The sequence below is a fragment of the Burkholderia sp. RF4-BP95 genome, assembly GCF_001521985.1.
Classification (GTDB): Bacteria; Pseudomonadota; Gammaproteobacteria; order Burkholderiales; family Burkholderiaceae; genus Burkholderia; species Burkholderia diffusa.
On record NZ_LOSX01000053.1, the window covers coordinates 1 to 55,077 of the forward strand.

General features: G+C 68.2%; 54 protein-coding genes and 2 pseudogenes (1 of these 56 only partly in view). 20 read left to right on the forward strand and 36 right to left on the reverse strand.

Going from position 1 to position 55,077, the window contains the following annotated elements:
• From WS46_RS18415 to WS46_RS36510, 4 genes and pseudogenes are all read right to left on the reverse strand, one after another.
• Window positions 1-215: pseudogene (locus WS46_RS18415) on the reverse strand (aspartate aminotransferase family protein); the annotation flags it as partial.
• 37 nt (window positions 216-252) lie between these two features.
• A complete protein-coding gene (locus WS46_RS18420) occupies window positions 253-1,590 on the reverse strand; it encodes a glutamine synthetase family protein (RefSeq protein ID WP_059691371.1) in 1,338 nt (445 codons plus the stop codon).
• A 29-nt stretch (window positions 1,591-1,619) separates the two neighbouring features.
• Window positions 1,620-2,405 (reverse strand): gamma-glutamyl-gamma-aminobutyrate hydrolase family protein, encoded by a 786-nt coding sequence (locus WS46_RS18425; protein WP_059691372.1) that lies wholly within the window; start codon window positions 2,403-2,405, stop codon window positions 1,620-1,622.
• Between the two features lie 285 nt (window positions 2,406-2,690).
• A complete protein-coding gene (locus WS46_RS36510; RefSeq protein WP_006402789.1) occupies window positions 2,691-2,873 on the reverse strand; it encodes a hypothetical protein in 183 nt (60 codons plus the stop codon).
• Between the two features lie 468 nt (window positions 2,874-3,341).
• Between WS46_RS36510 and WS46_RS18430 the strand changes: the two genes are divergently transcribed.
• Together WS46_RS18430 and WS46_RS18435 are read left to right on the forward strand one after the other, a co-directional pair.
• Complete coding sequence (locus WS46_RS18430; protein WP_014895828.1) at window positions 3,342-3,893, forward strand: cupin domain-containing protein; 552 nt, start codon at window positions 3,342-3,344, stop codon at window positions 3,891-3,893.
• Between the two features lie 85 nt (window positions 3,894-3,978).
• On the forward strand, window positions 3,979-5,469 hold the full coding sequence (locus WS46_RS18435) for an aldehyde dehydrogenase (protein WP_059523853.1): 1,491 nt from the start codon (window positions 3,979-3,981) through the stop codon (window positions 5,467-5,469).
• A 50-nt stretch (window positions 5,470-5,519) separates the two neighbouring features.
• Here WS46_RS18435 and WS46_RS18440 read toward each other — a convergent pair whose 3' ends face one another.
• Window positions 5,520-5,720: a heavy-metal-associated domain-containing protein gene (locus tag WS46_RS18440; protein ID WP_006754615.1), complete on the reverse strand. Its 201-nt coding sequence runs from the start codon at window positions 5,718-5,720 to the stop codon at window positions 5,520-5,522.
• A gap of 333 nt (window positions 5,721-6,053) precedes the next feature.
• Between WS46_RS18440 and WS46_RS18445 the strand changes: the two genes are divergently transcribed.
• Window positions 6,054-6,386, forward strand: a complete 333-nt coding sequence (locus WS46_RS18445) for a cupredoxin domain-containing protein (protein ID WP_059691373.1) — start codon at window positions 6,054-6,056, stop codon at window positions 6,384-6,386.
• 12 nt (window positions 6,387-6,398) lie between these two features.
• Entirely contained in the window at window positions 6,399-7,235 is an 837-nt protein-coding gene (locus WS46_RS18450; protein WP_059523855.1) for an FTR1 family protein, read from the forward strand.
• 89 nt (window positions 7,236-7,324) lie between these two features.
• On the opposite strand, the gene WS46_RS18455 is transcribed toward WS46_RS18450, so the two are convergent.
• From WS46_RS18455 to WS46_RS18495, 9 genes are all read right to left on the reverse strand, one after another.
• Window positions 7,325-7,543 (reverse strand): hypothetical protein, encoded by a 219-nt coding sequence (locus WS46_RS18455; RefSeq protein WP_059691374.1) that lies wholly within the window; start codon window positions 7,541-7,543, stop codon window positions 7,325-7,327.
• On the reverse strand, window positions 7,543-8,013 hold the full coding sequence (locus WS46_RS18460) for a hypothetical protein (RefSeq protein ID WP_059691375.1): 471 nt from the start codon (window positions 8,011-8,013) through the stop codon (window positions 7,543-7,545). The genes WS46_RS18455 and WS46_RS18460 overlap by 1 nt, the downstream gene beginning before the upstream one ends.
• Before the next feature lie 88 nt (window positions 8,014-8,101).
• Entirely contained in the window at window positions 8,102-8,422 is a 321-nt protein-coding gene (locus WS46_RS18465; RefSeq protein WP_059523859.1) for a DNA-binding transcriptional regulator, read from the reverse strand.
• Window positions 8,415-8,780 (reverse strand): type II toxin-antitoxin system RelE/ParE family toxin, encoded by a 366-nt coding sequence (locus tag WS46_RS18470; RefSeq protein ID WP_059523861.1) that lies wholly within the window; start codon window positions 8,778-8,780, stop codon window positions 8,415-8,417. Before WS46_RS18470 ends, WS46_RS18465 begins: the two co-directional genes overlap by 8 nt.
• A gap of 130 nt (window positions 8,781-8,910) precedes the next feature.
• Window positions 8,911-10,728, reverse strand: a complete 1,818-nt coding sequence (gene glmS, locus WS46_RS18475) for a glutamine--fructose-6-phosphate transaminase (isomerizing) (protein ID WP_059691376.1) — start codon at window positions 10,726-10,728, stop codon at window positions 8,911-8,913.
• A 54-nt stretch (window positions 10,729-10,782) separates the two neighbouring features.
• Window positions 10,783-12,144 (reverse strand): bifunctional UDP-N-acetylglucosamine diphosphorylase/glucosamine-1-phosphate N-acetyltransferase GlmU, encoded by a 1,362-nt coding sequence (glmU, locus tag WS46_RS18480; protein ID WP_059691377.1) that lies wholly within the window; start codon window positions 12,142-12,144, stop codon window positions 10,783-10,785.
• A 134-nt stretch (window positions 12,145-12,278) separates the two neighbouring features.
• Window positions 12,279-13,274, reverse strand: a complete 996-nt coding sequence (ttcA, locus tag WS46_RS18485; protein ID WP_059523868.1) for a tRNA 2-thiocytidine(32) synthetase TtcA — start codon at window positions 13,272-13,274, stop codon at window positions 12,279-12,281.
• Complete coding sequence (locus WS46_RS18490) at window positions 13,271-13,675, reverse strand: dihydroneopterin aldolase (protein ID WP_059450683.1); 405 nt, start codon at window positions 13,673-13,675, stop codon at window positions 13,271-13,273. The genes ttcA and WS46_RS18490 overlap by 4 nt, the downstream gene beginning before the upstream one ends.
• 78 nt (window positions 13,676-13,753) lie before the next feature.
• Entirely contained in the window at window positions 13,754-14,497 is a 744-nt protein-coding gene (locus WS46_RS18495; protein WP_059691378.1) for an SDR family oxidoreductase, read from the reverse strand.
• Between the two features lie 13 nt (window positions 14,498-14,510).
• On the opposite strand from WS46_RS18495, the gene WS46_RS18500 reads away from it, so the two are divergent.
• Together WS46_RS18500 and WS46_RS18505 are read left to right on the forward strand one after the other, a co-directional pair.
• Window positions 14,511-15,701: a class I SAM-dependent methyltransferase gene (locus WS46_RS18500; protein WP_059691379.1), complete on the forward strand. Its 1,191-nt coding sequence runs from the start codon at window positions 14,511-14,513 to the stop codon at window positions 15,699-15,701.
• 13 nt (window positions 15,702-15,714) lie between these two features.
• Window positions 15,715-15,909, forward strand: a complete 195-nt coding sequence (locus WS46_RS18505; RefSeq protein ID WP_059523874.1) for a DUF2905 domain-containing protein — start codon at window positions 15,715-15,717, stop codon at window positions 15,907-15,909.
• A 72-nt stretch (window positions 15,910-15,981) separates the two neighbouring features.
• On the opposite strand, the gene WS46_RS18510 is transcribed toward WS46_RS18505, so the two are convergent.
• The 6 genes and pseudogenes from WS46_RS18510 to WS46_RS18535 form a co-directional block, all read right to left on the reverse strand.
• Window positions 15,982-16,203 carry a hypothetical protein gene (locus WS46_RS18510; RefSeq protein ID WP_059523876.1) on the reverse strand — a complete coding sequence of 74 codons (222 nt, stop codon included), beginning with the start codon at window positions 16,201-16,203 and terminating at the stop codon, window positions 15,982-15,984.
• A gap of 98 nt (window positions 16,204-16,301) precedes the next feature.
• A complete protein-coding gene (locus WS46_RS18515) occupies window positions 16,302-17,210 on the reverse strand; it encodes a carbohydrate kinase (protein ID WP_059691380.1) in 909 nt (302 codons plus the stop codon).
• On the reverse strand, window positions 17,207-18,487 hold the full coding sequence (locus WS46_RS18520; protein ID WP_059691381.1) for an AGE family epimerase/isomerase: 1,281 nt from the start codon (window positions 18,485-18,487) through the stop codon (window positions 17,207-17,209). The genes WS46_RS18515 and WS46_RS18520 overlap by 4 nt, the downstream gene beginning before the upstream one ends.
• On the reverse strand, window positions 18,484-19,503 hold the full coding sequence (locus tag WS46_RS18525) for a LacI family DNA-binding transcriptional regulator (protein ID WP_059691382.1): 1,020 nt from the start codon (window positions 19,501-19,503) through the stop codon (window positions 18,484-18,486). The genes WS46_RS18520 and WS46_RS18525 overlap by 4 nt, the downstream gene beginning before the upstream one ends.
• Before the next feature lie 324 nt (window positions 19,504-19,827).
• Window positions 19,828-21,641: pseudogene (locus tag WS46_RS18530) on the reverse strand (EAL domain-containing protein).
• A 232-nt stretch (window positions 21,642-21,873) separates the two neighbouring features.
• On the reverse strand, window positions 21,874-22,917 hold the full coding sequence (locus tag WS46_RS18535) for a bile acid:sodium symporter family protein (RefSeq protein WP_059523886.1): 1,044 nt from the start codon (window positions 22,915-22,917) through the stop codon (window positions 21,874-21,876).
• Window positions 22,918-23,264: 347 nt separating this feature from the next.
• Here WS46_RS18535 and WS46_RS18540 point away from each other — a divergent pair, with 347 nt between their 5' ends.
• The 3 genes from WS46_RS18540 (at window position 23,265) to WS46_RS18550 (ending at window position 26,321) form a co-directional block, all read left to right on the forward strand.
• On the forward strand, window positions 23,265-23,762 hold the full coding sequence (locus tag WS46_RS18540) for a hypothetical protein (RefSeq protein ID WP_059691467.1): 498 nt from the start codon (window positions 23,265-23,267) through the stop codon (window positions 23,760-23,762).
• 346 nt (window positions 23,763-24,108) lie between these two features.
• Complete coding sequence (locus WS46_RS18545) at window positions 24,109-25,185, forward strand: porin (RefSeq protein WP_059523888.1); 1,077 nt, start codon at window positions 24,109-24,111, stop codon at window positions 25,183-25,185.
• 173 nt (window positions 25,186-25,358) lie between these two features.
• Entirely contained in the window at window positions 25,359-26,321 is a 963-nt protein-coding gene (locus WS46_RS18550; protein WP_059523890.1) for a LysR family transcriptional regulator, read from the forward strand.
• Window positions 26,322-26,445: 124 nt separating this feature from the next.
• Here WS46_RS18550 and WS46_RS18555 read toward each other — a convergent pair whose 3' ends face one another.
• Entirely contained in the window at window positions 26,446-27,405 is a 960-nt protein-coding gene (locus WS46_RS18555) for a nitronate monooxygenase family protein (RefSeq protein WP_059523892.1), read from the reverse strand.
• 279 nt (window positions 27,406-27,684) lie between these two features.
• On the opposite strand from WS46_RS18555, the gene WS46_RS18560 reads away from it, so the two are divergent.
• Window positions 27,685-28,581 carry an alpha/beta fold hydrolase gene (locus WS46_RS18560; RefSeq protein WP_059691383.1) on the forward strand — a complete coding sequence of 299 codons (897 nt, stop codon included), beginning with the start codon at window positions 27,685-27,687 and terminating at the stop codon, window positions 28,579-28,581.
• A gap of 48 nt (window positions 28,582-28,629) precedes the next feature.
• On the opposite strand, the gene WS46_RS18565 is transcribed toward WS46_RS18560, so the two are convergent.
• Window positions 28,630-29,124 carry an Lrp/AsnC family transcriptional regulator gene (locus WS46_RS18565; protein WP_059523896.1) on the reverse strand — a complete coding sequence of 165 codons (495 nt, stop codon included), beginning with the start codon at window positions 29,122-29,124 and terminating at the stop codon, window positions 28,630-28,632.
• Window positions 29,125-29,237: 113 nt separating this feature from the next.
• Between WS46_RS18565 and WS46_RS18570 the strand changes: the two genes are divergently transcribed.
• A complete protein-coding gene (locus tag WS46_RS18570; protein ID WP_059691468.1) occupies window positions 29,238-30,140 on the forward strand; it encodes a DMT family transporter in 903 nt (300 codons plus the stop codon).
• 286 nt (window positions 30,141-30,426) lie between these two features.
• Here the strand turns inward: WS46_RS18570 and WS46_RS18575 are convergent, their stop codons facing one another.
• The 7 genes from WS46_RS18575 to WS46_RS18605 form a co-directional block, all read right to left on the reverse strand.
• The gene (locus WS46_RS18575; protein WP_063892208.1) at window positions 30,427-30,912 is read right to left on the reverse strand and encodes a hypothetical protein; all 486 of its coding nucleotides are present in this window, start codon (window positions 30,910-30,912) and stop codon (window positions 30,427-30,429) included.
• A complete protein-coding gene (locus WS46_RS35510) occupies window positions 30,912-31,664 on the reverse strand; it encodes a hypothetical protein (protein WP_156443155.1) in 753 nt (250 codons plus the stop codon). The genes WS46_RS18575 and WS46_RS35510 overlap by 1 nt, the downstream gene beginning before the upstream one ends.
• A gap of 294 nt (window positions 31,665-31,958) precedes the next feature.
• Window positions 31,959-32,165, reverse strand: coding sequence for a DUF1289 domain-containing protein (locus tag WS46_RS18585; protein WP_006762224.1), 207 nt, complete (start codon window positions 32,163-32,165; stop codon window positions 31,959-31,961).
• Complete coding sequence (locus WS46_RS18590) at window positions 32,162-32,668, reverse strand: YbaK/EbsC family protein (protein ID WP_059523903.1); 507 nt, start codon at window positions 32,666-32,668, stop codon at window positions 32,162-32,164. The genes WS46_RS18585 and WS46_RS18590 overlap by 4 nt, the downstream gene beginning before the upstream one ends.
• Before the next feature lie 22 nt (window positions 32,669-32,690).
• Entirely contained in the window at window positions 32,691-33,623 is a 933-nt protein-coding gene (locus tag WS46_RS18595; RefSeq protein WP_059691385.1) for a hydroxymethylglutaryl-CoA lyase, read from the reverse strand.
• Between the two features lie 29 nt (window positions 33,624-33,652).
• Entirely contained in the window at window positions 33,653-34,594 is a 942-nt protein-coding gene (locus tag WS46_RS18600; protein ID WP_059691386.1) for a glyoxylate/hydroxypyruvate reductase A, read from the reverse strand.
• Between the two features lie 4 nt (window positions 34,595-34,598).
• Window positions 34,599-35,036, reverse strand: a complete 438-nt coding sequence (locus WS46_RS18605; protein ID WP_044846155.1) for a VOC family protein — start codon at window positions 35,034-35,036, stop codon at window positions 34,599-34,601.
• A 233-nt stretch (window positions 35,037-35,269) separates the two neighbouring features.
• Between WS46_RS18605 and WS46_RS18610 the strand changes: the two genes are divergently transcribed.
• On the forward strand, window positions 35,270-35,893 hold the full coding sequence (locus tag WS46_RS18610) for an alpha/beta hydrolase (protein WP_059523910.1): 624 nt from the start codon (window positions 35,270-35,272) through the stop codon (window positions 35,891-35,893).
• Window positions 35,894-35,947: 54 nt separating this feature from the next.
• On the opposite strand, the gene WS46_RS18615 is transcribed toward WS46_RS18610, so the two are convergent.
• From WS46_RS18615 to WS46_RS18625, 3 genes are all read right to left on the reverse strand, one after another.
• Window positions 35,948-38,068, reverse strand: coding sequence for a phosphocholine-specific phospholipase C (locus tag WS46_RS18615; RefSeq protein ID WP_059691387.1), 2,121 nt, complete (start codon window positions 38,066-38,068; stop codon window positions 35,948-35,950).
• A 54-nt stretch (window positions 38,069-38,122) separates the two neighbouring features.
• The gene (locus WS46_RS18620) at window positions 38,123-38,407 is read right to left on the reverse strand and encodes a hypothetical protein (RefSeq protein WP_059691388.1); all 285 of its coding nucleotides are present in this window, start codon (window positions 38,405-38,407) and stop codon (window positions 38,123-38,125) included.
• Window positions 38,408-38,567: 160 nt separating this feature from the next.
• Window positions 38,568-39,488: a LysR substrate-binding domain-containing protein gene (locus WS46_RS18625; RefSeq protein ID WP_059691389.1), complete on the reverse strand. Its 921-nt coding sequence runs from the start codon at window positions 39,486-39,488 to the stop codon at window positions 38,568-38,570.
• Window positions 39,489-39,602: 114 nt separating this feature from the next.
• Here WS46_RS18625 and WS46_RS18630 point away from each other — a divergent pair, with 114 nt between their 5' ends.
• Window positions 39,603-40,241 (forward strand): glutathione S-transferase family protein, encoded by a 639-nt coding sequence (locus WS46_RS18630; RefSeq protein WP_059523917.1) that lies wholly within the window; start codon window positions 39,603-39,605, stop codon window positions 40,239-40,241.
• A 97-nt stretch (window positions 40,242-40,338) separates the two neighbouring features.
• Here WS46_RS18630 and WS46_RS18635 read toward each other — a convergent pair whose 3' ends face one another.
• Window positions 40,339-41,595 (reverse strand): MFS transporter, encoded by a 1,257-nt coding sequence (locus WS46_RS18635; protein ID WP_059691390.1) that lies wholly within the window; start codon window positions 41,593-41,595, stop codon window positions 40,339-40,341.
• Between the two features lie 108 nt (window positions 41,596-41,703).
• Between WS46_RS18635 and WS46_RS18640 the strand changes: the two genes are divergently transcribed.
• From WS46_RS18640 to WS46_RS18650, 3 genes are all read left to right on the forward strand, one after another.
• Window positions 41,704-42,750, forward strand: coding sequence for a LysR substrate-binding domain-containing protein (locus WS46_RS18640; protein ID WP_059691470.1), 1,047 nt, complete (start codon window positions 41,704-41,706; stop codon window positions 42,748-42,750).
• 104 nt (window positions 42,751-42,854) lie between these two features.
• On the forward strand, window positions 42,855-43,064 hold the full coding sequence (locus tag WS46_RS18645) for a hypothetical protein (RefSeq protein ID WP_059691391.1): 210 nt from the start codon (window positions 42,855-42,857) through the stop codon (window positions 43,062-43,064).
• Window positions 43,064-43,444 (forward strand): type II toxin-antitoxin system VapC family toxin, encoded by a 381-nt coding sequence (locus tag WS46_RS18650; RefSeq protein WP_059523923.1) that lies wholly within the window; start codon window positions 43,064-43,066, stop codon window positions 43,442-43,444. The genes WS46_RS18645 and WS46_RS18650 overlap by 1 nt, the downstream gene beginning before the upstream one ends.
• 53 nt (window positions 43,445-43,497) lie before the next feature.
• On the opposite strand, the gene dapA is transcribed toward WS46_RS18650, so the two are convergent.
• Complete coding sequence (gene dapA / locus WS46_RS18655; protein WP_059691392.1) at window positions 43,498-44,391, reverse strand: 4-hydroxy-tetrahydrodipicolinate synthase; 894 nt, start codon at window positions 44,389-44,391, stop codon at window positions 43,498-43,500.
• Between the two features lie 452 nt (window positions 44,392-44,843).
• Here dapA and WS46_RS18660 point away from each other — a divergent pair, with 452 nt between their 5' ends.
• Together WS46_RS18660 and WS46_RS18665 are read left to right on the forward strand one after the other, a co-directional pair.
• Complete coding sequence (locus tag WS46_RS18660; protein WP_059523927.1) at window positions 44,844-45,863, forward strand: sulfate ABC transporter substrate-binding protein; 1,020 nt, start codon at window positions 44,844-44,846, stop codon at window positions 45,861-45,863.
• A 156-nt stretch (window positions 45,864-46,019) separates the two neighbouring features.
• Window positions 46,020-46,988: an ion channel gene (locus WS46_RS18665; RefSeq protein WP_059691393.1), complete on the forward strand. Its 969-nt coding sequence runs from the start codon at window positions 46,020-46,022 to the stop codon at window positions 46,986-46,988.
• Window positions 46,989-47,062: 74 nt separating this feature from the next.
• On the opposite strand, the gene WS46_RS18670 is transcribed toward WS46_RS18665, so the two are convergent.
• Window positions 47,063-47,677 carry a glutathione S-transferase family protein gene (locus tag WS46_RS18670; RefSeq protein WP_059691394.1) on the reverse strand — a complete coding sequence of 205 codons (615 nt, stop codon included), beginning with the start codon at window positions 47,675-47,677 and terminating at the stop codon, window positions 47,063-47,065.
• A 382-nt stretch (window positions 47,678-48,059) separates the two neighbouring features.
• Between WS46_RS18670 and WS46_RS18675 the strand changes: the two genes are divergently transcribed.
• Together WS46_RS18675 and WS46_RS18680 are read left to right on the forward strand one after the other, a co-directional pair.
• Window positions 48,060-48,617 (forward strand): sugar O-acetyltransferase, encoded by a 558-nt coding sequence (locus WS46_RS18675; protein WP_059691395.1) that lies wholly within the window; start codon window positions 48,060-48,062, stop codon window positions 48,615-48,617.
• A gap of 1,983 nt (window positions 48,618-50,600) precedes the next feature.
• A complete protein-coding gene (locus WS46_RS18680; RefSeq protein WP_059691396.1) occupies window positions 50,601-54,173 on the forward strand; it encodes an indolepyruvate ferredoxin oxidoreductase family protein in 3,573 nt (1,190 codons plus the stop codon).
• A gap of 90 nt (window positions 54,174-54,263) precedes the next feature.
• On the opposite strand, the gene WS46_RS18685 is transcribed toward WS46_RS18680, so the two are convergent.
• Window positions 54,264-55,077: the final stretch of a Na+/H+ antiporter gene (locus tag WS46_RS18685; protein WP_059691397.1), read on the reverse strand. 854 nt of this gene lie beyond the right edge of the window; only the last 814 of its 1,668 coding nucleotides appear in the window; its start codon lies off the right edge, out of view; the stop codon is at window positions 54,264-54,266.

Genomic DNA, 55,077 nt, shown 5'->3' on the forward strand with positions numbered 1-55,077 from the left:
ACCTTGTTGCCGTCCGAGTCCCACAGGTAGACGCCGTCGGCCTTCACGATCACGCGGCTGCCCGCGCGGTTGAGCGCACCCATGTCGGAGAACGGGTGGATGTGGTGCGCGGCGTCGAGCGCGCGGTATTCGGCGGTTGAGCGCGCCTGCGTCGTGCGCGGTGCGGCGGCCGGCGCGGCCGGCTGGATCCAGGCAGATTCGTTGCGGTAAGTCATGTTTCCTCCGTGATTCCGTATTCGGTCGTGTGCACGCTCAGACGTGCAGCAGCAGATGGCGGCGTTCCCACGAGCTGATCACGCGGAAGAACGCCTCGTATTCGGTTTCCTTCAGCGCGAAATACGCCTTCAGGAACTTGTGGCCGAGAATCTCGCCGAGCGGCTCGCACGCGGCCATCAGCGTGAGCCCTTCCTCGAGGTTGCGCGGCAGTTGGTACGGCAGTTCGTAACCGTCGCTGACGAGCGGTTCGGTCGGCTCCAGCCGCTGCGTCATGCCGAGATAGCCGGCCGCGAGCGTTGCCGCGAGCGCGAGGTACGGGTTGCAGTCGACGCCCGGAATCCGGTTCTCGATGCGGCGCGCGGCCGGGCCCGAATGCGGGATGCGGAAGCCGACCGTGCGGTTGTCGTAGCCCCACTGCACGTTGATCGGCGCGGCCATGAAGCGCGACAGCCGGCGGTACGAGTTGATGTACGGCGCGAAGATCGGCATCAGTGCGGGCGTGTATTTCTGCAGCCCCGCGAGGTAGTTGTAGAACATCGACGTCGCGCCGCCGGTTTCCGGCGACGTGAACAGGTTCCGGCCCGTTTCCTCGTCGACGATGCTCTGATGCACGTGCATCGCCGAACCCGGCTCGTTTTCCATCGGCTTCGCCATGAACGTCGCGTACATGTTGTGACGCAGCGCAGCCTCGCGCACCGTGCGCTTGAACAGGAACACCTGGTCGGCGAGCGACAGCGCGTCGCCGTGCATGAAGTTGATCTCCATCTGCGCGGCGCCGACTTCGTGGATCAGCGTGTCGATGTCGAGGTTCTGCGCTTCGCAGTATTCGTAGATGTCCTCGAACAGCGGATCGAACTCGTTGACCGCCTCGATCGAATACGACTGGCGGCCCGTTTCGGGGCGGCCCGTGCGGCCGACCGGCGGACGCAGCGGCAGGTCCGGGTCCTTGTTCATGTCGACCAGGTAGAACTCGAGCTCCGGCGCGACAACCGGCTTCCAGCCCTTCGCCTTGTACAGGTCGAGCACGCGGCGCAGCACGTAGCGCGGCGAGATCTCGACCGGCGAGCCGTCGAAGTGCACGCAGTCGTGGATCACCTGCGCGGTCGGATCGACGGCCCACGGGATCAGGCGAATGGTCGACGTGTCGGGCACGCACACCATGTCGGGATCGGTCACGCCGGTCAGCGAGCCGTCTTCCGGATAGTCGCCGGTGACGGTCTGCACCATCACCGCCTGCGGCAGGCGCATCGATTCGCCGGAAGTGAACTTGTTGCGCGGCGTGATCTTGCCGCGCGCGATGCCGGCCATGTCGGGAATGATCGCTTCGATCTCGGTGATCCGGTGTTGCTTCAGAAAGTCTTCGATGTCTTGCATGTCTGTTCTCGTTATGTGGGTCGGCGCGCTCAGGCGAGCGCGGCGGCGGCCGCGGCGCGCGTGCGGGCGTTGCGGTGCGCGCGGCAGGCGTCGCCGAAGGCGCGGAAGATCGCGCTCGACAGCGGGTCGTGCGCATGCCGCCATTCCGGGTGCCATTGCACGGCGAGGGCGAAGGCCGGTGCATCGACGACGCTGACGGCCTCGATCAGGCCGTCCGGCGCGACGGCTTCGACGGCGAGGCCGGAACCGAGCTGCGCGATGCCCTGCTTGTGCAGCGAGTTCACGTGTACGTCGTCGCGGCCGCCGGCGAGCGTGTGCAGCACGCCGCCGGGCGTCAGGCGCACGACGTGCGCGGGGCCGTATTGCGTGTCCATCGGCGCGTCGTCGTCCTCGCGGTGATCGGCGAGGCCGGGCACTTCGTGCACGCGCTGATGCAGCGTGCCGCCGCAGACGACGTTCAGCTCCTGGAAGCCGCGGCATACGGCCAGCACGGGCACGCCCGCGACGATCGCCGCGCGCAGCAGCGGCAGCGTCGTCGCGTCGCGTGCGGGATCGTGCTTCGTGCCGGGCGCGCTCGGCTCGCCGCCGTACAGGTGCGGCTCGACGTTCGAATAGCTGCCGGTAAACAACAGGCCGTCGACCGTGGCGAGCACGTCGTCGGTCGACTGGCGATCGCCGAGCGCGGGCAGCACCATCGCGAGCGCGTGCGCGCCGTCGACGATCGCCGCGACGTACTTGTCGCCGACCGTGTGCGACGCATGTGCGCCGATTTGCGTGAAGTCGGCGGTGATGCCGACGAGGGGTTTCCTTTCCATGACGTCAATCAGTTGTCCGTAGGGCCATGACGTGCGTTGCGCGGGAAAATCGTGAAATGCAGGCGCGACACGGCCCCGCAGCCTGGCGAAATGCGCAAGGCCGCTGGTGAGTGGGCGCAACGGGTTCGCATGGCGATCCGCGCTGCGCGCGACGGTCAGGCCGTCGTTCGTTTCGTTGTGCTGCGCGACGCGGCAATGGATGCGCGAACGCGTTCCGTCACCGCGCGGACGGCGCGGCTAACGAGCAGGCAATTGAAACGAACGACGAGAAAAGGAGGAGAGGCGCTATGGCAGCAGCGACGCGACTTCGTCGGTATCGACGGCCACGAACGCGCGTGCGGAAACGGCGTTGTGACGGCGAACGGAACGACGGGACAGGATGGTGTAGATCGACAGATGCAGCAGGCGAGGACTATGCCAGCCGCAACTGCCATCGGAAGCGGGAGCAGCGCTGCGCAAACTTCGCACATCGCCTCGATCCCACCTCACCAGAGGGCCACGGACTCTCACGATTACACTCGACTGGTTTGTTGAAAGTATTGAACACCTGATCGTTTCGGCGCGCGAGGCGTTTAAAATAATCGAGGTGCCGGGCCTGCGTCATTTACATCGATGGGCATCAATTTTTACGTTGCAATAACGTTTTTCGGTGCCGATGAATGGCCAATGACGCTGACCTGAGAGCCAGCATATACGAGCCAAAAACGGCGTCAAATGTTTTTTGACGGTCTCATGTCAGGGCTTTCCCGAGGCACTCCGAACAAAAGATTCGCAAACGGAATGATTCGCGGGGTGTTCATTATTTCGAACGCCTTTCAGGGTTTTCCCCGCTGATGCGCGGCATAAAGTGATTAGAATATTCAACGGCTGCGTAATGCCGTTCAACGCATCGTTTCACTTTTTCACCGCACTCCTATCGTGTCCGAAACCGAATCGATGTCCACCGAAGTCGCCGAGCGCCTGCGTTTCGTGCGCAACAAGCATGGCCTGTCGCAGCGCGAACTCGCGAAGCGGGCCGGCGTGACCAACGGCACGATCTCGCTGATCGAACAGGGGCGTGTGAGCCCGTCGGTCGGCTCGCTGAAGAAACTGCTCGAATGCATTCCGATGAGTCTCGCGGAGTTCTTCACGTTCGAACTCGTCGAATCGCGCTCGGTCGTATCGCGCCGTGACGAGATGCCGAACCTCGGCAACGACGCGCTCGCATTTCATCTCGTCGGCGCGGGCGTGAAGGACCGCAACATGTGCATCATGCGCGAGATCTACCAGCCGCTCGCCGACACGGGGCCCGAGATGCTCGTGCACGCGGGGCACGAGGGCGGCGTAGTCGTGTCGGGCCGGCTCGAGCTCACCGTCGACGGCGCGACGTGGCTGCTCGACCCCGGAGACGGCTACTACTTCGAAAGCCGTTTGCCGCACCGTTTTCGCAATCCCAGCGCGGAACAGCTCTGCGAGGTCGTGTCGGCGAATTCGCCGGCCACCTTCTGACCGCGCATCACCGCATTCGCCGCCGGCAGCGTTGCCGTTGCGCGGCGTGCCGCAGCGCGAATGCCACGACAATTGAGGCATCCTGATGAACAAGTTGACTTTGGCTGACTGGCAGGACAAGGCGGCGTCGCTCGCGATCGACGGGCGCGCATTCATCGACGGCGCGTCGCGCGACGCGCACGGCGGCAGGACGTTCGACTGCGTGAGCCCGATCGACGGCCGCGTGCTTGCGAAGGTGGCCGATTGCGGCGAAGCCGACGTGAACGCCGCCGTTGCGGCCGCGCGCCGCGCGTTCGACGCCGGCGTGTGGGCCGGACTGAACCCGCGCGCGCGCAAGGCCGTGCTGCTGCGTTGGGCCGCGCTGATGCGCGAGCATCTCGACGAACTGTCGCTGCTCGAGACGCTCGACGCGGGCAAGCCGATCGGCGACACCACGACGGTCGACGTGCCGGGCGCCGCGTATTGCGTCGAATGGTTCGCCGAAGCGATCGACAAGGTCGGCGGCGAAGTCGCGCCGGCCGACCATCATCTCGTCGGTCTCGTCACGCGCGAGCCGGTCGGCGTGGTGGCGGCCGTCGTGCCGTGGAACTTCCCGCTCCTGATGGCCGCATGGAAGTTCGGCCCGGCGCTCGCGGCCGGCAACAGCGTCGTGCTGAAGCCGTCGGAGAAATCGCCGCTGACCGCGATCCGCGTCGCGCAGCTCGCATACGAAGCCGGCATCCCGGCAGGCGTGTTCAACGTCGTGCCGGGCGCGGGCGAGCCGGGCAAGCTGCTCGCGCTGCATCGCGATGTCGACTGCATCGCGTTCACCGGCTCCACCGCGGTCGGCAAGCTGATCATGCAGTACGCCGCGCAGTCGAACCTGAAGCGCGCGTGGCTCGAACTCGGCGGCAAGTCGCCGAACATCGTGCTGCCGGATTGTCCGGACCTCGACCGCGCCGCGCAGGCCGCGGCCGGCGCGATCTTCTACAACATGGGCGAGATGTGCACGGCCGGCTCGCGCCTGCTCGTGCATCGCGACATCAAGGACGCATTCATCGAGAAGCTGGTCGCGGCCGCGCGCGCGTACGTGCCGGGCAACCCGCTCGATCCGTCGGTATCGATGGGCGCGATCGTCGACGGGATCCAGCTCGAGCGCGTGCTCGGCTACATCGATGCCGGACGCAAGGAGGGCACGCTCGTCACGGGCGGTGCGCGCGTGAAGGAGGAGACGGGCGGCTTCTACGTGGAGCCGACGGTGTTCGAGGTGAAGCCCGACGCGAAGATCGCGCGCGAGGAGATTTTCGGCCCGGTGCTGTCGGTGATCGTGTTCGACGATGTCGACGAGGCCGTGCGGATCGCGAACGATACCGAGTACGGCCTGGCGGCGGCCGTGTGGACGTCCAGCCTCACGACCGCGCACGACGTGTCGCGCCGGCTGCGGGCGGGCACGGTGTGGGTGAACTGCTACGACGAAGGCGGCGACATGAACTTCCCGTTCGGCGGCTACAAGCAGTCGGGTAATGGCCGCGACAAGTCGCTGCACGCGCTCGAGAAATACACCGAGCTGAAGTCGACGCTGATCCGGCTGCGCTGACGCGGCCGGTGTGCGGGGCGCGGTGCCGACGGGCGCCGCGCCCGCGCGCGTCAGGCCGAGCGCAGTGCCGGGTGGAAGCCCGCGGCTTCGATGATCGACTGCACGCGTTCGGCGCCTTGTGCCGACTCGACCTTGACCGTCTTCGCGGCCACGTCGATGTCGAGCTTCGCGGCGGGGTCCGCTGCCGTCACGGCGCGCGTGATGGCATTGGCGCAGCCGCCGCAGGTCATGTCCTGGACTTCGAATTCCATCGTGTTCTCCTGGGTGGATGGGCGATTGAGAAACATGAGCAGCATGAAGCTTGCCATGGTGGGAAGGTCAAGCCCCTTCGATGCGTTCGGCGCCGCATAAGCAATTTGTAAAACTGAAGTCAGACGAATCGTAATCCGCCCGTGTGCGTCAGTCCGAATTTTTCCCGATTGACGCTCGGGTATTGTCGGCGAAATCTGGCGGAGCCTTGCGCGACAAGGTGCATGTCATGTCGGTGATGCACGATGTCCATGCCGCCAGTAAGGGTACTTGAAGAGGGAAATGCGAATCGATCTTACTATCGGTTCCCCTCGATATTTCATTTCGTTACCCGTATGAATCGCTTCGCTCTCGGTTTTGCACTGGCCCTGCTGGGCGCATCGGCAACGTCCGCATTGGCTGCCGACGACGTCGTCAACCTGAACCTGAAGGACCACAAGTTTTCGCCCGACGGCGTGACGATTCCGGCCGGCAAGAAGGTGAAGTTCGTCGTGAAGAACCTCGACGCGACGCCCGCGGAATTCGAAAGCGACGACTTCAAGGCAGAGAAGGTCGTGCCGGCCGGCAAGTCGGTCGAGATCCTGGTCGGGCCGCTGAAGGCCGGCACCTACGAGTTCCACGACGAGTATCACGAAGCGCAGTCGAAAACGCACCTGACCGTCAAATAAGCGGATATCGCCATGCTGTCTACCGCCCTGATCGTCTTTCGTGAAGTGCTCGAGGCCGCGCTGGTGGTTTCGATCGTGATGGCCGCGACGAAGGGCGTGCCGAGGCGCGGCTGGTGGGTCGGCGGCGGGCTCGTCGGCGGCGTGATCGGCGCCGGCCTGATCGCCGCGTTCGCCGACGTGATTTCGCAGTGGGCCTCCGGCATGGGGCAGGAAGTCTTCAACGCCGGCGTGATGTTCGTCGCGACGCTGATGCTGGCGTGGCACTGCATCTGGATGAGCCGCCACGGCCGCGAGATGGCGCTGCACATGGGCGAGGTCGGCCGGGCCGTCGCGGCCGGCAGCCGGCCGCTGACGGGGCTCGCGATCGTCGTCGGTGTCGCGGTGCTGCGCGAGGGCTCGGAGGCCGTGCTGTTTCTGTACGGCATCGCGGCGGGCGATCCGGGGCAGACGCCGCAGATGATCGTCGGCGGGCTGCTCGGCGTGCTGGGTGGCGCCGGGCTCGGCTACGCGATGTATGCGGGCCTGCTGCAGATTCCGCTCAAGCGCCTGTTCTCCGTCACCAATGCGCTGATCGTGCTGCTCGCGGCGGGGATGGCGAGTCAGTGCGTCGGCTTCCTGCTCGCCGCCGGCCTCGTGCCGTCGTGGGGCGATGCGGTCTGGGATACCTCGTGGCTGCTCAAGGAATCGAGCATCGTCGGCAAGGCGCTGCATACGCTGATCGGCTACACCGCGCGTCCGGCGGGGATCCAGATCGCGGCGTACGTCGTTACGCTGGTCGCGATCGTCGTGCTGGCGCGGCTCGTCGGCCGGCCCCGGACGGTGGTGCCGCCGCCGCGGCCCGTTGCGTGAGCGGGCCGGGGCCGAATGCAGAAAGGGGCGTCATGGACGCCCCTTTTTTCTTGCGTTGATGATGGCGCGCGCGCAGCCGCGCGGCGAGTTCAGCGATGGTTGTCGATCCATGCGCGGGCCCATTCGAGCCCCGCTTCGCGCGCTTCGTCCTCGGTGTCGAACACGCCGAGCACGCCCGACGCTTCGACGAGCCGATTGTTCTGCGTGATCGTGCCGCTCGCCGCGAAGCGTTCGGGCTTCAGGATTTCGTCCTGCTGCAGGATCGAATGGCCCCAGATCTGGTAGCCGTGATAGGTCTGCGCTTCCATTATCGCGTCACCTCCGCGGAACGGCTGCCCGTGCCGACACGCAGCACGTTGCCGTCCGGCGTGTATTGCCGCGGGATGTCCGAGAACTTGAGTGCGTGCGGCGTATCGGGCATGGCCGGCTGCATCACCGTGAGCCGGCCCGGCGCGGGCTGCGCGACCGGGCGCGGTGCGGCCGGGGTTTCGACCGTCGCGGCGGTCGGTCGATGCGGCGCGGTTTTCACGGCTTGTGCGACGCGGCGCTTGTGCGGCTTGACCGCAGTCTTCGGCTGCACGCTCGCGTGCTTTTCCACGGTCTTGCCGCCCGCGTGCGCGTCGGCACCCGGGCGCGCTGCCGGCGTCCGGGCGTCCGGCGTACGCGCCGCCGGCAACCGCGCTTCGGGCGGGTTCCAGACTTCGACGTAGTGCTCGGCCGCCCAGCCCGTCGACGCGAAGCTCAGCGCCAGCAATCCGCATCCAAACAGTCTTACCATGGTCTCTCCGTCATCTTGCGTGCGGCTCGCGTCGCGTTGCGGTGCCCGGTGAGAAGGCGGCCGCTCATCCGTGCTCGGGGAGCACGTTTCACGAAAATACCTCGAGCCCGTGTTTCTCGACGATCTGCAACATGCGCGCGGCGATACCGCTCGGCCGCTTGTCGCCCTGTTCCCATTGGCGAATCGTCGACGTCGTCGTGTTCAGGTAGAGCGCGAACACGCTCTGGCTGACATTGACCGACTTACGGATGCGTGCGATCGCTTCCGGATCGAACTTCGGCGCCGCTTCGATGCAAAGGACGTCGTATTCGCGCATTGTCTTCTTGTCGATCTGCCGTGCGCGATAGAGACCCGACGCAGCGCTGTGGACCGCCTCCGTCGCGTCGCTCTTGAATCGGCTCTTAGCCATTGCAAATCTCCACCCACTCGTTCAGTGCGACCAGTGTCGCGATGTCGACGTCGGTGCGTCGACCGACATCCGCTGCGAGCTTTTTGAAGGCGCGCAGTTCGTGAGCGTCGATGTTGTCGCGGTCGCACTTGGCGAACAGGAACACGAACACCCACGTATGCCCGACCTTGCCCAGCACGATGCCGCGCTGGCGATTCCCGTCCAGACGCTTCTTCCAGACGTTGCCTCCGAGATCGACGCCCTGGCCCCGTGCCAGCTGTCGCACCGCGCGGCACAGTTCGCCATCGGCGATTCCCGCTTTTCCTGCTGCCTTGTGAAACCACTTCGTCTTGAATACGCGTCGTACGGAAGCAGACATGTCGAGCCAGTCAAGTTCGCACAGGATTATATACCACCAAGTGGTATATATTTTGACCTGGCCGAATGGCCTGCTTCACGCGGATACTCAGCCCCGACGGGCCGCTGGCCTCCCTCGCGGGAGGCACGCGTCATTCCACCGTCACCGACTTCGCGAGGTTGCGCGGCTTGTCGACGTCGGTGCCGCGCGCGCATGCGGTGTGATACGCGAGCAGCTGCAGCGGCACGACGTGCAGGATCGGCGACAGCTGCCCGTAGTGTTCCGGCATCCGGATCACGTGCAGGCCGTCGTCGTTGACGATCTGCGTGTCGGCATCCGCGAACACGTACAGCTCGCCGCCGCGTGCGCGCACTTCCTGCATGTTCGACTTCAGCTTCTCGAGCAGCGTGTCGTTCGGCGCGACCGTCACGACCGGCATCGCTTCGGTGACGAGCGCGAGCGGCCCGTGCTTCAGTTCGCCGGCCGGATAGGCCTCGGCGTGGATGTACGAGATTTCCTTCAGCTTCAGCGCGCCTTCGAGCGCGATCGGGTAATGCAGCCCGCGGCCGAGGAACAGCGCGTTTTCCTTGCGTGCGAATTCGTCCGACCACGCGATGATCTGCGGCTCGAGCGCGAGCACGCTGTTCAGCGCGGCCGGCAGGTGGCGCAGCTCCTTCAGGAATTGCGCTTCCTGCGCGGCGTCGACGTGCCCGCGCAGCTTGCCGAGCGTCGCGGCCAGCACGAACAGCGCGACGAGCTGCGTCGTGAACGCCTTGGTCGACGCGACGCCGATCTCGGTGCCCGCGTGCGTCAGGAACTGCATCTCGGTGAGGCGCACCATCGCGCTCGTCGCGACGTTGCACACCGCGAGCGTATGCGTGTGGCCGAGCGACTGCGCGTGCTTGAGCGCGGCGAGCGTGTCGGCCGTCTCGCCCGACTGCGAAATCACCAGCACGAGCTGGCGCGGGTTCGGCACCGACTCGCGGTAGCGGTATTCGCTCGCGATCTCGACCTGGGTCGGGATCTTCGCGATCGATTCGAGCCAGTATTTCGCGGTGAGGCCCGAGTAGTAGCTCGTGCCGCACGCGAGGATCAGCAGGCTGTCGATGTTCGCGAACGCGGCGGGGGCCGCCTCGCCGAACAGCGTCGCGTCGAACGCTTCGGTTTGCGGCACGGTGTCGCCGATCGCGCGCGGCTGCTCGAAGATTTCCTTCTGCATGAAGTGGCGGTACGGGCCGAGCTCGACCGCGCCGCCGTATGCGCTGACCACGCGGATTTCGCGCTGCGCGAGCGCGCCGTGGCGGTCGACGATCTTCACGCCGTCGAGCGACAGTTCGCACACGTCGCCTTCCTCGAGGAACGTGAAGCGGTCGGTGCTGCCGGCCAGCGCCAGTGCGTCGGATGCGAGGAAGTTCTCGCCGTCGCCGTGGCCGACGACGAGCGGCGAACCCTGGCGCGCGCCGACGACGGTGTGCGGCTGGTCCTTGTGCGTCACCGCGATCGCATACGCGCCGTGCAGCTGCTGCACGGCTTCGCGCACGGCCGCGAACAGGTCGCCGCGATACAGGCTGTGCACGAGGTGCGCGATGACTTCGGTGTCGGTCTGCGACACGAACTCGTAGCCCTTCGCGCGCAGCGCTTCGCGCAGCGTCTCGAAGTTCTCGATGATGCCGTTGTGCACCAGCGCGAGCGCGTTCGACGAGAAGATCGGGTGTGCGTTGTGCGTGACGGGCGCGCCGTGCGTCGCCCAGCGCGTGTGCGCGACGCCGGTCGTGCCTTCGAGATGCGATTCCCGCACCTGCGCGTCGAGATCGGCGACGCGCGCGACGCTGCGCGCGCGCTTCGGCGCGCCCGGCTCGAGCACGGCGACGCCGCACGAATCGTAGCCACGGTATTCGAGGCGCCGCAATCCTTCGATCAGCACCGGAACGATATTACGCTGCGCAACTGCGCCGACAATGCCGCACATGAATGGTCAATCCTGTAAGTCGACGCGGGCGCCGTCCGGGCGCCCGCTAAAGGTTCAGCTCTTCTTCTTGACCGGGCGGACGTAGCCGCTCTTCGCGGTCTGCGTCTTCTCGTTCAATGCGAGGACGCCTTCGGCGACGTCCTTCCAGATCGTCGTGCCGGCCGCGATCGTCACGCCGCGGCCGACGCGCACCGGCGCGACGAGCTGCGTGTCGGAGCCGACGAACACGTCGTCCTCGATCACGGTGCGGAACTTGTTCGCGCCGTCGTAGTTGCAGGTGATCGTGCCCGCGCCGATGTTCACGCGCGCGCCGATGTCGGCGTCGCCGATGTAGGTGAGGTGGTTCGCCTTCGAGCCGTGGCCGATCACCGCGTTCTTCACCTCGACGAAGTTGCCGACGTGCGCTTCGTCCGCGAGCTGCGCGCCCGGACGCAGCCGCGCGTACGGGCCGATCACGGTGTTCGCGCCGAGCTCGGCGCCGTCGATGTGCGTGAACGCGTCGATGCGCGTGCCCGCGCCGATCGACGCGTTGCGGATCACGCAGTTCGCGCCGATCGTCACGTTGTCGGCGAGCGTCACGTTGCCTTCGAACACGCAGTTCACGTCGATCGACACGTCGCGGCCGCAGCGCAGCGTGCCGCGCACGTCGAGCCGCGCCGGATCGGCGAGCGTGACGCCGTCGACGAGCAGCGCATCGGCGACGTTGCGCTGATGGATGCGCTCGAGCTCCGCGAGCTGCGCCTTGCTGTTCACGCCGAGCGTTTCCCATTCCTCGTCGGGCTGCGCCGTGACGATCTCGAAGCCGGCCTCGATCGCGAGCTCGACGACGTCGGTCAGGTAGTACTCGCCCTGCGCGTTCTCGTTCTTCAGCGCGCCGAGCCACATCGACAGCTGCGCCGTGGGCGTGACGATGATGCCGGTGTTGATCTCGGCGATCCTCAACTGCTCGGGCGACGCGTCCTTCTGCTCGACGATGCGCGTGACGAAGCCGGACGCGTCGCGCACGATGCGGCCGTAGCCGGTCGGGTCGTCGAGCGTGACGGTCAGAATTCCGTAGCGGCCCTCGCGCGCGGCGTCGACGAGACGCCGCAGCGTCGACGCGCGGGTGAGCGGCACGTCGCCGTACAAAACCAGCGTCGGTTGCGCGGGATCGAGCAGCGGCAGCGCCTGGCGTACCGCGTGGCCGGTGCCGAGCTGCTCGGCCTGCACCGCGAACTGGACGTCGGGCGCGGCGACGGCGGCCTGGACCTGCTCGGCGCCGTGACCGACGACGACGACGAGCCGCGACGGCTGCAGCGTGCGCGCGGTGGCGATGACGTGGGAGAGGAGCGGCCTGCCGGCCAGGGGATGGAGCACTTTCGGCAGCGCGGAACGCATGCGCTTGCCGGTGCCTGCCGCCAAAATCACGATATTCATGGCGCCAGCTTGTCAGAGGAGTTCGAAGCTGTCCATTTTAGCATGCGGCCCCCGTCGTTCCGGGCCTGTCGCGGCGGGGCGACAGCGCCGGAACGAGGCCGCGGCCCCGGTTCCGGCGGGTGTTCGGACCCTGCTTACAGGTCGTCGAACTGGACGATCGAGATCGGTTTCGCCGAGCCCGGCGCGGCGGTCTCGTCGCCGGACGCGCACGGCTCCTCGTCGAACGCGATGTCGCCCTGCGGATCGGCCTCGCCGGTCGCGCGCAGCGACGCGAACGGGAACTGGGTCGTATCCATCAGGTGCGACGGCACGACGTTCGCGAGCGCGCTGAACATGTTGTCGACGCGGCCCGGGAAGCGCTTGTCCCATTCGCGGATCAGCGCCTTCATTTCCGCGCGCTTCAGGTTCGGCTGGCTGCCGCACAGGTTGCACGGGATGATCGGGAATTCGCGCAGCTCGGCGTATTTCTCGAGATCGGTTTCCTTCACGTACGCGAGCGGGCGGATCACGACGTTCCTGCCGTCGTCCGACTGCAGCTTCGGCGGCATTCCCTTTAGCTTGCCGCCGTAGAACATGTTGAGCAGCAGCGTCTGCAGGATGTCGTCGCGGTGGTGGCCGAGCGCGATCTTGGTCGCGCCGAGCTCGCCGGCCACGCGGTACAGGATCCCGCGGCGCAGCCGCGAGCACAGCGAGCAGGTCGTCTTGCCTTCGGGCACGAGCCGCTTGACGATGCTGTAGGTGTCCTGGTTCTCGATGTGGAACGGCACGCCGACCTGCGTCAGGTATTCGGGCAGCACGTGCTCGGGGAAGCCCGGCTGCTTCTGGTCGAGGTTGACCGCGACGATGTCGAAGTCGATCGGCGCGCGCTCGCGCAGGCGCAGCAGCACGTCGAGCATCGCGTAGCTGTCCTTGCCGCCCGACAGGCACACCATCACCTTGTCGCCCTGCTCGATCATGTTGTAGTCGCCGATCGCCTGGCCGACCTGGCGCACGATCCGCTTGAACAGCTTGTTGTTCTCGTACGCTTCCTTCTGCTCGCGGCGCGTCAGCGCGCGGCGACCGGTGTCGGCGGCGGTGGCTTCGATGGCGGCGCCATCGGCCGCCGTGTCGTTCATGTGGGGGGCGTTCATGCGCGCTCCTCGTCCTTGATGCGAAAGACTTCGACGCCGACGGCGTCGCAGTCCGGATAGGCGTCCGGTTTCTCGGTACAGACGCGTACCGCGCGCACGGCGTCGTGCGCCAGCAGGTTCGCGGCGATCGCGTCGCACAGCGTTTCCTGCAGGTGGATGTGGCCGCGCGCCACGCACTGCGCGACGCTCTGCTTCATCAGGTCGTAGTCGACGACTTCATGCAGCCGGTCGTCGACGGGGGTGGACAGCGCGAGCGGCACGAACAGGTCGACGTTGATGACGACGCGCTGCTCGCCGCGCTTCTCGTGTTCGAAGGCCCCGATGTTGATGTGCACCTCGTAGTCGCGCAGGTAGAGCCTGCGGCAGTCCGCGAGGCGGGGGTGCAGGAGAGCGGAAAACATGGTCGTCCCAGTCAAATTGGCGTGCGTGCACGCAAAGCGGCGCGGGCGGCGGCGATCAGGCCGCGCGATCCGCGCAGTTCATTCATTCGGGCCGGCGGCGTGCGGCACCAGGTGCTCGCCGCCGTCGACGGTCAGCGTCGCGCCCGTGACGCCGGGCGCGCTCGCGAGATAGCAGGCCGCCGCCGCGATGTCGTTCGCGTGCGGCGCATGGCCGCGCACGAGCGCCGCGACGCGCACTTTCGGCGCGAGGGCCAGCGCCAGCGCGGCGGTCGCGCGGTTCAGCGCGGCCTGCATCAGCGCATGCGACAGCCGCGCCGGCGCCGGGTGAAACAGGGCCTGGTCCAGCACGTGGATCGCGCACGCGCGCAGCGATTCGTCGTCGCGCGCGGCGTCGGGCGTCGCGTCGGCAAGCGCCCGGGCCAGCGCGAGCGGCGCCGTCACGTTGCGCGCGAGCGCAGCGGCGAGCGATGCGCCGTCCACGGTGTGCGCGTCGTCGGTGCCGGCGCAGGCACTCACGAACACCGCGCAGGCGGGCCGGCCGAGCGCCGCGCCGCACGCGGCGACGAGCGCGGCCGCGTCGGTTTCCAGGGCCAGATCGGCGTCGAGCACGGCTGCACGGCGGCCGTGGGCGGCGACTTCGGCGACGAGCGCGTCGGCGGCCGCGCGCGGCGCGCCGGGGCTGCGCTGCAGCGCGACGTCCCAGCCGCGCTGCGCGAATCCGGTCGCGAGCGCACGACCGAGCGACGCGGCGTCGGCCGCGCTGCCCAGCGCGCCGGCGACGAGCGCGATGCGCGGGGTCGACGTATCGGCTGAAACGGTCATTTACAATGCCGGGATGAACCCGAAAGCTCACGAACCCGCTAGTTTACCTGCTCCCGGCCCTGACGCGCTCGCGCAGTCCGAAACCCTTGCCGCGCAACTGCGCGACGAGATCGCGGCGGCCGGCGGCTGGCTGCCGTTCGACCGCTTCATGGAGCGCGCGCTGTATGCGCCCGGCCTCGGCTATTACAGCGGCGGCGCGCGCAAGTTCGGCCGCCGCGCCGACGACGGCAGCGACTTCGTGACGGCCCCCGAGCTGTCGCCGCTGTTCGCGCAGACGCTCGCGAATCCCGTCGGGCAAGCGTTGGCGGCAAGCGGCACGCGCCGCGTGATGGAGTTCGGCGCGGGCACGGGCAAGCTCGCGGCCGGGCTGCTCGCGGCGCTCGATGCGCTCGGCGTCGAACTCGACGAATACCTGATCGTCGACCTGTCCGGCGAGCTGCGCGAACGCCAGCGCGACATGATCGCGGCGGTCGCGCCGGCGCTCGCCGGGAAGGTGCGCTGGCTCGACGCGCTGCCCGAGCGCTTCGACGGCGTCGTGGTCGGCAACGAGGTGCTCGACGCGATGCCGGTGCGCCTCTTCGCGAAGGCGGACGGCGCGTGGCTCGAGCGCGGCGTCGCGCTCGACGCGCGGCACGCGTTCGTGTTCGACGACCGGCCCGCCGGTGCGGCCGGCCTGCCGCCGGTGCTCGCGACGCTCGACGTCGACGACGGCTACGTGACGGAGACGCACGAAGCCGCGCTGGCGTTCACGCGTACCGTCTGCACGATGCTCGGACGCGGCGCGGTGCTGCTGGTCGACTACGGGTTCCCCGCGCACGAGTACTACCATCCGCAGCGCGACCGCGGCACGCTGATGTGCCATTACCGCCACCACGCGCATGACGACGCGTTCCTGTACCCGGGGCTGCAGGACATCACCGCGCACGTCGAATTCACCGGCATCTACGACGCGGGCGTCGCGACCGGCGCGGACCTCCTCGGCTACACGTCGCAGGCGCGTTTCCTGTTGAACGCGGGCATCACCGACGCGCTGGCCGCGATCGATCCGTCCGACATCCACCAGTTCCTGCCGGCCGCGAACGCGGTGCAGAAGCTGATCTCGGAAGCCGAGATGGGCGAGTTGTTCAAGGTGATCGCATTCTCGCGCGGGATCGACGGCACGCTCGACGCATTCGCGCGCGGCGACCGCTCGCACGCGCTCTGACGGGGCGCCCGGGATGCTGCGCTGGCTGATGGCGTCGTTCGTCGCGGTGATGATCCTGACGCGCTGCTGGCCGTGGCTCGGCAAGGTCGGCATCGGGCGGATGCCGGGCGACGTCACGCTGACGCTCGGCGGGCGGCGCTACCCGTTCCCGTTCATGTCGACGCTGGTGCTGACGATGCTGGTGTCGATGGTGGCGCGGCTGCTCTGAGCCGCGCCGAATGCGGCGGCGCGTCGCGACCGCGCCGCGCGTGTGATGATTCGGCGCGTCACGGTTCGCGCGTCACAGCTCGATTTCGCCGAGGATCCGGTGCGCGAGCGCCTTCGCTTCGTTGAACGCCTCTTCCTCGCTCGGACTCGTCGTGTGGACGTCGTAGCGCATGTTTTCCGTCTCGTCGCCGTCGTCCCGGGCGAGGATCACGTAACCCTGGAACTGTCCGTTGGCGGCGTGCTGCGTGTGCGCCTTGGCCGTGTAGATGCCTTTCGTGAACGTGTTCGTGTCCATCGTGCCTCTCCCGCAATAGGACACTTCATCGTAGCACTGCGGCGCAGCATGTACAGCGCCGCTAATCGGCGACCGATCAGCGCGCCGTCATCGTCCCGTCACCGTTCGAGCAGCGCGACGACCTCGTCGAGCGTCGGCGCATGCGCGCCCGTATGCCGGCACGCGGCGGCGCCCGCCGCGAGCGCGAACGCGAGATGTTCGCGCCACGACCGCTGCGGCGCGGCCATCAGGCTGAACAGCATGCCGCCGATCGACGCGTCGCCCGCGCCGACGGTGTCGACCACCTCCACGCGCGGCGGACTGGCTTCGAGCACGTCGCCGTCCGCGTAAAGCGTCGCCGGCTGCGCGCCGCGCGTGACGAGCACCGCCGCGCGCGGATTCTGCGCGCGCACCGCGGCGACCGCATCGGGGCCGTCGCCGCCGAACAGGTGGCGCAGGTCCTCGTCGGACACCTTGATCAGGTCGGCGAGCGCGGCCATCTTCTCGAGCGTCGGCCGGTACGCGGCCGTCATCAGGTTCCGGTAGTTCGGATCGAAGCTGATCTTCACGCCGCGCGCGTGCAGCTCCGCCGCGAGCGCGACGAGCGTGCCCGCGAGCGGTTCGCGCACGAGGCTGATGCAGCCGAAGTGCGCCCACTTCACGTGTCCGGCCCAGCCGGCCGGCAGCCGCGCCGGGTCGAACGCGAGATCCGCGCTCGCTTCGCCGATGAAGAAGTACGCGGGCGGCCGCGTCTCATGGACGATCGCGAGCAGCGGCGCACGCGGCACGCGCTGCAGGAAGCGCAGGTCGAGCCCGGCCGCCTCGCTGGTGCGCCACAGCACGTCGGAGAAGCAGTCTTCGCCGATCGCGCCCGCGAGCGCGCTCGGCACGCCGAGCCGCGCGACCGCGCGCGCGACGTTCCAGCCGGCGCCGCCCGGCACGGAGGTCCACTGCGCGTCGCCCGCGCGCACCATGTCGGTCAGGATGTCGCCCGCCGACACGAAGGCCGGAAAGGTGCCGCCGCTCATTGCGTCGGCTCGCTGCGCGCCGCGCGCGCGAGGGTCGCGAGCACGTCGTAGCATGCGCCCATCGTGTGATAGTCGGTCTTGCCGGCCGGGCTTTTCTCGTCGCTGTACTTGCGGTTGTCGCACGTGAGGATCCGGTACCACGCGCCGTAGCGGTGATCGACGAAATGTGCCCAGCTATAGCGCCAGATCTCGTCGTACCAGTCCCAGAAGCGCTCGCTGCCGGTGCGCGCGCCGAGCATCGCGGCCGCCGCGAAGGTTTCCGCCTGCACCCAGAAATACTTGTTGTGGTCGCAGATCGTGAAGTCGGGGCCGAAGCCGTAGCAGAGACCGCCGTGATCGGCGTCCCACGCATGCGTGAGCGCCGCGTCGAACAGCTCGGCCGCGCGCGGCACGAGCCAGTCGAGCGGGCGGTGCCGCTCCAGGATCAGCAGCAGCTTCGCCCATTCGGTCTGGTGCCCGGGCTGGAAGCCCCACGGACGGAAGATGTTCGAGCTGTCTTCCTTGTTGTAGTCCCAGTCGACCGACCAGTCCGCATGGTAGTGCTCCCACACGAGGCCGCCCGACAGCGAAGCCTGGCGCTGCGTGATGTGGGTCGCGAGTTTTTCCGCGCGATCGAGATAGGTGAGATGGCCGGTCGCCTCGTATGCCGCGAGCAGCGCTTCCGTCATGTGCATGTTCGCGTTCTGGCCGCGGTACGACGACACGTTCCAGTTCGGCGTCGCGTCGTCCGCGTAGAGGCCGGCGGCCGCGTCCCAGAAGCGGTGCTCGGCGAGCTCGTAGGTCGACGCGATCAGCGCGCGCGCTTCGTCGATGCCGGCCATCGTCGCGTGCGCGGCGGCCAGCAGCACGAACGCGAGCCCGTAGCAGTGGCGCGTGCCGTCGAGCGTCGCGCGTTTCGTGCCGTCGCGCCAGTCGAGTTCCCAGTCGTAGCCCTGCAGCGCTTCGTCCCAGTGCGCGTCGCGCAGGAAGCGCAGCCCGTGGCGGGCGTAGTCGAGGTGGCGCGGATCGCCGAAATGCCGGTACGCCATCGCGTAGTTGAAGACGAACCGGCAGCTGCTGACCAGGTGCCGCGACGTGCGGTTGTAGATGCTGCCGTCGTCGCGGAAGTAATGGTAGAAGCCGCCCGTCGGATCGAACGCGTTTTGCGCGTAGAAGCGCAGCGTGTCCTCGATGTGCGACAGCAGGAACGACGGATCGCGGAAGCTCGCGACGAACGGTGCCGCTTGCGCGTGGGCGGCCGGCGCGGCCGTGCGGGATTGGACCGGAGGCATGTTCATGATTCGGTGACCGTGGCGGTATCGAGTGCCGGTGAGCCGGCGGGCTGGCTGCTGGCCCGTACGATCAGTTCGACGGGCAGGGAGATCTCGGTGCGCTCGGGCGATTCGGCGAGCAGCAGTTCGACGCCGCGGCGGCCGAGCGCTTCCTTGTCGACGGCGAGCGTCGTGAGCGGCGGATTCGCGTGCGCGGCGGCCGGGATGTCGTCGAAGCCGACGATCGCGATGTCTTCCGGAATCCGCACGCCGCGCGCGATGCACACGCGCTGCGCGGCCAGCGCGGCGGCGTCGTTGTACGCGAACACGGCGTCCGGGCGCGGGCCGGGCGCGTCGAGCAGCTGCTGCATCGCGCGCGCGGCGCCGGTGTCGGGGTCGAGCCCGGCGTCGATCGTCACTTCGTACGCGGGATCGAACAGCCGCCCGGCCTCGAAGAACGCGCGGCGATAGCCGATCGCGCGCTGCGCGATGCTGAAGTGCGCGGCCGAGCCGCCGATGAACGCGATCCGCGAGCGGCCGATGGCGAGCAGGTGGCGCATCGCGAGCGCCGCGCCCGTCGCGTTGTCGATGTTCACCGAGCGCAGGCCGGGCGCCCACAGGTCGATCAGCACGAGCGGCCGGCCGGTCGCGGCGAGCGCCTCGATCGTCTCGGGCTCGATGAAGCCGGCCACCGCGATCGCGTCGGGCGCGTGCGGGCGCATCTGGCGCAGCACGTCGTCGTTGGGGCCGACCGTGAGCAGCGTCGGCACGATCCCGCGCTCGCGGCATGCGTCCTCGACGCCGTGCAGCACGTGCGAGAAGAACGGGCTGGCGGGAAAGCGGTTGTGCTGGCGGTGCAGCAGGAAGGTGAGCCGGCGGATGCGCGGGCGCAACTGGGCCGGGTCGTAGCCGAGCTGCTGCGCGATCTCGACGATGCGCGCCCGCGTGGCTTCCGACAGGCCCGGCTGGTTTTTCAGCGCGCGGGAGACGGTGCCGATCGAGACCTCTGCCGCCCGCGCTACGTCGCGAATGGTGGTGCCCATCGTTCGGGTCAGGTTTGTTTAGGGTGACGGCGATTGTATAGTAAAACGCCGAGCCAAATTCGGGCCGGATAACCGGGGAATACCCGGAAATAACGGGTTTTTACGCGCTAATCTGCGAAAACGACGTTACTAAAAATACTAAACAAAACGCGGAAAAGGCAAGGCGATCGCACGGAAAGGGGCGCACGCGTTCGGATGCCCGGTCCGCGAGGGGCGGGCGAGGCGAACGGCAGGCCGTTGCCGGCAATCGGGCGCGCGCGAGACACCGTCGTCGCCGTCCTGACCGGCCGGCAGCGCGCTTGCATCCGGCAACCGCCCGCCGGTTCAGCCCGCCGCCGCCTGCGGCGGCCCGCCGCGATCGCGCAGCGCCGCGCGGCCGGCATCGAGATCGACGACCGCGAGCCCGCCCGGCTGCTGTTTCGCGCGCCGCTTCGCGAGCGCCGCGACCGACGCGATCTCGTCGCTGCCGTAGCGCATCGCGCCGTTCGCGCCGGCCGGCACGCCGACCGCGCCGATCGCCATCGTGACGAAACCGAAGAATGCGGGGTTGCCGTGGCGGTCCTCGCCGCGCAGCCCGCCCGCCAGCCGGTCGGCCTGCGTGTAGAAACGCCGCGCGCCGTCGTTGAAGTGCGCGATCGCGTCGGCCGCGCGCGCGTGCCAGTCGTCGCGCTGGAACAGCACGAGGAAATCGTCGCCGCCGACGTGCCCGAGAAAGTCGCGCTGCGGATCGCACACGCCGGCCAGCACCGTCGCCGCGAACTTCAGCACTTCGTCGCCCTGCCAGTAGCCGTACTGGTCGTTGAACGGCTTGAACTGGTTCAGGTCGACGTAGCACGCGTGGAAGCCGGCGTCGCGCGCCAGCAGGCGCTCGATGTGCGCGCTGATCGGGATGTTGCCGGGCAGGAAGGTCAGCGGATTCGCATAGCGCGCGGCCTCGATGCGCATCTCGGTCACCGCGCGCACGAGGCTCTCGCCGGTGCCGAGCCCGACGTAGCGGCCGTGCTCGGTGATCACGAAGCCGTCCGCGAGGTAGCGCTGGTCGTGGCTCGCGAGCAGCATCGCGAGCTGCTCGACCGTCGTCGCGTTGTCGATCATCAGCGGCGCGTCGTTCGCGAACTGCAGGCACGGCTTCTTTCCGAACACCTCGCGATGGTAAGGCAGCGTGAAGCGGTCGATGAAGCCGCGCCGGTTCACGAGCGCGACCGGCCGCCCGCGTTCGACGAGCGCGACCGCGTGCAGGCCGGGCATCCGGTTGAACAGGTCGAGCACGTCGTTGCTGGTCGCGTCGCGCGGCAGCGCCGGCGCGGGGACGAGCATCTTCGCCGCGATCGTGCTTGCGGGCCGCACGGCGCGGGTCGCACCGGGGAACACCGCGATGTGCGGCGCGCGGATCGCGTCGCGTGCGGCCGGCGCGACGACCCGCGACGGTTGCGCGTCCGGCCGGCCGAGCAGGAAGCCCTGCACGCAGCAGATGCCCATGTCGCGCACGACGATCAGGTCGCACTCGTTCTCGATCCCTTCCGCGATCAGCTTCGCGCCGCTCGCGTGCGCGAAGTGCTGCATCGCCCGGACCGCCTCGAACTTGAGCGGATCGCGCGCGATGTCGTGGATGAAGAAGCGGTCGATCTTCACGACGTCCGGGTGCAGGCGCAGCCACAGGTTCATGCTCGCGTTCGCGGTGCCGTAGTCGTCGAGCGCGAACTGGATGCCGGCGTCGCGCAGCGATGCGACCGCCGGCCCGATGTGCGCGACGTCCGGCATCGCGGTCTGCTCGGTCAGCTCGATCACGATGCGCTCCGCGCCGACCCGCGCGCGGCCGAGCAGTTGCCGCGCGCGCTCGCGTTCGCGCTGAAGTTGAGGAATAGCTTGCCGTCGCAGCCAAGCGCGGCGAACGCGTCGAGGCAGGTGAGGGCGGCCGCCTGTTCGAGCGCGACGGTCGCGCCGTCGCGGGCGGCCTGCGCGAACAGCGCGGCCGGCGTCTCGAGGTCGGTGCCGCGCGGGCCGCGGATCAGGCCTTCGTAGCCGACGACCGTGCCCGACCCGAGGTCGACGATCGGCTGGAACACGGCCGCGAGCGCACGCTCCGCGATCAGGCGCGTGGTGGAGACGGCGGACGGGACGGGATGAGGCGCGGGCATGGGCGAGGGCGGCCGAGGCGACGGGACGCCCGACTTTAACGGCAGCGCGCGCGGAGAATTGAATGAAGATTTCGTGACGCGATGCGCGTCGATGGTGCATGCGACGCTTTGGGCAGGTGGTGGGGCGGCGGAGAAAGCGGAGAAAGCGGACGAAGCGGGAAGCGGAAAGCGTAACGAGAAAGACGCGAATACACCCGCGCGGCCAGCCATGCCGGCCGCGCAGCCTCCCGCGTCAGCGTTTGCCCGCGCTCAGCGCGCCGCGTCCGCGTGCGGCACCGGCCGCACCCTCGTCGCCGTCACGCTCGCCGCGCATGTCGCGCGCGCCCCAGCGCTGCGCGAGCGCCGCGCACGCCATCAGCTGGATCTGGTGGAACAGCATCAGCGGCAGCACGATCGCGCCGACCGCCTGCGCGGAGAAGATCACCTTCGCCATCGGCACGCCGGCCGCGAGGCTCTTCTTCGAGCCGCAGAAGATGATCGTGATCTGGTCGGCGCGGTTGAAGCCGAGCCGCTTGCTGACGAACGTGGTCAGCACCAGCGCGATCGCGAGCAGCACGACGTTGACGACCAGCAGGCCGCCGAGCGCGCGCGCCGGCATCTGGTGCCAGAGCCCCTGGTTCACGGCCTCGCTGAACGCGACGTAGACGACGAGCAGGATCGAGCCCTGGTCGACGAAACGCAGCACGCCGCGATTGCGTTCGATCCAGCCGCCGATCACGGGCCGCAGCAGCTGGCCGGCGACGAACGGCACGAGCAGCTGCATCACGATGCTCCCGACGGTGCTCCACGGCGACGCGGCCGCGGCCGACTGCGACGTGATCATCAGCCCGACGAGCGCCGGCGTCACGAAGATTCCGAGCAGGCTCGACGCGGACGCCGCGCACACGGCGGCCGGCACGTTGCCCTTCGCGATCGACGTGAACGCGATCGACGACTGGACCGTCGACGGCAGCGTGCACAGAAACAGCACGCCGGCGTAGAGCGCCGGCGTGACGAGCGGCTGCAGCACGGGCTTCAGCGCGAGGCCGAGCAGCGGGAACAGCGCGAACGTGCTGAGCAGCACGACCGCATGCAGCCGCCAGTGTGTCGCGCCCGCGACGACGGCTTCGCGCGACAGCTTCGCGCCGTGCAGGAAGAACAGCAGGCCGACCGCGATGTTGGTCGCCCAGTTGAACGCGTGGGCGGCCGGGCCGCGACACGGCAGCAGGCTCGCGAGCACGACGGTGCCGACCAGCGCGAGCGTGAAGTTGTCGGGAAGAAAACGGGGACGGGCCATCGGGCAACTCGATTCGGAAACGGCAGGCGCGCATGTCGCGCGCGCGAAGCCGATATTGTCCCGGTTGGTCATTCAATACACAAATTCATTGTGCGAATCGATTGATGAATCGACGGCATAGGGTGGCGCGCGCCAGAGCGGGGCGGCCGATGCGCAAAACGGCAGAAGAATGTTCTGCCGCGATTGCGCCCTGAAGTGAAAAAACCTAGCAGTAACATGGTGTTACACCGATGCCCGCGACCTAACACTTTTTGGCTCGACACCGTTTCGGGCCGCTCATAAATTACTGCTGAAAGGCTTGCGTCGGCCGGAAACGCCCGGCGGCGAGCGGTAACAGGCACTGAATGATGACGGAACGGGTGAAACGGAAGGTCGGACGATGGGTGGCAGGCGTGCTCGGCGCACTGCTGATGCCGCTCGCGCTCGCGCAACCGCCGCACGGCGGTCAGGCGTTCGGCGGCGGTCACGGCTTCGGTCACGGTTTCGGTGGCGGCGACATGCGCGCTTTCGGCCAACCGGCCGGCAACGCGCCGGTATGGCGCCGGGCGCTGCCGCCGGGCGGCGCGCGTGCCGGCGGCGTGAGCGGTTACGGTTCCCGCTGGGGGCTGCGGCCGACGCCGTCCTACGGCCATTACGCCGCGCAAAGCCCGTATCGTCCGATCAGCGCCGACTCCCGCCAGATGCCGCGCCCGCAGGCCGGCGGCAACGTGCCGCTGCGCGCCGGCTCGATCCGCGCCGACGTCGCGCGCTACAACGAAGAGCGCGGCGGCCGTCCGATGCCGCCCCCCCGCGCGCAGGAAGAACCTTCGCACTCGCCGTTTTTCTCCCCGTTCTACCGAAACTGAGCGCCCCGCGCGTTCGTCCCCCCGCCGGCTGTGATGCGAATTCGCCACAGTCGCGCGCATATTTCCGCTGATTTTCCCGCCGCATTGCGCTATCTTTCGCGCCCGGCACGCGCGCGCCCCGCGGCCGTCCCGTCGCGTGCCCGCTCCGCGCGCGGCCGCTGCGGCGTGCCTGGCCATGTGCCGATTCCGCGAAGTTAATGCCGCTGCTATACCCGCAATAAGTGTGCGCAATTTTGACCGGACGCACGATCCGTAAAGATGGCTGCGCCCCGAACGACGCAAGCAATCGGCTCCAAAAAACAACGCTCGCGCCACTCATCGACATTCGACAAAACCTGGAGATCCCATGAAAGCATTCGCTCGCCGTGCGTCGCGCACGTCCGTCAAGCTGATCGCCGCGGCCGCCTGCGTGGCCGCAACCGCACCCGTCCACGCGCAGTCGAGCGTCTCGCTCTACGGTCAGGTCGACGAATGGGTCGGCGCAACCAAGTTCCCGGGCGGCGATCGCGCATGGAACGTGTCGGGCGGCGGGATGTCAACGTCGTACTGGGGCCTGCACGGCGCAGAGGATCTCGGCAACGGCTACAAGGCGATCTTCACGCTGGAGAGCTTCTTCCGTGCGCAGAACGGCCAGTTCGGCCGCTTCCAGGGCGACACGTTCTTCGCGCGCAACGCATACGTCGGCGTCAGCTCGCCGTACGGCACGGTGACGGCGGGCCGCCTGACGACGCACCTGTTCCTGTCGACGATCCTGTTCAACCCGTTCTACGACTCGTACACCTTCTCGCCGATGGTGTACCACGTGTTCCTCGGCCTCGGCACGTTCCCGACCTATCCGAGCGACCAGGGCGCGGTCGGCGATTCGGGCTGGAACAACGCGCTGTCCTACACGTCGCCTTCGTTCGGTGGCCTGAATTTCGCGGCGATGTACGCGCTCGGCAACACGGCTGGCGACAACCGCTCGAAGAAGTGGAGTGCGCAGTTCAACTACGCGAACGGCCCGTTCGCGGCGACCGCCGTCTACCAGTACGTGAACTTCAACAACGGCCCGCAGGACCTGAGCTCGCTCGTGACCGGCATGAAGAGCCAGGGCATCGGGCTGGTCGGCGCGACCTACGACCTGAAGTACGTGAAGCTGTTCGGCCAGTACATGTATACGAAGAACGACCAGGTTGCCGGCAGCTGGCACGTGAACACCGCGCAGGGCGGCGTGTCGGTGCCGCTCGGCGTCGGCAACGCGATGGCGTCGTATGCGTACTCGCGCGACGGCGGCGGCCTCGATCAGACGCGCCAGACCTGGGCAGTCGGCTACGACTATCCGCTGTCCAAGCGCACCGACGTCTACGCTGCCTACATGAACGACCACATCAGCGGCCTGTCGAGCGGCAACACGTTCGGCGCGGGCATTCGCGCGAAGTTCTGACGATTCGTTCGCCGGACGCGCACACGCAGCGCGCGTCCCGCCTGCCGGTCTTCCGCCCCCGAAACGGCGCCGCTTCCCGCGGCGCCGTTTTGCCTTTGTTGACCTTCTTGTTTCCTTGCCTTTGTTACCCTATCTCGTAATTGCATGATTACCAGGAATTGCGAGCTAGTTCGATGGATACCCTCGTCAGCATGAATGTGTTTCGCTACGTCGTCGAAGTGGGCAGCTTCGTCGGCGCGGCCGAGCGCATGCAGATGTCGGCCGCGATGGCGAGCAAGCACGTGATGCATCTCGAGCAGCAGCTCGGCGCGCGGCTGCTGCATCGCACGACACGACGTGTCGCGCCGACCGAGGCGGGACGCGAATACTATGAGCGCCTCGTGCAGGCGCTGTCGGAACTCGACGAAGCCGGGCAGGCGGTCGGCGCCGCGAGCGTCGTGCCGCAGGGCCGCCTGCGCGTGACGTCGCTGTCCGCGTTCGGATTGCGGCACGTGATGCAGGCCGTCACCGATTATGCGGGCCGGTTCCCGGACGTGACCGTCGACATGACGCTGTCCGATCGCGTGGTCGACCTGATCGAGGAAGGCTACGACGTCGCGGTGCGCGCGGCGCCGAACGGGCTGAAATCGTCGTCGCTGGTCGCGCGGCAGATCGCCACCGCACACATCCTGCTGGTCGCGTCGCCCGAGTATCTGGAGAAGCACGGCACGCCTCAGACGATTGCCGATCTCGCGCATCACAATTACCTGCGCCGCGATTCGAATTCGACGATGCTCGATTCGCTGGTGATCGACGCGGCCGCCGCGTCGCGCGTGAACCTGAACGGCAACCTGATCGTGAACCATCTCGAGGGGCTGCGCGCGGCGGTGCTCGCCGGCGCGGGCATCGCGCTGCTCGGCACCGAAGTGATCGGCGACGACATCGAATCCGGCCGTCTCGTGCCGGTGCTGCTCGACTCGGTGCCGCCGCACGAGGCGCCGATCTACGCGGTGTATGCGAGCCGCCGCCACGTATCGGCGAAGGTGCGCTCGTTCGTCGACTTCCTCGCCGCACGTTTCGAAGGTCAGTCGCTGTGCCCGTCGATCGAGGCGCGCTTGCGCGTGCTGCCAATCACGCGGATCAAGCGCGCGGGCTGATCGCCGTCTGCCGCCCGCGGGCGGACATGAAAAAAGCGCGAGCCGTTGCGGTTCGCGCTTTTTTGTTTTTGCCCGACGTCATGCGCGGCGGCGGCGCAATCCGCCGCCCGCGTCAGCTTCAGCGTCAGCGTGCGATGCCGAGCCGTGCCTTCGCGTCGTCGTACTCGCGCTTCAGCCGCTCGACGAGCGCGCCGACGCTCGGCAGGTCGTCCATCAGGCCGACGCCCTGGCCGGCACCCCAGATGTCCTTCCACGCCTTCGCCTTGTCGCCGCCGAAATTCATCTTCGACTTGTCCGATTCCGGCAGCGCGTCCGGATCGAGGCCGGCCTTCTCGATGCTCTCGCGAATGTAGTTGCCGTGCACGCCGGTGAAGAGGTTCGTGTAGATGATGTCGGACGATTTCGCGTTGACGATCGCGCGCTTGTAGTCCTCGGCCGCGTGCGCTTCCTGCGTCGCGATGAAGCGCGTGCCCATGTACGCGAGGTCGGCGCCCATCGCCTGCGCGGCGAGGATCGAGCCGCCGTTCGCGATCGAGCCCGACAGCACGATCGGCCCGTCGAACATCTTGCGCACTTCGCCGACGAGCGCGAACGGCGACGTCGTGCCCGCGTGGCCGCCGGCGCCGGCCGCGACGAGGATCAGCCCGTCGACGCCGGCTTCGAGTGCCTTCTGCGCGTGGCGCAGATTGATCACGTCGTGCAGCACGATGCCGCCGTAACCGTGCACCGCGTCGACGATCTCGCGCGCCGGCGCGCGCAGGCTCGTGATGAAGATCGGCACCTTGTGGTCGACGCACACGCGCACGTCATGCTCGAGCCGTACGTTCGACTGGTGGACGATCTGGTTGACCGCGATCGGGCCGATCACCGCATCCGGGTGCTTCGCCTTGTGGTCGGCGAGCTCGGACTGGATCTGCGTGAGCCACTCGTCGAGCAGTTCGGCCGGACGGGCGTTGAGCGCGGGAAATGATCCGACGATACCCGCCTTGCACTGCGCGAGCACGAGTTCGGGGTAGCTGACGATGAACATCGGCGACGCGATGACGGGCAGCGTCAGGTTCTGCAGGACGGCGGGCAATGCCATGTGATGTCTCCAGTCTCGAGGGGCGGCCGGATGCGGCGCGGTCGCGCCGATGCCGGCATCAATGCGTGGCGGTCGAACGGTGCTTCGAGTGTAGCGGTGCAGCGATGCGCTCATATTAATACGAACGGTCGTGCGATTCTACGCGAGCTTAGCAAACGGCGCGGCATGGCGACAATCGAGTGAGTGTTCTCTTTCTACGCATTCGGGCATCTGCCGCGCGCAGCAGTCGGCCGGGCGCTCCTACAATAGCCGCCATAACAAACCAATGAGAAACAAACCATGTCGTTTGAGGCGTTTGCACCGTTTCGCGTGACGGTGCAGGACACCGACATCTTCGGTGTCAAAGGAGGCGCGGGGCCGCCGCTTCTGTTGCTGCACGGCCATCCGCAAACCCACATGATCTGGCATCGCGTCGCCGCGACGCTGGCGAATCACTTCACGGTGATCGCGACCGACCTGCGCGGCTACGGCGCGTCGGGCAGGCCGCCGAGCGACGCGCGGCATGCGCCGTATTCGAAACGCGCGATGGCGGCCGACCAGGTCGCCGTGATGCGGCATTTCGGCTTCGAGCAATTCCACGTCTGCGCGCACGATCGCGGCGCGCGCGTCGCGCACCGGCTCGCGCTCGATCATCCGGCGGCCGTCGAGCGGATGATGCTGCTCGACATCGCGCCGACGCTCGCGATGTACGAACAGACCGACCGCGCGTTCGCGACCGCGTATTTCCACTGGTTCTTCCTGATCCAGCCGGCGCCGCTGCCCGAAACGCTGATCGAAGGCCGCACCGATGCGTACATCGAGCGCGTGATGGGCAACCGGTCCGCCGGGCTCGCGCCGTTCGCGCCGGAGGCGCTCGCCGCGTATCGCGCCGCGCTCGCGCAGCCGGGCGCGGTGCATGCGATGTGCGAGGACTACCGCGCGTCGGCGACGATCGATCTCGAGCACGACCGCGCGGATCTCGAGCGCGGCAACAAGGTCGCGTGCCCGCTGCGCGTGCTGTGGGGCGAAAACGGGATCGTCGGGCGCTGCTTCGATCCGCTCGACGAATGGCGGCGCGTCGCGCGCGACGTCAGCGGCCGCGCACTCGATTGCGGGCACTACATTCCGGAGGAGGCGCCCGTCGCGCTGATCGACGAGCTGCTGGCGTTCTTTGAGGCGCGCGACGCGGCCGCGTGATCGACGCCGGCCGCCGCGGCCGGCGCGGTGCTTGCCGCGCGGCGACGATCAGCGGCGCGTGGCGGCATCGTCGTCGACGAGCGGCGGCAGGCGGCGCGGCACCGGCGTCGATTTCACGATCGCCGTGCTCGTTTCGGCGCGCTCCGTCACCTTCGACAGGATGTCGTCGAGGTGCTCGATCGTGCGTAGATAGAGCCGGCAGATGAAGCAGTCCTCGCCGGTCACCTTGTCGCATTCGACGAACTCCGGAATCCGCCGCAACACTTCCTCGACGAGATGCAGCTGCCCCGGCAGCGGCTTCACGCGCACGATCGCCTGCAGCGTGTAGCCGAGCGCGCGCGGATCGAGCTCGACGGTGAAACCCGCGATCACGCCCTGCGCTTCGAGCCGTCGCACGCGGTCGGCGGTCGCGGGCGCCGACAGCCCGATCTGGCGCGCCAGTTCGCTGGTGGCGATGCGCGCATCCTCGGCGAGCGCCGCGAGGATCGCGCGGTCGGTCGCGTCCAGCGACGCGACGGCGGGCGGGGAAAGGCGTTTCGACATGATCGCTTTGCTTTCGAAGGTGAATCGGTGTTTTCGCTTCAGTTTAGTCGTGGATGCGCGGAAAGCAAGTTCCTAGAATCGAAGTCATCCCCTCTCGTCAAACGGAGTCCATGATGGCCTCGAACGAAATCCGCCGCGGTGCCGCCGAGATGGTCGTCGCGATGATGATGTCCGGCACGATCGGCTGGCTCGTGATGTCGTCGCAGCAACCGCTCACCAACGTCGTGTTCTTCCGCTGCCTGTTCGGCGCCGCGACGCTCGCGATCGTCTGCGCGGCGCTCGGCTTCCTGCGCCGCGCGCTGTTCTCGCCGCGCATGCTCGTGCTCGCGGCGCTCGGCAGCGTCGCGATCGTCGCGAACTGGCTGCTGCTGTTCGCCGCGTATTCGCGCGCGTCGATCTCGATGGCGACCGCCGTCTACAACACGCAGCCGTTCATGCTCGTCGCGCTCGGCGCGATCGTCTTCCGCGAACGGATCAGCGCGTCGACGATCGCGTGGCTCGCGCTCGCCTTCATCGGGCTCGTGTGCGTGGTGCGCGTCGAGCCGGCCGTGCTCGCGGTGCCCGGCGAATATCTCGAAGGTGTCGCGCTGTCGCTCGGCGCGGCGTTCCTGTACGCGGTGTCGTCGATCGTCACGAAGCATCTGAAGGGCACGCCGCCGCACCTGCTCGCGCTGCTGCAGGCCGGCCTCGGCATCGTGCTGCTCGCGCCGTTCGCGCACTTCGATACGTTGCCCGCGACGGCCACGCAGTGGGGCGATCTCGTCGTGCTCGGCGTCGTGAACACCGGCGTGATGTATGTGCTGCTGTACGGTGCGATCCAGAAGCTGCCGGTCGCGATGACGGGCGCGCTGTCGTTCGTCTATCCGGTCGTCGCGATCGTCGTCGATCGCGTCGCGTTCGGGCAGACGCTCGCGTGGACGCAGGTGCTCGGCGCGCTGCTGATCCTGCTCGCGGCGGCCGGCGTGAACCTCGGCTGGCGCATCGTGCCCGCGCGTCGCGCGGCGGTCGGCAACTGAAACGGTCGTGCGATTCGACTTGCGGCTACGGCCTGCCGCTCCGGCAGGTTGCCGACACCCGCCGGCGGCGCGTCCGGGAACGAAGGTTGCGCACGCAAACCGCTGTAAGAAGTTGTAGGGAAACACCCGATGCGACGCTGCAGCGTCGCTCGTATGATGCGGGCTGTGACGTTGATCACGTTCACAGGATTCCGATCTCATGCCGTTCGCCAAGCAGGCCGAACGGCATTTTTTTATGCGTGAACCTGGCGTCGGCCGTGTACGGCCTGTTCGATGCCGGATCGCTTTACGCGAGCGAGTCGGGGTCGATCCGGCCACCCTCGATCACAAAGTGCGGACCGTCGATACCCGGCGCAAAGAGCCGCCAGTCCTCTTCGTCCGCCGTGCCGATGGGCGTGACTACCAGGCTCAGGCCAGCGGACAGCATAAGCCATACTTGCCCCGATTCGCCTCCAAGCGCACGTTCAACGGTCGTCGGGCCGTGCTTGATTAATAGCGCATCGAGACGTTCCAAGATTTTGCGCGTTTCGTCGTCGGACCCGGAAACATCGTCCTGGGTCGCGACGATGTCATTTTGTCGCCGTATTTGCCAGTTGCATTGAATGTGCAGCGCCCATGCTCCGACCCATTTCAGCGTACCTTTTCGTGTGTTGGTTTGCCGCATCGGACCGAACTGCATCGTAAGCATGTCGGCTGCATGATGGATACCGCCTATGTCGAGACCCTCGAGAACGGCAAGGTGCCGGGTGATCCGTTCGTGAACGCTGGCCATTAGCTTCCCCCAAACATGTCTTGTGCGCGCTCGAGGATTTCACGGTATCCGAGCCCTTGTCCGCTTATTTCTTCGTGAAGCAGTCGTGCCTGACGCTTATTCAGTTCCATCATTTTGACAACGGCTTTGAATTGCCTGTTCTGTGCCTGATTATTGCCGGGCAGGCCGTCGCTGCCGGCCAGTTGAACTGCTTCATTAACAATCGATACGCCGGATTGATAGTCGAACGGTTGCGTACAACCGAGTGCTCTTGCCGTGGTGCCGTCCGGCAGACTGTCTCCCGGATTTGCTTGCCATACTGCAATTCCATCTTCGGCGGGAAGCTTGTGTCGCGTTCGGAGGGAAGCGCCGAAATTGGCCGCCTTACGGGGCGTGCGCTTGAATAACTGAGATGGCGTAAATGTGATCGAGTACGGCCGCGGTTCGTCGCTGGTGCGGCCGGGCGCTCCGGACGGGTGTGCCCGTTCGAAGAGCACGACGACATCACCGTTGCCGACAGCGCGCTGTAACGCCTGCGACAGTCGCTGCGGATCGGCACTATCGACATAGTGGTCGAGGCGGCAATCCTGAAGAAACCTGTGAAGGCCTGCCAATTGCGTCGTATCGCGCGTCAGGTCTCCCGCGCCGATCAACTGCGCCCGTTCCTTCCCCGCCTTTTCATCCGGTGAGCCGGCGGGGAAGCGCGAACAATATTCACTGCGACTGTAAAGCGAACAGCGTTGACCAACTCCCACAGAAAGTTCAAAGGACACGGACCCTCTCTTCGAGGAGGGTTCAACAACATATGACGCTCGTTGTTATCCCTCGTCGTAATTCACAGAGAGGGGCATCGTGAAGCAATTACCCGTGCCGCCAGTATTCGCGGCGTCGATTGTGCTGGCCAGGATCCATGACCGGATTCACGAAATGCCGGCGCGGTGCGGCTGCACACGATTTTTTTGAGTTCGATGCCGGGTAATGCCAAGGTTAGCGAGTGTCATGGTCGTTATCGTGCGGTAGCGGCGCGGATGGTCCTGTTCTTGGACGACACTCACGTCCGGACATTTTTATGCGCCGCTCCGCGCGAGCAGGCGCCGCCGCGCGTCGAGCCGTGCGAGCAACGCGCGCCTCGCGTCGTCGTCCGACGCGCGCCATCCCTTGATCTCGTCGCGCGTGCGCAGGCAGCCCGCGCACCAGTCGGTGCGCGGATCGATCCTGCATACGTCGGTGCACGGCGACGCGACCGTGCCGACCGGTACCGGCACGTCGCTCATGCGTCGTTGCGCAGCGCGACGTCGGCGACCGGCGCGCCGGTCAGCGAGACGAGTTCCTGCGGCGACAGGTTGAACACCGCGTGCGGATGGCCGGCGGCCGCCCACAGGCTGTCCAGTTCGAGCAGGTCGGCGTCGATCAGCGTGACCGGTTCGACGAGATGGCCGATCGGGCAGACGCCACCGATCGCGTAGCCGGTGTTGTCGCGCACGAACTTCGCATCGGCGCGGCCGACCGCGCCCACTTGCGCGGCGACCTTCTTCTCGTCGACGCGGTTCGCGCCGCTCGCGACGACGAGCACCGGCAGGCCGTCCGATTCGCGGCGAAACAGGATCGACTTCGCGATCTGCGCGACCTCGCAGCCGAGCCCGGCCGCGGCTTCGGCGGAAGTCTTGCCGGTTTCGGCGAGCATCACGATCCCTTTCGCGTGCCCGCGTTCGCGCAGCAGCAGCGCGACGCGTCGCGCGGAATCGGGGAGAGAGTCGAATGAAGCGGGTGTCGTCATGGAGAATCCGTCAGTGTCGGGGTCAGACGCAGCTCGGCGTGTCGGCCGCGCTCTGCGCCTTGGCGAGCAGTGCGCGACCGGCGCGCGACACGTTCGCGCGACCGATCGCATGGGAGATGAAGTCGCCGGCGGCGACCACCTGCGCGAGGTCGATGCCGGTGTCGATGCCGAGGCCCTGCATCAGGTACAGCACGTCCTCGGTCGCGACGTTGCCGGTCGCGCCCTTCGCATACGGGCAGCCGCCGAGGCCGGCGACCGACGCGTGAAAGATCTCGATCCCTTCGAACAGCGCCGCGTAGATGTTCGCGAGCGCCTGGCCGTAGGTGTCGTGGAAGTGGCCCGACAACCGCTCGCGCGGAAACACCCGCGTGACGGCCGACAGCACTTCGCGCGTGCGCTTCGGCGTGCCGACGCCGATCGTGTCGGCGATGTCGATCTCGTCGCAGCCGAGCGCGGCGAAGCGTTCGACGACGTCGACGACCGAGGCGACCGGCACCTCGCCCTGATACGGGCAGCCGAGCGTGCACGACACGCTGCCGCGCAGCCGCAGGCCGGCATCCTTCGCGGCCTTCGCGACCGGCTCGAAGCGCGCGATGCTCTCGGCGATGCTGCAGTTGATGTTCCGCTGCGAGAACGCCTCGCTCGCCGCGCCGAAGATCACGACTTCGTCGGCGCGCGCGGCGAGCGCGTTCTCGAAGCCTTTCAGGTTCGGCGTGAGCACCGAATACACGGTGCCCGCGCGACGCTCGATGCCGGCCATCACGTCGGCGCCGTCGGCCATCTGCGGCACCCATTTCGGCGACACGAACGACGCCGCTTCGATATTGCGGAAGCCGGCGCGCGACAGCCGGTCGACGAGCGCGATCTTCACGTCGGTCGGCACGAAGGTCTTTTCGTTCTGCAGCCCGTCGCGCGGGCCGACTTCGACGATCTTGACGGCGGTGGGGAACGTCATGGTTGTCTCCAGTTTGGTATAGGCGGAATTCAGTAGCCGCGCGCGTAGTCGACGATGCCGCCGACGCGTTCGCCGCGCTCGAGCGCGCGGATCTTGCCGGCGATCTGCTCGACGGCTTCGTCGCGCAGCGTCTCGGCCGAGCTGTGCGGCGTGATCGTGATGCGCGGCGCGTGCCAGAACGGGTGATCGACGGGCAGCGGCTCGTGCTGGAACACGTCGAGCGTCGCGGCGGCGATCCGGCCGCTCGCGAGCGCGTCGAGCAGATCGGCCTCGACGAGATGCGCGCCGCGTGCGACGTTCACCAGATACGCGCCCGGCGCCAGCCTCGCGAAGGTCCGTGCCGACAGGATTCCGTCGGTATCGCGCGTGCTCGGCAGCAGGTTCACGAGCACCTTCGCGCCGTCGATGCACACGTCGAACGCGCCGTCGCCCGCGAAGGTCTCGACACCGTCGAGCCGTTTCGGGCTGCGGCTGTAGCCGCGCACCGGCAGGCCGAGCGCCGCGAGCGCCTGCGCGACCTGCGCGCCGAGCACGCCGAGACCGAGCACCGCGACGGTGAAACTCGCGCGCGGATGCGGCTCGAGCACCTGCCAGCGGCGCTCGCGCTGCAGCGCGTCGTATTCGTCGAAGCGGCGCAGATAGCGCAGCACCGCGTGCGTCACGTATTCGATCATCTGCCGCGCCATGCCCGAATCCTCGAGGCGCACCAGCGGCACGTCGCGCGGCAGCGTGCCGGGATGCGCGCGGTCGAGCGCGAGCAGCGCGTCGACGCCCGCGCCGAGATTGAAGATCGCGCGCAGGCCGTCGCGCGGCGCGAACAGCTCGCGCGGCGCGCGCCAGACGAGCGCGTAGTCGGCGGCGCCCGCGTCGCCCGGCTGCCACGCGCGCAGCTCGGCCTCGGGCAGCGCACGCGCGATCGCGTCGCGCCATGCGTCGGCTTCCTGATGCGGCGAGTAGAACAGGATCTTCATGCGCCTACTTCGCGAACAGCTGGCCGATGTCGGCGAACGCCTTGAACTCCAGCGCGTTGCCGCACGGATCGAGGAAGAACATCGTCGCCTGCTCGCCGACCTCGCCCTTGAAGCGGATGTGCGGCTCGATCACGAAGCGCGTGTGCGCGGCCTTGAGCTTGTCGGCGAGCGCATGCCATTCATCCATCGACAGCACGACGCCGAAATGGCGCACGGGCACGTCGTCGCCGTCGACCGGGTTCACCGCGCTCTTGCCGGTTTCGTCCGGCGCGAGGTGCGCGACGAGCTGGTGCCCGAAGAAATCGAAGTCGACCCAGTGTTCCGAGCTGCGGCCTTCGGGGCAGCCGAGCAGGCCGCCGTAGAACGCGCGCGCGCCGGCGAGGCTCGACACGGGAAAGGCGAGATGGAACGGGCGCAGCGCGCCGGCGGGCGTAGCGGACATCGGGCGTCTCCTGTCGATCGGAACCGGCGCGGCGGCGCCCGGTTCGATCCGATGCAAGGCAAGCGGGAAGCCCACATTCTACGGTTTCGCGGCGCGTTGCGCCGCCGCGAGGCGGCCGGCCCGCGCCGCGCGGCCGTCCCGCGCAAAAGCAAAGCACAAAATATTGGTTCGGCCGCCGCGCGCGGCACGCCACAATCGAATCCCGTCTTCAAGCAAAGCAAGCGAGGGCAATCATGCGCGCATGCAGCAAATCGGCGTGGCCGCCGCGGCTCGTGACCGTTCCGGGCCTGCACGGTAGCGAAGGCGCCCACTGGCAGACCTGGCTGGAGCGGCAGTTCCCGCGTTCGCTGCGCGTCGAACAGGCCGACTGGGATGCGCCGGATCTCGCGCGCTGGGCGCAGTCCGTGCGTGCGCTGCTCGACCGCGAGCGCGGCCCGTTCGTGCTGGCCGCGCACAGCTTCGGCTGCCTCGCGGCCGCGCATGCGCTCGCGCAATGGCCGCCGACGGCCGACGTCGCGGGCGTGCTGTTCGTCGCGCCGGCCAGTCCGAAGAAGTTCACCTTTGCCGGGCCGTTCGACGCGCGCCGGCTCGCGGTGCCGTCGATCGTGATCGGCAGCGAGACCGATCCGTGGATGCCGCTCGCCGATGCGCGCACGCTCGCACGGCGGCTCGGCAGCGCATTCGTCAATCTCGGCGACGCGGGACACATCAACACCGCGGCCGGCTTCGGACCGTGGCCGCGCGCGAAGTACTTCATCGACACATTGGTGCATTGCGCGGCGCCGCTGCGCTTTCGCGACGCGGACGACGGCTTCGACGCCGCGCTCGTCGACCGCGCGCTCGCGCACGCGATCTGACACTCAGGCGCACGCGCTGCGCGGCCGGGGCCGCGCACCGCCGTGCCGCCGCGCTTACGACGCGGAAACGGGGCGCACCGCGGCCGGATCCGAGTAGCTCGGCCGGCCGTTCTCGACGTGGCCCGCGAAGCGGCGCGAGAACGTGCCGTTCGCGCCGTCGCTCACCGTCACGTCATACCAGTGATGGCTCGACGCGAGCGCCCATTGCTCGACGTGTTCGTCGCCGCCGTGCAGCGTCACCTGGCGCGCGGGCGTGCCGTATGCGTTGTCGGCCAGCGTCAGCGTCACGTGACCCGCGCCATGGTTGCGCAGCTTCAGGTACAGGTTGCCGTTCGCGATGTCGTAGCCGGCCTTCACTTCCGGCTGCGCATGGTTGCGGCGGCGCGCCGTCGCGGCCGACACGTTGCCCGCGAACATCCGCACGAAGCCGTTCGGCCCGTACACCGAGAACGCATACGCGCCGTTCGTCTCCGTCAGGTCGAAGTCCGCGTGCAGCACGCGGCGCGCGCCGACCGTGTAGCGCCACGGGCCGTCGGTGCGGTTCGTCGCGTACACCTGGAAGTGCGCGCCCTGGTTGCCGCGGTTCGCGAACTCGATGCGCAGCGTGTTGCCGCCGTAGAGGCTCGCGTTCACGTGCAGTTCGTACGGCAGCGCGCGCGCGGGCCGCACGCCGGGTTCCTGCGGATCGATCGGCGACGGCGTCGCGGGCACGGTCGGCGCGGGTTGCGACGTGCATTGCTGGTCGGCGATCGAGCGGTACTGGCTCGTGTCGGGCAGCGTCGGGAACGACACGTCGGACGAACGGAAGTCGAACGCGGCGGTGAGGTCGCCGCAGACGGTCCGGCGCCACGGCGTGATGTTCGGTTCGTCGACGCCGAAGCGCTCGCCGATGAAGCGGATCACCGACGTGTGGTCGAACACCTGCGAGCACACGAAGCCGCCCTTCGACCACGGCGACACGACCGTCATCGGCACGCGCGGCCCGAGGCCGTACGGCAGGCCGTCGGCCGTGTAGCTGCCGCCGCGGCCGGGATTCACGACCGTGTGCAGCTCGCCGTCGGTGGTCACGGTCGATGCGCCCTGCGCGGCCGACGTCGGCGGCTGCGGCGGCACGACGTGATCGAAGAAGCCGTCGTTCTCGTCGTACATGATGAACAGCACCGTCTTCGCCCACACGTCCGGATTCGCCGTGAGCGCGTCGAGGATCTGCGACGTGTAGTTCGCGCCGTATGCCGGTGTGTATTTCGGGTGCTCGGAGAACACGGCGGGCGGCAGCAGCCACGACACCTGCGGCAGGCGGTCGTTGATCACGTCGTCCTTCAGGTTGTCGAGCGTGCGCACCGTCTGCGCGCGCTGGTACAGCGACGAGCCCGGCTTCGCGTTGATGAAGTTCGTGAAGTTCTGCAGGATGTTCGTGCCGTAGTTGCCGTTGTACGGATCGGCCCACGTGAGCCCCTGCTGGTAGATCTGCCACGACACGCCGCGCGCCTCGAGCCGTTCGGGGAAGGTCGTCCACGACAGCAGCTGGTACGCGGGCGGCAGGTCGCCGTCGACGTAGTCGGCGTTGTCGAGCAGCGGGCCGCCGAACTTGCCGGTCGGGTCGACCGTGCCCGTCATCAGGTACGAGCGGTTCGGGTGCGTCGGCCCCGGCAGCGAGCAGAAGTAGTTGTCGCACACGGTGAACGCATCGGCGAGCGCGTAGTGGAACGGGATGTCCTCGCGCACGTGATAGCCCATCGTCATGTCGGTCTTGTTCGCGGGCCACTGGTCGTAGCGGCCGCCGTCGATCGCCGCGTGGGTTTTCGCCCACGAGTGGTCGAGCGCGCCGAGGCACTGCGCGCTGGTCGTCTTCGTGTCGAGCCGGAACGGCAGCACGGGCTTCGCCGGATCTTCCTTCGACGGCTGGTACCACACCGGCTTGCCGTTCGGCAGCGGGATCGGGAAGCGGTCGTTGTAGCCGCGCACGCCGCGCAGGTGTCCGAAGTAATGGTCGAACGAACGGTTTTCCTGCATGAACACGACGATGTGCTCGACATCGCGGATCGTGCCGGTGCCGCGCGCGGCCGGAATCGCGAGCGCGCGGCGGATCGATTCGGGGAACGCATTGAGCGCGACGGCCGCGCCCGCGGATTGTGCGACGGTATGCAGGAAACGGCGGCGGCTGGATGACGTCATGTTATTTCACCTCGGTTCTGCGATCGGGGGGGGGCAGGGACGGGAACGGCGGGATCAGTGCGCCGACGATGCGGCGACGCCGGACGCGCCCGCGTTCGCCGCGGGCTTCGTGTCGTCGTCATCGTCGGGCGGGTAGTGGACGACGGGCGGCGCGAGCGGCGCGGCATCGGACGCGGCGGCGTGCGCGCCCGCGTCGCTGTTGAACGCGCTCGCGGAGCCGGGCGATGCGCCGGCCTGTTGGGAGGCGTCGGCCGCGTGCGCGTCGTGCGGCGCGTCGTCGCTGCAGGCGGCGATGACGGTGGCGGCACATAGAACGACGACGAGGGCAACGCGACGCATGACTTCTCTCCTGGCAGGCGGATCGGGAAACGTTTTCGAGTATGCCGGTGCGATGCGACGATTCGGTGAATCGTTTGCGACCGGAGCATGATCGCGAACGGCTTTCGTCGAGCCGACTAAATGCTTTCGCGCGCTTCGCCGCGCAGGCGGGCGCCGTGTGTCAGCGGCGCGGCGTCCGGCGCCGCACTTCGCTGCGCAGCCAGTCGAGCCACGTACGGATCGCCGCTTCGCGCGGATGATCGGGGCGCCACACCACATAGTGCGCATACACGTCGGTCACGCGCACCGTCGACACGCGCACGAGCGTGCCGGCCGCGAGTTCGGGTTCGATCAGCGAGCGGCGCGCGAGCGCGACGCCGCGTCCTTTCAGCGTCGCGTCGATCAATGCGTTCGCGTCGGTGAAGCGCGGCGCGCGCGCGGATTCGGTCAGGTCGAGCCGCGCGGCCTGGAACCACGGTTCCCACGGCTGCGCGGGATGGCGCAGCAGCGTCGCGCGCACGAGATCGGCCGGCGCGCGCGGCGCGATGCCGTCGCGATTGCGGTACGCGGGGCTCGCGACCGGGAACACCGTCTCGTTCATCAGCTTCTCGGCGACGACGCCCGGCCAGCTGCCGGGCCCGTAGCGCAGCGCGACGTCGATGCGGTCGCGCTTGCGCAGCGGCGCGAGCGCCGCGTCCGGATGCAGCACGATCGCGATGTGCGGATGCGCGGCCGCGAAGCGCGGCAGGCGTGGCACGAGCCAGCGCTCGGCGACGCTCGGCAGCACGCTCACGTTCAGCGTGACGTCGCAGGTACGCGGGCGGTTGCGCGCGGCAAGCGCCGGCTCGAACGCGCGTTCGAGCACACTCAGGCCCTGGCGCACCTGCAGCACGAGCGCATGCGCGGCATGTGTCGGCGTCGCGCCGCTGCGCTCGCGCGTGAACAGCGGATGGCCGAGCTGCGCTTCGAGCGCGCGGATGTGCTGGCTGACCGCGCCCTGCGTGAGCGCGAGTTCGTCGGCCGCGCGCGTGAAGCTCTGCAGCCGCACGGCGGCTTCGAACGCACGCAACGTCTGCAGCGGGGGAAGGTGAATGCGTCGCATCGCGCATTAGTATCACTAATGCCCGAGCACGACAATCCATCGTTTGCGGCGGCGGTCGATGCGTTCCTACACTCGGTGCCGTCTTTCAACAGGGGCCCACCGGGCAACGCCATCATGAACGCCTATCGTCTCTATCTTTCTCCGGGCGCATGTTCGCTCGCCGCTCACATCGCGCTCGAGGAAACCGGCGCGCCGTTCGACATCGAGATCGTGTCCGTGCGCGAGCAGCAGAACCTCGATGCGCGTTATCTCGCGATCAACCCGAAGGCGCGCGTGCCCGTACTCGCGATTCCGGGCGAGCCGCGCGTGCTGACCGAAACGCCCGCGATCCTCACGTATCTCGCGCGTCGTCATCCGGACGCGCGGTTGCTGCCGCTCGACGATCCGCTGCGCGAGGCGCGCTGTCACGAATGGCTCGCCTGGCTGGTCGGCTGGGTGCATGGCGTCGGCTACGGCACGCTGTGGCGGCCGGGGCGCTTCATCGGCGATCCGGCGCTGCACGGTGCGGTCAGCGCGCACGGGCGTGACGTGATCGACGCGGCGAACGCCACGATCGAAGCCGCGCTCGCCGACGGACGCACGTGGGCCGAGCCGGGCGGCCATTCGATCGTCGATCCGTTCCTGCTGGTGCTGTATCGCTGGGGCGTCGCGATCGGGCTCGACATGGCGCGGCATCCCGCGTGGACCGCGCACGCGCAGCGCGAGGCCGAGCGGCCGGCCGCGCGGCGTGCGCTGGCGCGCGAGGCGGCATGACGGTGGGCGGACGTCGTGGCATGCGCGCGATGGGCTGCATGCATGTGCCGCAAGCGGGACGACGTCCGCGCGTGCCGCGCGCTGGCGATCGTGGTCGTTACCGCGCGAACAGCGGCCAGGTCGCAGCCGCGATCAGCGCGGCCGCGAGCCAGACCACGCTCCACGAACCGACGGCGAGCAGCGGCGGAATCGCGAGCGGCGTCGCGAACAGCCCGAGATAGACGATCGTGTTCGCCATCCCGAGCGCGGTGCCGGCGTGGTTCGCGCCCGCGAGCGTCGCGAGTTCGGTATACGCGACGCCGTGCCACGCCGACACGCAGATGCCGGCGAACACGAGGATCGCGACGATCGCGGCGAGCGGCACGTGCGGGCTGCCGGCGGTGGCGGCCGCGAGCAGGGCGAACGAACCGGCCGCGACGCACACCGACCCGCGCAGGTACGCCCGTCGGTTGCCGTGCCGGTCGGTATGGCGGCCGCTCCACACGCGCATCACCATCGCGCCGAGCTGCAGCGCGACCATCGCCGCGCTGATGCCGGCCAGGCCGAGCCGGCCGAAATCGTGCAGGAACACGGTCGCGAACGTGAGCACCGCGAACTGCGGCGCACACAGCGCGCCGATGCCGAGCACGATGCGCCACACGCGGCCGCTCGCAAGCGGGCTGCGCGCGGGCGCGGCCGGCGGTTGCTGCGCGACGGGGCGGTGCGCGCCGGCCGGCGCCTCGGGCGGTTCGTGCAGCCAGCGCCACGTCAGCGCGGCCGATCCGGCGCACAGCAGCATCAACGCGCCGTACACCGCGGCGAAGCCCGCATGCGACGCGAGCGACGGCAGCAGCGCCGCGCCGACGCCGCCGCCGAGCGGCACGGCCGTCTGGCGGATGCTCATCGCGAGCCCGCGTTCGCGCTCGCCGAACCAGCGCATCACCGCGCGTCCGCTCGATCCGTTCACGCTGCCGCCGAGCAGGCCGACGCAGCACATCGCCGCGACGACCCGCATGAGTGGCGGCACCGCGTGCGCGGTCGGGACGATCGTGGCCACCATCAGCGCAAGCATCGCGGCCGTCGCGACGAGGCCGGTGAGGAGCACGCGACGATCGCCGAAGCGGTCGGCGGCGATCCCCCACGGCAACTCCGACAGCGCGACGCCGAAGCCGAGCGCGCCGAGCACGAGGCCGAGCGCGCCGTTGTCGAGGTGATAGGCCGAGCGCATCCACACGGCGGTGGTCGGAATGCCGGCCGCGGCCGCGGAAAAGCTCATGTTCGCGGCGACGCCGGCCGCGAGCACGCGCCAGCGATGGGCCGGGCCGCGCGCGGCGTGCGCGGGCGAGGACGGGGAAGCGAGGCAGGAGGTATCCATGGCGACAGGGCCCGTTCGGGAAATTGACATCGTCAGTGTGGCGACCTACATTCATCCTGAAAATCGGAAAGTTTTTGATGAATCGTTCGATAAAACGGGATGATTGAAATGTCCGGACAAGACAATGCCCACGGCGCGGCGGCGCTCGCGGCACCCGATGCCACGCTGGCCCGGCCGAACTTCGACGTCGCGGCGTTGCGCAGCCTGGTGGCGGGCGTGGATCTCGGCAGCTTCGCGAAGGCCGCCGATCGCGTCGCGCGTTCGTCGTCGGCGGTGAGCGCGCAGATCCGCAAGCTCGAGGAACAGGCCGGCACGCCGTTGTTCGTGAAGGCCGGACGCGGGCTCGCGCTGACCGACGCCGGCGACGCGATGCTGCGCTATGCGCGGCGGATGATCGAGCTGAACGACGAAGCGGCCGCGGCGGTGCGCGGCGTGAATCTCGACGGCTGGGTGCGGGTCGGCCTGCAGGAGGACTTCGGCGAAGCGATCCTGCCCGACGTGCTCGGGCGTTTCGCGCGGGCGCATCCGAAGGTGAGGATCGAGGCGCGCGTCGCGCGCAATGCCGAGTTGCTCGAGCGGCTCGACGCGAACCAGCTCGATCTCGCGCTCGTGTGGGGCGACCCGGCGTCGGCGACGCTGGTGTCGCGCGCGGGCATCGACAGCGACGCGATCGCGCAGGTGCCGATGCAGTGGATCGCGGCGGTTGGCGCGAGCGGCTTCGGGATGCCGGACGGCGACGGGCCGGCGGACGCGGCCGACGACGACGGCGCGCGTCTTCGAGCGATGCGCGCGTCGGGCGAGCCGCTGCCGCTCGTCGTGTTCGACCGGCCGTGCCGCTTCTTCGGCGCGGCGACCGATGCGCTCGATCGCGCGGACGTGCCGTGGCGCGTCGCGTTCACGACGCCGAGCCTGGCCGGGCTGTGGGCCGCGGCGGCGGCCGGCCTCGGGCTGACGGTGCGTTCGCACTACGGGCTGCCCGCGTCGGTGCGCGTGCTCGACGCGGCGTCGTCCGGGCTGCCGGCGCTGCCGAGTCTGCCGTTGATGCTGCTGCGGCGGACGTCGTCGGCGACGCCGACCGTCGAGCGGCTCGCGCGGATCGTCACGCAGGCGGTGCGGGACGCGACGGCGGGGGAGGGGGTGGCGCTGGCGGCGTGACGAAACCTTTCGTGGCAGCGCGTCGGCGTCCCTCTGCTGATCGGCCGAATGGAACGATCGGGTGAACCCGACTACAGTGATGGACACCTGTACCGGAGGTCATCATGCAAAACGCGAAGCTGCCTAATGGATGTTCGATCGCCTCGTCCCAACTGGGCGACGTATCGAGCCCGGCTGACGGAATTCCCGTCGATCCCGTCGAATCGGCGAAGCTGCCGGTGCGATTCGGCGTCCTGCAAGGTCAGGCCTGGATCGCAAACGACTTCGATGCACCGCTGCCGGATTATCTGCTGGACGCATTCGAGGGACGCTGATGCGCTTGTTGCTCGATACGCACATCTTTCTATGGATCGTGACCAATGACCCGAAGCTGAGCACGCGGGCGCGCAAACTGATTTCCGCAGCCGACGAGCGCTTCGTCAGCAGTGCGAGCATCTGGGAGGCCGCCATCAAGGCGGGCCTCGGGAAGCTCGACATCGACGTGGGGCGATTGATCGGCTCGATCGGCACGAGCGGGGTGCGCGAACTGCCGGTTCGTGCCGTGCACGGGGCCGCAGTGCGTGATTTGCCGCACCATCATCGCGACCCGTTCGATCGCTTGCTCGTCGCGCAGGCTCGGCATGAACCGCTGAAACTCGTGACGGCCGACGCCCAGCTTGCACGCTACGGCCTGTCGGTGGTTCTGACTGTTTGAAACAATTCGGGTGCAGAACTCGTTGGTTGCCGAGCCGCGCAGCGCGTCGCTGCCTATGCCACGGCAATGTCCGGCTCGATCTCGTCGAGTGCAGCAAGCGTTGCTGCCAGCCTCTCCCGCAACCCCTCGCTCGCCGGCACGAACGGCAACCTCAGCCCGTCCTCGCACCACCCCTGCGCAGCCAGCACCGCCTTCACCGGCGCCGGATTCGGCTCCGCGAACAGGGCCGCGACGAGCGGCTGCAGCGCGACCGACAGCCGTCGCGCGTCGGCGAGCCGGCCGTCGCGCAGCAGCGCGTGAATGCGCACATGCCATTCGGGCAGCACGTGCGCGCTGCTGGCGATCGCGCCGTGCGCGCCGGCACATAGCGCGGCGAAGTTCTGGTTGTCGTCGCCGGAGAGGATCGCGAGCGGCGTGTCGTGCACGAGCCGGCTCATCCGGTCGAGCGTCCCGCCGCACTCCTTGATGCCGGCGACGCGCGGATCGCGCGCGAGCGCCTGCAGCGTTTCCAGTTCGACGTTCACGCCGGTGCGGTACGGGATGTTGTAGACGAGGACCGGCAGGTCGGCCGCATCGACGATCGTTTCGACGTGGCGGCGGATTCCGTCCTGCGTCGGCCGAACATAGACGGGCGGCGTGACGAGCAGCCCGTCGGGTCGCAGCGCGGCGAGTTCGCGTGCGCGGGCGGCCGCGAAGTGCGTCGCGCTCGCGGTGAGCCCGACGACGATCGGCAGGCCGGGCACGGCATCGCGCAGCGTCGCGAACACGGCGTCCTGTTCGCGCGCGTCGAGCAGCACGCCTTCACCGGTCGTCGCGCCCGCGACGAAACCCGCGATGCCCGCCGCCGCATAGCGACGCGCGAGCCGCGCGAGCGCACCGTGGTCGACCTCGCCGTCGTGGAACGGCGTGATGATCGGCAGCCAGATACCTTCGAAACGTGTGTGCATGAAAAGCCTCAAGGTGGAAACGGAGTGGGAAGGAACCGTTCCGCCGGCGGTGTGCCGGAGCGAGGCATGCGAGCAAGGAGAATGAAACGACCTGCGTGCATCCCGTCCGGCATTCGCCTGACGGGACGCGACGTCCCCGTCAGTCGAGGAGTCGTTTTTTCAGTTTCAGCCCGGCCGCGCGCGCACCGGCCGCGATGGCGGCAAGGATCGAGGGCGAGCGCAGGGCAGCGGACATGGATGAACCGTGAAATGGGCTGAGCGGCGATCTTAACATCGGATCCGGCGCGTACGCGAGCGACGCGCGCCGTTTAGCAGAATTCGAGATTTGCTTTGCACGACAGATTGGAAAGCGCGCGGCGTCCGGCCGCTAGAATGCCCGCTTACGTTTCGATGACAGCGCGTACGCGTGCCGTCACGCACATTCACCACCACTGGAAACGGGGCATATCACGATGGCAAGCATCAACGGGATCGGCCGCTGGCTGCATACGGGCGCCGCGGCGGCGCTGGTCGTGGCGGCAACGGCCGCGCACGCGGACACGTCGATCCTGAACGTGTCGTACGACGTGACGCGCGAGCTGTACAAGGACATCAACACGAGCTTCGCCGCCGCGTACAAGCAGCAGACAGGCGAAACCGTGACGATCAAGCAGTCGCACGGCGCGTCGAGCGCGCAGGCGCTGTCGGTGCTGCAGGGGCTGCAGGCCGACGTCGTGACGATGAACCAGCCGAACGACATCGACCTGCTCGCCGAGCGCGGCCAGCTGCTGCCGAAGGACTGGCGCGCGCGCTTCCCCGACGGCAGCTCGCCGTACTCGACGACGATGGTGTTTCTCGTGCGCAAGGGCAATCCGAAGGCGATCAATGACTGGAGCGATCTCGCGAAGCCGGGCGTGCAGGTGATCATCGCGAACCCGAAGACGTCGGGTAACGGCCGCTACGCGTATCTCGCCGCGTGGGGCTACCAGAAGCAGAAGGGCGCGACCGACCAGCAGGCGCTCGACTTCGAGAAGGCGGTGTTCCGCAACGTCCCGGTGCTGGACTCGGGCGGCCGCGGTGCGACGACGACCTTCACGCAGCGCGGCATCGGCGACGTGCTCGTCACGTTCGAGAACGAGGTCGCGCTGATGGACACGGGCGCGTCGGGGGCGGAATTCGACGCCGTGTACCCGTCGGCGAGCATTCTCGCGGAGCCGCCCGTCGCCGTCGTCGACAAGGTCGTCGACAAGAAGGGCACGCGCAAGGTCGCGCAGGCGTATCTCGACTACCTGTACACGCCGCAGGCGCAGGAGATCATCGCGCGTCACCATCTGCGTCCGCGCGACGCGAACGTGCTGAAGAAGCATGCGGCCGAGTTCAAGCCGCTGAAGACGTTCAGCGTCGAGCAGGTTTTCGGCAGCTGGGCGAACGCGCAGAAGACCCACTTCGCCGACGGCGGCACGTTCGACCGCGTGATCGTCGACCGCAAGTAAGTACGCCGCACGCCGCGCGCGTGCCGGCGGGACGACCACGAAACCGGCCGCCCATGCGGCCGGCTTTTTGCGCCTCAGGCGAAAAGCCTGCGCCGCATCCCCGGCCGCCGCCTTCGCGTGCTACGCTCATCGCCTTCCTGCTTCAGGCCTCGCGCGATGAACGACGATCCGTCCTCCCCAGCTTCCCGCGGCCGCGGCCGCAAGATCTGGTCGGGCACCCGCCCCGTGATTGCATACGGGATGCCGCCGCTCGGCTGGCGCGACCTCTATCACCGTGCGCTGACGGTGAGCTGGCCCGTATTCTTCCTGTCGCTCGCGGTGCTGTTCCTGCTGCTCAACGGCGGCTTCGCGACGCTTTACCTGCTCGGCCACGCGCCGATCGCGAACCAGTCGCCGCCCGGGTTCGTCGGCGCGTTCTTCTTCAGCGTCGAGACGCTCGCGACGGTCGGCTACGGCGACATGCATCCGCAGACCGTCTACGCGCACCTCGTCTCGACCTTCGAGATCTTCATCGGGATGTCGGGCATCGCGCTGGCGACCGGCCTCGTGTTCGCGCGCTTCTCGCGGCCGCAGGCGAAGATCCTGTTCGCGCGTTACGCGATCGTGCGCCCGCTGAACGGGCAGATGACGCTGATGGTGCGGGCCGCGAATGCGCGCCAGAACGTGATCGCCGAAGCGCAGGCAAAACTGCGGCTGATGCGCCTGGAAGGCACGCACGAGGGCTATACGCTGCGCAAGATCCACGACCTGCCGCTCGTGCGCAGCGAGCATCCGATCTTCCTGCTCGGCTGGAACCTGATGCACGTGATCGACGAAACGAGCCCGCTGTTCGGTGAAACCGCCGAGTCGCTCGCCGCGCACGACGCGTCGCTGCTGATCACCATCGAAGGTTCCGACGAGACGACCGCGCAAGTCATGCAGGCGCGCTACTCATGGGCGCATGCGGAAATCCGCTGGCGTCACCGTTATGTCGACCTGATGCACGACGAAGGCGGCATCACGCACATCGACTACACGCATTTTCACGAAATCGTGCCGGTCGACGCCGATACGGACGAGCGCGGCTCGCCGGGCGTGGTGGTCGGGGCCGATGCGGCGACGCAGGCGCCCGGGCCGGCTGCATGACACTGGCGAGCGGCGCGAACCGGCGCCGGCATTCGGTCGCGGCAGCCGCGATCGAATGCCGCGCCGTTCATGCGTCACGCATGCAGCAGACGCGCCGCTTCCCGCTGTTCGACCGCGACCGCGCGGCGATGGCCGTCGCGATCCTCGGCGCGCGCGACATAGTCGCCGAGCACGCCTTCGTGCGGCAGCAGGTGCGCGTCGAACGCGATCTTCAGCGTGCTGGCGAGCAGCAGGTCGGCCGCGGTGAAGTGGTCGCCGACGAGCCAGCGGCTGTGGGCGAGCGTTTGCGCGAGCGCACGCTGCACGCGCGCGATGTTGCCCCAGCCGAAGGCGACGGGATTGCCCGACGCACCGGTGAATTTCTCGGCCATCGCGGGTTCGAGGCAGGTGGGCGTGAAGAACATCCATTGCAGGAAGCGACCGCGCAGCGGATCGTCCGGCGCGATGCCGAGCCCGGCGTCCGGGCAGCGATCGGCGAGATAGAGCAGCACGGCGCCGGATTCGGCGAACGGTTCGCCGCCGTCGTCGAGCGCGGGCAGCTTGGCCATCGGATTGACCTGGACGAACGCGTCGCTGCCCTGTTCGTGCGAATGCAGGTCGATCGGCACGAGCTCGTAGACGGCGCCGATTTCCTCCAGCATCCACAGCGCCCGGAATGCCCGGGTCTTCGGCCAGTAGTAGAGCTTCATCGCGCCTCCGCGTCTCGGTGTGCGTGTCGGTTCGGTGGATGCTCAAGCGTACCCGAGCGGGAGAGGTTCGGACAGGGGCGAAAGGCGCAAGCGGGTAACGAATTTCCCGCAAAGCCCGGTGTCGCCGAAGTTCATGAAATAACTAGTTATTGATTCACTAGTTATGAATTGATGTGTGGGCGCCCGGCCGATGCGGCAGCATCAGTGACGGGTCGCACGAGCCCGGACGACGTTCGTCGACCGCGCGCGAAACACGAAAACCGGGTCACCCCGCGCGGGGCGACCGAGGGATTGAATTCAGGCCAGGCGGTCGCATTCGGCGAGTCAGGTGCTGCGTGATGCGCAGCGTGCCGGTGTGATCGCGCACGGAGAACAGCAACGAATGGCGAACGACGATCGCACCACGATCATTCCGCGACGCACGCCGGAATCGGCCGCGATGCGCGCGGAGCTCAAGCGGACGATGGCGATCACCGCGCGGCTCAACCATCTGACCTTCGACGATGCGGACGAAGTCCGCGCATTGTTCGGAGAACTGATCGGCAAGCCGTTGGACGACGGCTTCCTGCTGATCCCGCCGTTCTACGCGACGGGTGGCGCCGATACGCGGATCGGCCGCAACGTGTTCGTCAACCAGAACTGCACGTTCTACGACCTCGGTGGCCTCGACATCGGCGACGACGTGATGATCGGCCCGAACGTCAGTCTCATCACGTCGGGTCATCCGGTCGAGCCGTCCCGCCGACGCGACGCCGTCGTCGCCCGGCCGATCGCGATCGGCCGCAACGTATGGATCGGCGCGGGCGCGACGATCATCGGCGGCGTGACGGTTGGCGAGAACGCGGTCGTCGGCGCGGGTTCCGTCGTGACACGCGACGTTCCGCCGAATACGCTGGTCGGCGGAAACCCGGCGCGGATCATCCGTTCGATTGCCGAATGACGGCGCTTGCGGGTGCGGCCCGATGCGCAGCGAATGTGGACAACCGGCCGCGCCGTTCACTCGAAATGCTGTGGATTCGACCGGTGAGCGTGCACCCGGAGGTCGAATTTGCAGGGCTTTCCGGCATGTGATGCCGATCGCTGGCAGGGGCAGAAGCCGACGTTGCCGATGCGCCGGCGGAAAATGTTCGCGCCGGGCCGGTTGTGGATATCCCGGCCTCGAAACCACTCGGCATGCTGTGCATTTCACCGGTGAGTGCGACGTCGTGCGACCGGATGCGCGAGGCAGGGTGTGGACAACCGGGCTCCCGACGACGAAAAAAGCTGTGCCCTCGAATGGTGAGCGCCGTCGACCGATTGCGCGTGAGGCTTGCCGGGTGTGGACTTCCGGGCGTCGCGAAATCCGGAACGCCGCGCATTCTAACGGCGCGCGCGGATCGGCGATAGCTCCGCACGCGTATCGCGGTGTGGATATCCTGCCGCACGATCCACTCGAAGCGCTGTGTATTTCAATGGTGAGCGTCGCGCCCGGCCGAACCGGGTGTCGGCTTGCGCGCCCGTTCGTGATCGTCGATCGCGGCTTCGAGGGTCGCGCATTCTACCCGCACTCGCGATCGCGCGTTTCATTCGAGTATGTGCCGCGATGTGGATATCCGGTCGCCGAATCCAGTCGACGTGCTGTGTATTTCAGCGGTGAGCGCGGGCGCGTGCGGCTCGGCCATGTCGGTGCGAGCCCCGACCGACGGGCCTCGGCGGGGTTGCGGGCACCGCTGTTCACGCCCGAATCGGCGACTGCGTGCGACACCGTGCCGACGCTCACCGTTGAATTTCACAGCGTTTCGAGTGGTCGTGGGTCGGGCTATCCACACCCGGGGCGGCGTCCTTGCTCGATCGCCATCCTGCTGCTCACCATCGGAATTCACAGCGTTTCGAGTCGTCGTGGATCGCGCTGTTCACGCCGGGATCGGCGCGCTCTTTCGATCGAGTGCCGTCGCTCACCATCGGAATTCACAGCGTTTCGATTCGTCGCGAGTTGGGCTGTCCACACCTGAATCGGCATTTTCGTTCGGTCGCGTGCCGGCGCTCACCATCGAAATTCACAGGGTTTTTAGTGTCTGGCGGCGACGATATCCACACGCGGATCTGCGCCGCGTTCAGTTGCGCGACGACATGTTCCGGTGAACGCCAAAGCCGCGCCAGTGCTCGCGCAGGGACGCCTATCCGCGAGAAGCCGGCACCCGACGCGAGCCCGCCGCACCCATGCCCGCATTGCCGTGACGACCGGACCGCCGCTCCCGAGCAACGCGAGCGCGGACAGCGGTGTGGATATCGCACCGCCGAATCGACTCGCAAATCTGTGCTTCCGACAGGTGAGAGCGAACGTCGCAGTGGCCGGGCAGGAAGCCGGCGGTGTGGATATCTCCCGCCAGCATCGACTCGTCGCGCTGTGAATTTCAACGGTGAGCGTCGGCATCCGCTCGAACCGCGGAGCGATCGAGGTGTGGACATCCGGCCTTCGACGCGACTCGAAACCCTGTGCAATCGACCGGTGAGCACGCCCAACCGCTTCGCCCGCAGCCCGCGGTCCCCGGCATTGTGGACATCCCGCATCCACGACCAATCCGAACGCTGTGCATCCGACGGGTGAGGACGCGCCCGTTCCGCCGCGCGAACCCTTGCCACACGGCCCGCGAGCGCCCACCGCAGGGGTCGCGGGCCGCCTCCCGCATGTCCCCGCGTTTTCGACGCAACCGCTTCGTCCACGCCGATGCGCTTCCGGAAGCCGTCCGCCACCCCGCGCGAAAACTCACTCAATTCCCGGCCAAAACCTGCGCAGTTTTTCTCGCTCCGGCGTCGCCCGAGCAAGATGAGAAAAAACTTTCTCGCCTTCCCGCGAAAAAATAGAGCCATCCAGTTGCTCCCCGGCCGGCGTCGCCCGACGCCCCGGTGCACGGCATAGAACACACAATCAGGAGACATCCCCATGACCGCCCGACTGCCCGTCGACGGCACGCCCGCTCTGTCCGACTACCGCCTGACCGACAACCTGACCGCCACGCGCGGCCGGATCTTCCTGACCGGCACGCAGGCGCTGGTGCGCCTGTTGCTGATGCAGCGCGCGTCCGACACCGCGCAGGGCCTGAACACGGCCGGCTTCGTCAGCGGCTACCGCGGCTCGCCGCTCGGGATGGTCGACCAGCAGCTGTGGAAGGCGAAGAAACTGCTCGACGGCGGCGGCGTGCGCTTCCTGCCCGCGATCAACGAGGAACTCGGCGGCACCGCCGTGCTCGGCACGCAGCGCGTCGAGGCCGACCCGGAGCGTACCGTCGATGGCGTGTATGCGATGTGGTACGGCAAGGGCCCCGGCGTCGACCGCGCCGGCGACGCGCTGAAGCACGGCAACGCATACGGCTCGTCGCCGCACGGCGGCGTGCTGGTGGTGGCGGGCGACGACCACGGCTGCGTGTCGTCGTCGATGCCGCACCAGAGCGACTTCGCGATGATCGCGTGGCACATGCCGGTCGTGAACCCGTCGAACATCGCCGACATGCTCGAGTTCGGCCTGTACGGCTGGGCGCTGTCGCGCTTCTCGGGCGCGTGGGTCGGCTTCAAGGCGATCTCGGAGACCGTCGAGTCGGGCTCGACCGTCGATCTCGACGCGCTGCAGACGCAATGGCCGGCGCCGACGGGCTTCACGCCGCCGGCGGGCGGCCTGCACAACCGCTGGCCCGACCTGCCGAGCCTGACGATCGAGGCGCGTCTCGCGGCGAAGCTCGACGCGGTGCGCCATTTCGCGCGCACCAACAGCATCGACAAGTGGATCGCGCCGAGCGCGCACGCGAACGTCGGCATCGTCACGTGCGGCAAGGCGCACCTCGACCTGATGGAAGCGCTGCGCCGGCTCGACCTCACCGTCGCCGACCTGGAAGCGGCCGGCGTGCGGATCTACAAGGTCGGCCTGTCGTATCCGCTCGAGATGACGCGGATCGAAACCTTCGTCGACGGCCTGTCGGAAGTGCTCGTCATCGAAGAGAAGGGCCCGGTGATCGAGCAGCAGATCAAGGACTACCTGTACAACCGCGCGGACGGTGCGCGCCCGCGCGTGCTCGGCAAGCACGATGCCGAAGGCGCGTGCCTGCTGTCCGAGCTCGGCGAACTGCGCCCGTCGCGCATTCTGCCGGTGTTCGCCACCTGGCTCGCGCGTCACAAGCCGGCGCTCGATCGCCGCGAGCGCGTCGTCGATCTCGTCGCGCCGCAGATCCTGTCGAACGAGGCGGACGCGGTGAAGCGCACGCCGTACTTCTGCTCCGGCTGCCCGCACAACACGTCGACGAAGGTGCCGGAAGGCTCGATCGCGCAGGCCGGCATCGGCTGCCACTTCATGGCGTCATGGATGGAGCGCGACACGACGGGCCTGATCCAGATGGGCGGCGAGGGCGTCGACTGGGCCGCGCACGCGATGTTCACCAACACGAAGCACGTGTTCCAGAACCTCGGCGACGGCACCTACTTCCATTCGGGCATTCTCGCGATCCGCCAGGCGGTCGCCGCGAAAGCGAACATCACGTACAAGATCCTCTACAACGATGCGGTCGCGATGACGGGTGGCCAGCCGGTCGACGGCAGCATCTCGGTGCCGCAGATCGCGCGGCAGGTCGAGGCGGAAGGCGTGTCGCGCTTCGTCGTGGTGTCCGACGAACCGGAGAAGTACGACGGCCATCACGGCCTGTTCCCGAAGGGCACGACGTTCCATCACCGCAGCGAGCTCGACGCGGTGCAGCGCGAGCTGCGCGAGACGCCGGGCGTCACCGTGCTGATCTACGACCAGACCTGCGCGGCCGAGAAGCGCCGCCGCCGCAAGAAGGGCGAGTTCCCCGACCCGGACAAGCGCCTGTTCATCAACGACGCGGTGTGCGAAGGCTGCGGCGACTGCGGCGTGCAGTCGAACTGCCTGTCCGTCGAGCCGCTCGAGACGCCGCTCGGCCGCAAGCGCCGCATCGACCAGTCGTCGTGCAACAAGGACTACTCGTGCGTGAACGGTTTTTGCCCGAGCTTCGTGACGGTCGAAGGCGCGGCGCTGAAGAAGGCCGCGGGCGCGGCGTTCGACGAGGCGGCGCTCGCCGTGCGCGTCGACGCGCTGCCCGTGCCCGCGACGCATCTCGACGCGGCGCCGTACGACATGCTCGTCACCGGCGTGGGCGGCACGGGCGTCGTGACGGTCGGCGCGCTGATCAGCATGGCCGCGCACCTCGAAGGCAAGAGCGCGTCGGTGCTCGACTTCATGGGCTTCGCGCAGAAGGGCGGCTCGGTGCTGTCGTTCGTGCGGATCGCGTCGAGCGACCGGTGGCTGAACCAGGTGCGCATCGACACGCAGCAGGCCGACGTGCTGCTCGCGTGCGACATGGTCGTCGGCGCGAGCGCCGAGGCGCTGCAGACGGTGCGCCACGAGCGCACGCGGATCGTCGTCAACACGCACCGGATTCCGAACGCGTCGTTCGTGCAGAACCCGGACGCGAACCTGCACGCGGATGCGCTGCTCGAAAAAATGCACCATGCGGCCGGTGAAGGCTACCTGTCGAGCTGCGACGCGCAGGCGCTCGCCGCGAAGTTCCTCGGCGATTCGATCGGCGCGAACATCCTGATGCTCGGCTACGCATGGCAGCTCGGTCTCGTGCCGGTGTCGCTCGCCGCGATGATGCGCGCGATCGAGCTGAACAACGTCGCGGTGCCGATGAACAAGCTCGCGTTCGCGATCGGCCGGATGGCGGCCGGCGACACGGCGGGCCTCGATGCATTGTGGAACGCGCGTCACGCGGTGGCCGCGGCGGTTGCGCCCGAGACGCTCGCCGAACTGATCGCCGATCGCGAAGCGCGCCTCGACGCATACGGCGGCGCGCGATACGTCGAGCGCTACCGCGCGCTGGTGAGCGCGGCGCGCGCGAAGGGCGACGATGCGCTGACGCGTGCCGTCGCGACGACGTTCTACCGGCTGCTCGCGGTGAAGGACGAATACGAGGTCGCGCGACTGTATGCGGACGGTGCGTTCCGCACGGCGCTCGAAGCGCAGTTCGAAGGCGTGCCGGGGCAGGACTATCGCGTGAAGTTCAACCTGGCGCCGCCGACGGTTGCGAAGGCCGGGCGCGACGGCAGCGCGCCGAAGAAGCGCGTGTTCGGCCAGTGGATGTGGCCGGTGCTCGGCACGCTCGCGCGCGTGCGCGGCCTGCGCGGCACGTGGCTCGATCCGTTCGGCCGCACCGCCGAGCGCAGGATGGAGCGCGCGCTCGCGGACGACTACGAGACGACGCTCACGCGCGCGCTCGCCGCGACGACCGCCGGCAACGCGGCGCAGGTCGCGCAGCTTGCGGATCTTCACGCCCGCGTGCGCGGTTTCGGTCACGTGAAGGTGCGCAACCTCGCGGGCGTGAAGCGCGCGGAGCGCGAGCTCGCGCTGCAACTCGGCATCGACGCGGCGACGAGCGCGGCCGTGCAGCACGCGCTCGACGAGATGAAGGGCGCGGGGATGCTGAAGGGAATCCCGGTCGTGATCGCGAAGTGACGCGAACACGTGCGGATGTGAAAACGGCGACGCCTGCGCGTCGCCGTTTTTTTATCGGCAAGCCGTGCAATCGCGCCGCGGCGCGGCCGCTCAGATGATCCCTTTCTTGCGCGTCGACAGCGCCGTTTCCGACAGATCGATCTCGCGGATCAGCTTCGTCAGCGTCTCGTCGGAAATCCTGCCTTCGCTGCGCAGCCGGTACAACACCGAACGTTCCGCGCGCACCGCGGCGATCCGCATCTGCAGCTCCATCGTTTCGGTCTGCTTGGCTTCCGCGCGCGGCGTCGGGCCGTCCTCGGCGAGCGCGGCCAGGCGGCGGCGATACTGGTCCATCACGCGCGCGGAGATGTCCGCGCAGCGCGCGGCGCCCGATTCGTCGAGAGCGGCCGAGATCGCGTCGTGCGACGAGTCGATCGCGCGGATCGCGGCCTGCGCGGCGGCCGCGCGCGCGGTGCGCTCCTCATCGGCGAGCGGATTGCGCGTCGAGCGCACGCCGCGCAGCAGCAACGGCAGGCCGATCACCGCGACGACCAGCGAACCGAGGATCACCGCCGACGCGACGAAGATCGCGGTGTCGCGCCCGGGCAGCGGCGCGCCGTCGGACAGCGCGACGGGGATCGACAGCACGCCCGCGAGCGTGACCGCGCCGCGCACGCCGCCGACCGTCATCACCGCGATCGTGCGCACGCCCGCCATCGTGCCCGCGAGGCCGTGGCGCGCGGCGCGGCGGCTCGCGATCCAGCGCAGCAGCCAGACCCACAGGAAGCGGATCGCGTACAGCGCGAGCATCATCGCGCATACGTTGAAGATCATCCGGCCGACGAGCGCGTCGCTCGTGTGATGCGCGTCGACGAGCGCGCGGCCGATGATGTGCGGCAACTGCAACCCGAGCATGATGAACACC

Excerpts from the sequence above, each read along its gene's own strand:
- WS46_RS18420 (WP_059691371.1), bottom strand. The coding sequence starts at position 1,590 with ATGCAAGACATCGAAGACTTTCTGAAGCAACACCGGATCACCGAGATC.
- WS46_RS18425 (WP_059691372.1), bottom strand. The coding sequence starts at position 2,405 with ATGGAAAGGAAACCCCTCGTCGGCATCACCGCCGACTTCACGCAAATC.
- WS46_RS18430 (WP_014895828.1), top strand. The coding sequence starts at position 3,342 with ATGTCCACCGAAGTCGCCGAGCGCCTGCGTTTCGTGCGCAACAAGCAT.
- WS46_RS18435 (WP_059523853.1), top strand. The coding sequence starts at position 3,979 with ATGAACAAGTTGACTTTGGCTGACTGGCAGGACAAGGCGGCGTCGCTC.
- WS46_RS18440 (WP_006754615.1), bottom strand. The coding sequence starts at position 5,720 with ATGGAATTCGAAGTCCAGGACATGACCTGCGGCGGCTGCGCCAATGCC.
- WS46_RS18445 (WP_059691373.1), top strand. The coding sequence starts at position 6,054 with ATGAATCGCTTCGCTCTCGGTTTTGCACTGGCCCTGCTGGGCGCATCG.
- WS46_RS18450 (WP_059523855.1), top strand. The coding sequence starts at position 6,399 with ATGCTGTCTACCGCCCTGATCGTCTTTCGTGAAGTGCTCGAGGCCGCG.
- WS46_RS18455 (WP_059691374.1), bottom strand. The coding sequence starts at position 7,543 with ATGGAAGCGCAGACCTATCACGGCTACCAGATCTGGGGCCATTCGATC.
- WS46_RS18460 (WP_059691375.1), bottom strand. The coding sequence starts at position 8,013 with ATGGTAAGACTGTTTGGATGCGGATTGCTGGCGCTGAGCTTCGCGTCG.
- WS46_RS18465 (WP_059523859.1), bottom strand. The coding sequence starts at position 8,422 with ATGGCTAAGAGCCGATTCAAGAGCGACGCGACGGAGGCGGTCCACAGC.
- WS46_RS18470 (WP_059523861.1), bottom strand. The coding sequence starts at position 8,780 with ATGTCTGCTTCCGTACGACGCGTATTCAAGACGAAGTGGTTTCACAAG.
- glmS (WP_059691376.1), bottom strand. The coding sequence starts at position 10,728 with ATGTGCGGCATTGTCGGCGCAGTTGCGCAGCGTAATATCGTTCCGGTG.
- glmU (WP_059691377.1), bottom strand. The coding sequence starts at position 12,144 with ATGAATATCGTGATTTTGGCGGCAGGCACCGGCAAGCGCATGCGTTCC.
- ttcA (WP_059523868.1), bottom strand. The coding sequence starts at position 13,274 with ATGAACGCCCCCCACATGAACGACACGGCGGCCGATGGCGCCGCCATC.
- WS46_RS18490 (WP_059450683.1), bottom strand. The coding sequence starts at position 13,675 with ATGTTTTCCGCTCTCCTGCACCCCCGCCTCGCGGACTGCCGCAGGCTC.
- WS46_RS18495 (WP_059691378.1), bottom strand. The coding sequence starts at position 14,497 with ATGACCGTTTCAGCCGATACGTCGACCCCGCGCATCGCGCTCGTCGCC.
- WS46_RS18500 (WP_059691379.1), top strand. The coding sequence starts at position 14,511 with ATGAACCCGAAAGCTCACGAACCCGCTAGTTTACCTGCTCCCGGCCCT.
- WS46_RS18505 (WP_059523874.1), top strand. The coding sequence starts at position 15,715 with ATGCTGCGCTGGCTGATGGCGTCGTTCGTCGCGGTGATGATCCTGACG.
- WS46_RS18510 (WP_059523876.1), bottom strand. The coding sequence starts at position 16,203 with ATGGACACGAACACGTTCACGAAAGGCATCTACACGGCCAAGGCGCAC.
- WS46_RS18515 (WP_059691380.1), bottom strand. The coding sequence starts at position 17,210 with ATGAGCGGCGGCACCTTTCCGGCCTTCGTGTCGGCGGGCGACATCCTG.
- WS46_RS18520 (WP_059691381.1), bottom strand. The coding sequence starts at position 18,487 with ATGAACATGCCTCCGGTCCAATCCCGCACGGCCGCGCCGGCCGCCCAC.
- WS46_RS18525 (WP_059691382.1), bottom strand. The coding sequence starts at position 19,503 with ATGGGCACCACCATTCGCGACGTAGCGCGGGCGGCAGAGGTCTCGATC.
- WS46_RS18535 (WP_059523886.1), bottom strand. The coding sequence starts at position 22,917 with ATGGCCCGTCCCCGTTTTCTTCCCGACAACTTCACGCTCGCGCTGGTC.
- WS46_RS18540 (WP_059691467.1), top strand. The coding sequence starts at position 23,265 with ATGACGGAACGGGTGAAACGGAAGGTCGGACGATGGGTGGCAGGCGTG.
- WS46_RS18545 (WP_059523888.1), top strand. The coding sequence starts at position 24,109 with ATGAAAGCATTCGCTCGCCGTGCGTCGCGCACGTCCGTCAAGCTGATC.
- WS46_RS18550 (WP_059523890.1), top strand. The coding sequence starts at position 25,359 with ATGGATACCCTCGTCAGCATGAATGTGTTTCGCTACGTCGTCGAAGTG.
- WS46_RS18555 (WP_059523892.1), bottom strand. The coding sequence starts at position 27,405 with ATGGCATTGCCCGCCGTCCTGCAGAACCTGACGCTGCCCGTCATCGCG.
- WS46_RS18560 (WP_059691383.1), top strand. The coding sequence starts at position 27,685 with ATGTCGTTTGAGGCGTTTGCACCGTTTCGCGTGACGGTGCAGGACACC.
- WS46_RS18565 (WP_059523896.1), bottom strand. The coding sequence starts at position 29,124 with ATGTCGAAACGCCTTTCCCCGCCCGCCGTCGCGTCGCTGGACGCGACC.
- WS46_RS18570 (WP_059691468.1), top strand. The coding sequence starts at position 29,238 with ATGGCCTCGAACGAAATCCGCCGCGGTGCCGCCGAGATGGTCGTCGCG.
- WS46_RS18575 (WP_063892208.1), bottom strand. The coding sequence starts at position 30,912 with ATGGCCAGCGTTCACGAACGGATCACCCGGCACCTTGCCGTTCTCGAG.
- WS46_RS18585 (WP_006762224.1), bottom strand. The coding sequence starts at position 32,165 with ATGAGCGACGTGCCGGTACCGGTCGGCACGGTCGCGTCGCCGTGCACC.
- WS46_RS18590 (WP_059523903.1), bottom strand. The coding sequence starts at position 32,668 with ATGACGACACCCGCTTCATTCGACTCTCTCCCCGATTCCGCGCGACGC.
- WS46_RS18595 (WP_059691385.1), bottom strand. The coding sequence starts at position 33,623 with ATGACGTTCCCCACCGCCGTCAAGATCGTCGAAGTCGGCCCGCGCGAC.
- WS46_RS18600 (WP_059691386.1), bottom strand. The coding sequence starts at position 34,594 with ATGAAGATCCTGTTCTACTCGCCGCATCAGGAAGCCGACGCATGGCGC.
- WS46_RS18605 (WP_044846155.1), bottom strand. The coding sequence starts at position 35,036 with ATGTCCGCTACGCCCGCCGGCGCGCTGCGCCCGTTCCATCTCGCCTTT.
- WS46_RS18610 (WP_059523910.1), top strand. The coding sequence starts at position 35,270 with ATGCGCGCATGCAGCAAATCGGCGTGGCCGCCGCGGCTCGTGACCGTT.
- WS46_RS18615 (WP_059691387.1), bottom strand. The coding sequence starts at position 38,068 with ATGACGTCATCCAGCCGCCGCCGTTTCCTGCATACCGTCGCACAATCC.
- WS46_RS18620 (WP_059691388.1), bottom strand. The coding sequence starts at position 38,407 with ATGCGTCGCGTTGCCCTCGTCGTCGTTCTATGTGCCGCCACCGTCATC.
- WS46_RS18625 (WP_059691389.1), bottom strand. The coding sequence starts at position 39,488 with ATGCGACGCATTCACCTTCCCCCGCTGCAGACGTTGCGTGCGTTCGAA.
- WS46_RS18630 (WP_059523917.1), top strand. The coding sequence starts at position 39,603 with ATGAACGCCTATCGTCTCTATCTTTCTCCGGGCGCATGTTCGCTCGCC.
- WS46_RS18635 (WP_059691390.1), bottom strand. The coding sequence starts at position 41,595 with ATGGATACCTCCTGCCTCGCTTCCCCGTCCTCGCCCGCGCACGCCGCG.
- WS46_RS18640 (WP_059691470.1), top strand. The coding sequence starts at position 41,704 with ATGTCCGGACAAGACAATGCCCACGGCGCGGCGGCGCTCGCGGCACCC.
- WS46_RS18645 (WP_059691391.1), top strand. The coding sequence starts at position 42,855 with ATGCAAAACGCGAAGCTGCCTAATGGATGTTCGATCGCCTCGTCCCAA.
- WS46_RS18650 (WP_059523923.1), top strand. The coding sequence starts at position 43,064 with ATGCGCTTGTTGCTCGATACGCACATCTTTCTATGGATCGTGACCAAT.
- dapA (WP_059691392.1), bottom strand. The coding sequence starts at position 44,391 with ATGCACACACGTTTCGAAGGTATCTGGCTGCCGATCATCACGCCGTTC.
- WS46_RS18660 (WP_059523927.1), top strand. The coding sequence starts at position 44,844 with ATGGCAAGCATCAACGGGATCGGCCGCTGGCTGCATACGGGCGCCGCG.
- WS46_RS18665 (WP_059691393.1), top strand. The coding sequence starts at position 46,020 with ATGAACGACGATCCGTCCTCCCCAGCTTCCCGCGGCCGCGGCCGCAAG.
- WS46_RS18670 (WP_059691394.1), bottom strand. The coding sequence starts at position 47,677 with ATGAAGCTCTACTACTGGCCGAAGACCCGGGCATTCCGGGCGCTGTGG.
- WS46_RS18675 (WP_059691395.1), top strand. The coding sequence starts at position 48,060 with ATGGCGAACGACGATCGCACCACGATCATTCCGCGACGCACGCCGGAA.
- WS46_RS18680 (WP_059691396.1), top strand. The coding sequence starts at position 50,601 with ATGACCGCCCGACTGCCCGTCGACGGCACGCCCGCTCTGTCCGACTAC.